Origin of the sequence: Rhizobium etli CFN 42 (assembly GCF_000092045.1) — a bacterium.
GTDB lineage: Bacteria > Pseudomonadota > Alphaproteobacteria > Rhizobiales > Rhizobiaceae > Rhizobium > Rhizobium etli.
Genome location: NC_007761.1, coordinates 4,090,355 through 4,145,431, shown reverse-complemented (window position 1 = coordinate 4,145,431; position 55,077 = coordinate 4,090,355). Strand labels below are relative to the sequence as shown.

59 protein-coding genes, 2 pseudogenes and 1 riboswitch (2 of these 62 only partly in view) are annotated in these 55,077 nt (G+C 61.7%); of the genes and pseudogenes, 43 read left to right on the top strand and 18 right to left on the bottom strand.

Going from position 1 to position 55,077, the window contains the following annotated elements:
• The 3 genes from typA to ppa form a co-directional block, all read left to right on the top strand.
• Positions 1-419: the end of a translational GTPase TypA gene (gene typA, locus RHE_RS20025; RefSeq protein WP_011427108.1), read on the top strand. It extends 1,402 nt beyond the left edge of the window; 419 of the gene's 1,821 nt are visible here — the last part of the coding sequence; its start codon lies off the left edge, out of view; its stop codon occupies positions 417-419.
• 197 nt (positions 420-616) lie between these two features.
• The gene (locus RHE_RS20020; RefSeq protein WP_011427107.1) at positions 617-1,123 is read left to right on the top strand and encodes a GNAT family N-acetyltransferase; all 507 of its coding nucleotides are present in this window, start codon (positions 617-619) and stop codon (positions 1,121-1,123) included.
• A 148-nt stretch (positions 1,124-1,271) separates the two neighbouring features.
• Positions 1,272-1,808: an inorganic diphosphatase gene (gene ppa / locus RHE_RS20015; RefSeq protein WP_011427106.1), complete on the top strand. Its 537-nt coding sequence runs from the start codon at positions 1,272-1,274 to the stop codon at positions 1,806-1,808.
• 4 nt (positions 1,809-1,812) lie between these two features.
• Here the strand turns inward: ppa and RHE_RS20010 are convergent, their stop codons facing one another.
• Both RHE_RS20010 and RHE_RS20005 read right to left on the bottom strand, forming a co-directional pair.
• A complete protein-coding gene (locus tag RHE_RS20010; RefSeq protein ID WP_042119076.1) occupies positions 1,813-2,124 on the bottom strand; it encodes a DUF167 domain-containing protein in 312 nt (103 codons plus the stop codon).
• Positions 2,121-2,411 carry a YggT family protein gene (locus RHE_RS20005; protein WP_011427104.1) on the bottom strand — a complete coding sequence of 97 codons (291 nt, stop codon included), beginning with the start codon at positions 2,409-2,411 and terminating at the stop codon, positions 2,121-2,123. The genes RHE_RS20010 and RHE_RS20005 overlap by 4 nt, the downstream gene beginning before the upstream one ends.
• 139 nt (positions 2,412-2,550) lie before the next feature.
• Here RHE_RS20005 and RHE_RS20000 point away from each other — a divergent pair, with 139 nt between their 5' ends.
• Positions 2,551-3,783 (top strand): MFS transporter, encoded by a 1,233-nt coding sequence (locus RHE_RS20000; protein WP_011427103.1) that lies wholly within the window; start codon positions 2,551-2,553, stop codon positions 3,781-3,783.
• 27 nt (positions 3,784-3,810) lie between these two features.
• Here RHE_RS20000 and RHE_RS19995 read toward each other — a convergent pair whose 3' ends face one another.
• From RHE_RS19995 to hemC, 6 genes are all read right to left on the bottom strand, one after another.
• A complete protein-coding gene (locus RHE_RS19995) occupies positions 3,811-4,566 on the bottom strand; it encodes a glutamine amidotransferase (RefSeq protein WP_041678776.1) in 756 nt (251 codons plus the stop codon).
• Positions 4,553-5,038, bottom strand: a complete 486-nt coding sequence (locus tag RHE_RS19990) for a tellurite resistance TerB family protein (protein ID WP_011427101.1) — start codon at positions 5,036-5,038, stop codon at positions 4,553-4,555. Before RHE_RS19990 ends, RHE_RS19995 begins: the two co-directional genes overlap by 14 nt.
• Positions 5,039-5,055: 17 nt before the next feature.
• Positions 5,056-6,663 (bottom strand): heme biosynthesis protein HemY, encoded by a 1,608-nt coding sequence (locus RHE_RS19985; protein WP_011427100.1) that lies wholly within the window; start codon positions 6,661-6,663, stop codon positions 5,056-5,058.
• Positions 6,664-6,667: 4 nt separating this feature from the next.
• Positions 6,668-7,909 carry a COG4223 family protein gene (locus RHE_RS19980; RefSeq protein WP_187331701.1) on the bottom strand — a complete coding sequence of 414 codons (1,242 nt, stop codon included), beginning with the start codon at positions 7,907-7,909 and terminating at the stop codon, positions 6,668-6,670.
• Between the two features lie 68 nt (positions 7,910-7,977).
• Positions 7,978-8,685, bottom strand: coding sequence for a uroporphyrinogen-III synthase (locus RHE_RS19975; protein ID WP_011427098.1), 708 nt, complete (start codon positions 8,683-8,685; stop codon positions 7,978-7,980).
• 7 nt (positions 8,686-8,692) lie between these two features.
• A complete protein-coding gene (gene hemC / locus RHE_RS19970) occupies positions 8,693-9,622 on the bottom strand; it encodes a hydroxymethylbilane synthase (RefSeq protein ID WP_011427097.1) in 930 nt (309 codons plus the stop codon).
• A gap of 72 nt (positions 9,623-9,694) precedes the next feature.
• Here hemC and tsaD point away from each other — a divergent pair, with 72 nt between their 5' ends.
• The 5 genes from tsaD to RHE_RS19945 are packed head-to-tail and all read left to right on the top strand — an operon-like array spanning position 9,695 to position 13,170.
• Positions 9,695-10,792: a tRNA (adenosine(37)-N6)-threonylcarbamoyltransferase complex transferase subunit TsaD gene (tsaD, locus tag RHE_RS19965; RefSeq protein ID WP_042119075.1), complete on the top strand. Its 1,098-nt coding sequence runs from the start codon at positions 9,695-9,697 to the stop codon at positions 10,790-10,792.
• Positions 10,789-11,772 carry an NAD(P)H-dependent glycerol-3-phosphate dehydrogenase gene (locus RHE_RS19960; RefSeq protein ID WP_011427095.1) on the top strand — a complete coding sequence of 328 codons (984 nt, stop codon included), beginning with the start codon at positions 10,789-10,791 and terminating at the stop codon, positions 11,770-11,772. The genes tsaD and RHE_RS19960 overlap by 4 nt, the downstream gene beginning before the upstream one ends.
• A 10-nt stretch (positions 11,773-11,782) precedes the next feature.
• Positions 11,783-12,076, top strand: coding sequence for a YciI-like protein (locus RHE_RS19955; RefSeq protein ID WP_011427094.1), 294 nt, complete (start codon positions 11,783-11,785; stop codon positions 12,074-12,076).
• A 2-nt stretch (positions 12,077-12,078) separates the two neighbouring features.
• The gene (locus RHE_RS19950) at positions 12,079-12,510 is read left to right on the top strand and encodes an EVE domain-containing protein (protein WP_011427093.1); all 432 of its coding nucleotides are present in this window, start codon (positions 12,079-12,081) and stop codon (positions 12,508-12,510) included.
• A gap of 6 nt (positions 12,511-12,516) precedes the next feature.
• Positions 12,517-13,170: a class I SAM-dependent methyltransferase gene (locus RHE_RS19945; RefSeq protein ID WP_011427092.1), complete on the top strand. Its 654-nt coding sequence runs from the start codon at positions 12,517-12,519 to the stop codon at positions 13,168-13,170.
• On the opposite strand, the gene RHE_RS19940 is transcribed toward RHE_RS19945, so the two are convergent.
• The gene (locus RHE_RS19940; RefSeq protein WP_011427091.1) at positions 13,167-13,673 is read right to left on the bottom strand and encodes a hypothetical protein; all 507 of its coding nucleotides are present in this window, start codon (positions 13,671-13,673) and stop codon (positions 13,167-13,169) included. The genes RHE_RS19945 and RHE_RS19940 overlap by 4 nt on opposite strands.
• A gap of 417 nt (positions 13,674-14,090) precedes the next feature.
• On the opposite strand from RHE_RS19940, the gene sdhC reads away from it, so the two are divergent.
• From sdhC to RHE_RS19850, 18 genes are all read left to right on the top strand, one after another.
• On the top strand, positions 14,091-14,486 hold the full coding sequence (sdhC, locus tag RHE_RS19935) for a succinate dehydrogenase, cytochrome b556 subunit (protein WP_010020710.1): 396 nt from the start codon (positions 14,091-14,093) through the stop codon (positions 14,484-14,486).
• A 10-nt stretch (positions 14,487-14,496) separates the two neighbouring features.
• A complete protein-coding gene (gene sdhD, locus RHE_RS19930; RefSeq protein ID WP_011427090.1) occupies positions 14,497-14,877 on the top strand; it encodes a succinate dehydrogenase, hydrophobic membrane anchor protein in 381 nt (126 codons plus the stop codon).
• A gap of 7 nt (positions 14,878-14,884) precedes the next feature.
• A complete protein-coding gene (sdhA, locus tag RHE_RS19925) occupies positions 14,885-16,726 on the top strand; it encodes a succinate dehydrogenase flavoprotein subunit (RefSeq protein ID WP_011427089.1) in 1,842 nt (613 codons plus the stop codon).
• Positions 16,727-16,744: 18 nt separating this feature from the next.
• Positions 16,745-17,524, top strand: a complete 780-nt coding sequence (locus RHE_RS19920; RefSeq protein WP_011427088.1) for a succinate dehydrogenase iron-sulfur subunit — start codon at positions 16,745-16,747, stop codon at positions 17,522-17,524.
• Between the two features lie 308 nt (positions 17,525-17,832).
• Complete coding sequence (locus RHE_RS19915) at positions 17,833-18,348, top strand: protease inhibitor Inh/omp19 family protein (RefSeq protein ID WP_011427087.1); 516 nt, start codon at positions 17,833-17,835, stop codon at positions 18,346-18,348.
• Positions 18,349-18,412: 64 nt separating this feature from the next.
• Positions 18,413-19,576, top strand: a complete 1,164-nt coding sequence (zapE, locus tag RHE_RS19910; protein WP_011427086.1) for a cell division protein ZapE — start codon at positions 18,413-18,415, stop codon at positions 19,574-19,576.
• 174 nt (positions 19,577-19,750) lie between these two features.
• Positions 19,751-20,713 (top strand): malate dehydrogenase, encoded by a 963-nt coding sequence (gene mdh / locus RHE_RS19905; protein ID WP_004679265.1) that lies wholly within the window; start codon positions 19,751-19,753, stop codon positions 20,711-20,713.
• Between the two features lie 34 nt (positions 20,714-20,747).
• Positions 20,748-21,941, top strand: a complete 1,194-nt coding sequence (sucC, locus tag RHE_RS19900) for an ADP-forming succinate--CoA ligase subunit beta (protein WP_011427085.1) — start codon at positions 20,748-20,750, stop codon at positions 21,939-21,941.
• Positions 21,942-21,959: 18 nt separating this feature from the next.
• On the top strand, positions 21,960-22,862 hold the full coding sequence (sucD, locus tag RHE_RS19895) for a succinate--CoA ligase subunit alpha (protein ID WP_011427084.1): 903 nt from the start codon (positions 21,960-21,962) through the stop codon (positions 22,860-22,862).
• Between the two features lie 167 nt (positions 22,863-23,029).
• Positions 23,030-26,014 (top strand): 2-oxoglutarate dehydrogenase E1 component, encoded by a 2,985-nt coding sequence (locus RHE_RS19890; protein ID WP_011427083.1) that lies wholly within the window; start codon positions 23,030-23,032, stop codon positions 26,012-26,014.
• Between the two features lie 14 nt (positions 26,015-26,028).
• Positions 26,029-26,337, top strand: a complete 309-nt coding sequence (locus tag RHE_RS19885; protein WP_042119071.1) for a YciI family protein — start codon at positions 26,029-26,031, stop codon at positions 26,335-26,337.
• Between the two features lie 39 nt (positions 26,338-26,376).
• Positions 26,377-27,633 carry a 2-oxoglutarate dehydrogenase complex dihydrolipoyllysine-residue succinyltransferase gene (odhB, locus tag RHE_RS19880; protein WP_011427082.1) on the top strand — a complete coding sequence of 419 codons (1,257 nt, stop codon included), beginning with the start codon at positions 26,377-26,379 and terminating at the stop codon, positions 27,631-27,633.
• A gap of 11 nt (positions 27,634-27,644) precedes the next feature.
• A complete protein-coding gene (locus RHE_RS19875) occupies positions 27,645-28,394 on the top strand; it encodes a DUF4241 domain-containing protein (RefSeq protein ID WP_011427081.1) in 750 nt (249 codons plus the stop codon).
• The gene (locus RHE_RS19870; RefSeq protein WP_042119070.1) at positions 28,391-28,921 is read left to right on the top strand and encodes a hypothetical protein; all 531 of its coding nucleotides are present in this window, start codon (positions 28,391-28,393) and stop codon (positions 28,919-28,921) included. Before RHE_RS19875 ends, RHE_RS19870 begins: the two co-directional genes overlap by 4 nt.
• Entirely contained in the window at positions 28,918-29,670 is a 753-nt protein-coding gene (locus tag RHE_RS19865) for an SDR family oxidoreductase (protein ID WP_011427079.1), read from the top strand. The genes RHE_RS19870 and RHE_RS19865 overlap by 4 nt, the downstream gene beginning before the upstream one ends.
• A 19-nt stretch (positions 29,671-29,689) precedes the next feature.
• Entirely contained in the window at positions 29,690-30,328 is a 639-nt protein-coding gene (locus RHE_RS19860) for a LysE family transporter (protein ID WP_011427078.1), read from the top strand.
• Between the two features lie 26 nt (positions 30,329-30,354).
• Positions 30,355-31,761, top strand: coding sequence for a dihydrolipoyl dehydrogenase (gene lpdA, locus RHE_RS19855; protein ID WP_011427077.1), 1,407 nt, complete (start codon positions 30,355-30,357; stop codon positions 31,759-31,761).
• Between the two features lie 101 nt (positions 31,762-31,862).
• Positions 31,863-32,363: a cytochrome b gene (locus RHE_RS19850; RefSeq protein ID WP_011427076.1), complete on the top strand. Its 501-nt coding sequence runs from the start codon at positions 31,863-31,865 to the stop codon at positions 32,361-32,363.
• A gap of 12 nt (positions 32,364-32,375) precedes the next feature.
• Here RHE_RS19850 and RHE_RS19845 read toward each other — a convergent pair whose 3' ends face one another.
• Together RHE_RS19845 and RHE_RS19840 are read right to left on the bottom strand one after the other, a co-directional pair.
• On the bottom strand, positions 32,376-33,452 hold the full coding sequence (locus tag RHE_RS19845) for a TraB/GumN family protein (protein WP_041678775.1): 1,077 nt from the start codon (positions 33,450-33,452) through the stop codon (positions 32,376-32,378).
• 181 nt (positions 33,453-33,633) lie between these two features.
• Positions 33,634-34,569, bottom strand: coding sequence for a tyrosine recombinase XerC (locus RHE_RS19840; protein WP_011427074.1), 936 nt, complete (start codon positions 34,567-34,569; stop codon positions 33,634-33,636).
• A 136-nt stretch (positions 34,570-34,705) separates the two neighbouring features.
• Here RHE_RS19840 and RHE_RS19835 point away from each other — a divergent pair, with 136 nt between their 5' ends.
• Positions 34,706-35,656 (top strand): GNAT family N-acetyltransferase, encoded by a 951-nt coding sequence (locus tag RHE_RS19835; RefSeq protein WP_042119068.1) that lies wholly within the window; start codon positions 34,706-34,708, stop codon positions 35,654-35,656.
• Between the two features lie 4 nt (positions 35,657-35,660).
• Positions 35,661-36,098 (top strand): annotated as a pseudogene (locus RHE_RS31875) (GNAT family N-acetyltransferase); the annotation flags it as partial.
• A gap of 20 nt (positions 36,099-36,118) precedes the next feature.
• Here the strand turns inward: RHE_RS31875 and RHE_RS19830 are convergent.
• Positions 36,119-37,051: a dihydrodipicolinate synthase family protein gene (locus RHE_RS19830; protein ID WP_011427071.1), complete on the bottom strand. Its 933-nt coding sequence runs from the start codon at positions 37,049-37,051 to the stop codon at positions 36,119-36,121.
• A 185-nt stretch (positions 37,052-37,236) separates the two neighbouring features.
• Here RHE_RS19830 and RHE_RS19825 point away from each other — a divergent pair, with 185 nt between their 5' ends.
• The 8 genes from RHE_RS19825 (at position 37,237) to RHE_RS19790 (ending at position 45,308) form a co-directional block, all read left to right on the top strand.
• The gene (locus tag RHE_RS19825) at positions 37,237-39,453 is read left to right on the top strand and encodes a primosomal protein N' (protein WP_011427070.1); all 2,217 of its coding nucleotides are present in this window, start codon (positions 37,237-37,239) and stop codon (positions 39,451-39,453) included.
• A gap of 107 nt (positions 39,454-39,560) precedes the next feature.
• Positions 39,561-39,950, top strand: a complete 390-nt coding sequence (locus tag RHE_RS19820; protein ID WP_011427069.1) for an AGROH133_08824 family phage infection protein — start codon at positions 39,561-39,563, stop codon at positions 39,948-39,950.
• Between the two features lie 255 nt (positions 39,951-40,205).
• Positions 40,206-40,772, top strand: a complete 567-nt coding sequence (locus RHE_RS19815; RefSeq protein WP_011427068.1) for a F0F1 ATP synthase subunit delta — start codon at positions 40,206-40,208, stop codon at positions 40,770-40,772.
• Positions 40,772-42,301, top strand: a complete 1,530-nt coding sequence (atpA, locus tag RHE_RS19810; protein ID WP_011427067.1) for a F0F1 ATP synthase subunit alpha — start codon at positions 40,772-40,774, stop codon at positions 42,299-42,301. Before RHE_RS19815 ends, atpA begins: the two co-directional genes overlap by 1 nt.
• Positions 42,302-42,327: 26 nt before the next feature.
• The gene (locus RHE_RS19805) at positions 42,328-43,212 is read left to right on the top strand and encodes a F0F1 ATP synthase subunit gamma (RefSeq protein WP_011427066.1); all 885 of its coding nucleotides are present in this window, start codon (positions 42,328-42,330) and stop codon (positions 43,210-43,212) included.
• Positions 43,213-43,234: 22 nt separating this feature from the next.
• Positions 43,235-44,662, top strand: coding sequence for a F0F1 ATP synthase subunit beta (gene atpD, locus RHE_RS19800; RefSeq protein ID WP_011427065.1), 1,428 nt, complete (start codon positions 43,235-43,237; stop codon positions 44,660-44,662).
• A complete protein-coding gene (locus RHE_RS19795) occupies positions 44,662-44,901 on the top strand; it encodes a hypothetical protein (RefSeq protein WP_020922459.1) in 240 nt (79 codons plus the stop codon). The genes atpD and RHE_RS19795 overlap by 1 nt, the downstream gene beginning before the upstream one ends.
• Positions 44,901-45,308: a F0F1 ATP synthase subunit epsilon gene (locus tag RHE_RS19790; protein WP_011427064.1), complete on the top strand. Its 408-nt coding sequence runs from the start codon at positions 44,901-44,903 to the stop codon at positions 45,306-45,308. The genes RHE_RS19795 and RHE_RS19790 overlap by 1 nt, the downstream gene beginning before the upstream one ends.
• Before the next feature lie 356 nt (positions 45,309-45,664).
• On the opposite strand, the gene RHE_RS19785 is transcribed toward RHE_RS19790, so the two are convergent.
• The 6 genes and pseudogenes from RHE_RS19785 to RHE_RS33710 all read right to left on the bottom strand — a co-directional run bounded on the left by RHE_RS19785 (position 45,665) and on the right by RHE_RS33710 (position 50,737).
• Positions 45,665-46,402 carry a sugar transferase gene (locus tag RHE_RS19785; RefSeq protein WP_011427063.1) on the bottom strand — a complete coding sequence of 246 codons (738 nt, stop codon included), beginning with the start codon at positions 46,400-46,402 and terminating at the stop codon, positions 45,665-45,667.
• Positions 46,403-46,569: 167 nt separating this feature from the next.
• Positions 46,570-47,789: pseudogene (locus tag RHE_RS19780) on the bottom strand (acyltransferase family protein).
• An 87-nt stretch (positions 47,790-47,876) separates the two neighbouring features.
• Positions 47,877-48,887 carry an ABC transporter substrate-binding protein gene (locus tag RHE_RS19775; RefSeq protein ID WP_011427061.1) on the bottom strand — a complete coding sequence of 337 codons (1,011 nt, stop codon included), beginning with the start codon at positions 48,885-48,887 and terminating at the stop codon, positions 47,877-47,879.
• A 64-nt stretch (positions 48,888-48,951) separates the two neighbouring features.
• Complete coding sequence (locus RHE_RS19770; RefSeq protein WP_011427060.1) at positions 48,952-49,764, bottom strand: ABC transporter ATP-binding protein; 813 nt, start codon at positions 49,762-49,764, stop codon at positions 48,952-48,954.
• Complete coding sequence (locus tag RHE_RS19765; protein WP_011427059.1) at positions 49,761-50,567, bottom strand: ABC transporter permease; 807 nt, start codon at positions 50,565-50,567, stop codon at positions 49,761-49,763. The genes RHE_RS19770 and RHE_RS19765 overlap by 4 nt, the downstream gene beginning before the upstream one ends.
• Complete coding sequence (locus RHE_RS33710; RefSeq protein WP_157700419.1) at positions 50,564-50,737, bottom strand: hypothetical protein; 174 nt, start codon at positions 50,735-50,737, stop codon at positions 50,564-50,566. The genes RHE_RS19765 and RHE_RS33710 overlap by 4 nt, the downstream gene beginning before the upstream one ends.
• Positions 50,728-50,841, bottom strand: a riboswitch (TPP riboswitch). Its footprint overlaps the gene before it by 10 nt.
• Positions 50,842-51,153: 312 nt before the next feature.
• Here RHE_RS33710 and soxR point away from each other — a divergent pair.
• From soxR to RHE_RS19735, 6 genes are all read left to right on the top strand, one after another.
• Positions 51,154-51,624 (top strand): redox-sensitive transcriptional activator SoxR, encoded by a 471-nt coding sequence (soxR, locus tag RHE_RS19760; protein ID WP_011427058.1) that lies wholly within the window; start codon positions 51,154-51,156, stop codon positions 51,622-51,624.
• Positions 51,625-51,747: 123 nt separating this feature from the next.
• Positions 51,748-52,518: an SDR family NAD(P)-dependent oxidoreductase gene (locus RHE_RS19755; RefSeq protein WP_042119344.1), complete on the top strand. Its 771-nt coding sequence runs from the start codon at positions 51,748-51,750 to the stop codon at positions 52,516-52,518.
• A 103-nt stretch (positions 52,519-52,621) separates the two neighbouring features.
• A complete protein-coding gene (locus RHE_RS19750; protein WP_011427056.1) occupies positions 52,622-52,963 on the top strand; it encodes an ArsR/SmtB family transcription factor in 342 nt (113 codons plus the stop codon).
• A 77-nt stretch (positions 52,964-53,040) separates the two neighbouring features.
• Positions 53,041-53,934 carry a LysR family transcriptional regulator gene (locus tag RHE_RS19745; protein ID WP_011427055.1) on the top strand — a complete coding sequence of 298 codons (894 nt, stop codon included), beginning with the start codon at positions 53,041-53,043 and terminating at the stop codon, positions 53,932-53,934.
• A 135-nt stretch (positions 53,935-54,069) separates the two neighbouring features.
• Positions 54,070-54,549, top strand: a complete 480-nt coding sequence (locus tag RHE_RS19740) for a formate dehydrogenase subunit gamma (protein ID WP_011427054.1) — start codon at positions 54,070-54,072, stop codon at positions 54,547-54,549.
• Positions 54,546-55,077, top strand: the 5' portion of a protein-coding gene (locus RHE_RS19735; RefSeq protein WP_011427053.1) for a formate dehydrogenase beta subunit. The gene runs 1,025 nt beyond the window's last position; the window shows 532 of its 1,557 coding nt (coding positions 1-532); it begins with the start codon at positions 54,546-54,548; the stop codon falls past the right edge of the window. Before RHE_RS19740 ends, RHE_RS19735 begins: the two co-directional genes overlap by 4 nt.

Sequence of the window (55,077 nt, the reverse complement as noted above, 5' to 3'; positions counted from 1 at the left end):
TGTTCCACAGCTACCAGCCCTACAAGGGTGAAATCGGCGGCCGCGTCAACGGCGTGCTGCTCGCCAATGAAGCCGGCGAAGCCGTTGCCTACGCCTTGTTCAACCTGGAAGACCGCGGCCCGATGATCATCGATGCCGGCGAAAAGGTCTATATGGGCATGATCATCGGCATCCATACGCGCGACAACGACCTCGAGGTCAACGTGCTGAAGGGCAAGAAGCTGACCAACATCCGCGCCGCCGGCAAGGACGAAGCCGTCAAGCTGACCCCACCTATCCGTATGACGCTGGAGCGCGCGCTCTCCTGGATCCAGGAAGACGAGTTGGTCGAGGTCACGCCGAAGTCCATCCGCCTGCGCAAGATGTATCTCGACGCCAACGACCGCAAGCGGTTCGAAAAGACGAAGGCGGCTCTCTAAACCGCTGCAGTTACGCTTTAAAACCCCGGCCTCCGCGCCGGGGTTTTTTATTGTGCGCTGCGTCGATTCCGACTTGTGACAATCGTTAAAAAAGCGTTAAATTTTGACTGTCGTCCACATGTTAAGTCTGTGGGCAATCGAGCCGAATGCGTCATTGCGTATGGTTAATTGCCCCCGACAGGACCAGAGTAAACGTTATGAAGACGTTGTCGATCGATGTCCGGCGGGCCGAACCGCACGATGCCCGAGCCATTTCGGAAACCCACAGGCTCGCCTGGCAGCACACCTATGCGGGGATTATTCCGCATCGCGCGCTGACGCAGATGATTGAGCGGCGCGGCGAAAACTGGTGGCGCAAGGCAACGCGCGGACCTGCGACATTGCTGGTTCTCGACGTTGCAGGGACGGTCGCCGGTTATGCGACGCTCGGCCTCAACCGCGCCCGTGCCCTGCCGCAGGAAGGCGAAATCTACGAGCTCTATCTTCGCCCCGAATATCAGGGCATCGGTCTCGGCCACATGCTGTTCGGCGAGGCGCGCCGCTTGTTGAAGTCGCTCGGCTGCAACGGGCTGGTCGTCTGGTGCCTTGAAGAAAACGAGGCCGCCAGCCGCTTCTACCGCCATCACGGCGGGACCGATTTCTGCGAAGGTATGGAAAATTTCGACCACAAGCAGTTGAAGAAGATCGGTTTCATCTGGAACTGACTATTCCGGTCGCCCCCGCTCATTTGCTCCTTGAAAAGTTTTGGCCTCATAGCGCCGGCGTCATCACGCATTGGTGATCTCAAATGTTGCGTTGCGACATGAAACTGATTATTTGGCTTCGAGCAATTCAACCCCGCGGGAGTATCCTATGCGCATCGACGCCATTTCAATCGGTAAGAATCCACCTGAAGACGTCAACGTTATCGTCGAGGTTCCTGTTGGCGGCCATCCGATCAAGTATGAAATGGACAAGGAGGCCGGCACCCTGGTCGTCGATCGCTTCCTCTATACGCCGATGACCTATCCGGGCAATTACGGTTTCGTACCGCACACGCTGTCTGAAGATGGCGACCCGATCGACGTTCTGATCGCCAGCACCCGCCCGCTGGTGCCGGGCTGCGTCATCAACGTGCGGCCGATCGGCGTCCTGAAAATGGAAGACAATTCGGGCAAGGACGAGAAGATCATCGCCGTGCCGTCGCCGAAGCTGACGCTACGCTATGAGAAGGTGAAGGACTTCACCGATCTCCCGGAGATCACCTTGAAGCAGATCGAGCACTTCTTCGAGCACTACAAGGATCTGGAGCCCGGCAAGTGGGTGAAGATCTTCGGCTGGGGCGACTCCAAGGAAGCCGGCCAACTCATCATCGAAGCCGTCGAGCGCGCCAAGAAGGCGAAGGGCTGATCGTTCACTCAAGAAAAACTTCGAGTTTTCTTGCCAAATCCTCCGGGTCGCCTTCGATCCGGAGGATTTTTTTGCGTGCGGTCTCGCCGGAGATGACGCTGACGCTGGACTTGGCAACGCCGACCGATTTGGAAACGAGCGCGATCAGGGCCTTATTGGCCTTTCCTTTTTCCGGAACGGCGGTGACGCGCGCCCCCAGATAAGTCTCGCCTTCGCTGTCCGTATCAATGCCGTCGAACGCGTCTCGCCCGCCATTCGGCGTCAGCCGAACAGTCAGGCGCAGATGATCAGCGAAGAGCTTCCAGGGAGGGCTCAAGCGACCAGCGGGTAGAGGGTGGTCCAAAGGAAGGTGCGCAGGAAGAAGATGATCACCAGCAGGATGATCGGCGAAATGTCGATGCCGCCGAGGTTGGGCAACAGACGACGGATCGGCTTCAGCGCCGGTTCGGTGACATTATAGAGGAACATGCCGACCGAATTGACGAACTGGTTGCTGGAATTGATCACGTTGAACGCATAGAGCCAGGAGAAAACGGCGCTGGCAATCAGGATCCACGTATAAATATTCAAAACCAAATCAATGGTTTGAAACAAGGCAAACATCATCGTCTCCAATTGGTTGTTGACAGACATGTAGACATTGGCAACTAAACGAGCAAGTGCCGTGTGGGAACGCAGGGCAAATCATGTTTAACGGGCGGCCCCGCAACCATTCCGGCTTCCGCTTCCTCGGACAATGCTCATGTCGTTCTCACCCACCGGAGACCGTTTTGCCGCGTTCAGGCATTCGTCTTACACCCGCTTCTTCTTCGCGCGTTTTCTGCTTTCCTTCTCGCAACAGATCGTCAGCGTCGCAGTCGGCTGGCAGATGTACGATCAGACGGGCAAGGCGATCTATCTCGGGCTGATCGGGCTGGTACAGTTCCTGCCGTCACTGCTGCTCATCCTCGTTACCGGTTCGGTGGCCGATCGGCACAATCGCCGGGCCATCGCAGCGCTGTGCTCGCTGGTCAGCGCGCTGTGCACGCTGGCGCTGCTCGTCATGACGGCGACGGATACTTTCGCGCCCTGGCCGGTCTTTGCAGTGCTTCTGATCTTCGGCATCGAACGCGCCTTCATGTCGCCGGCGGTGCAGTCTCTCGCGCCCAATCTCGTGCCGGAGCATGCACTTTCGAATGCGATCGCCTGGAATTCATCGTCCTGGCAGCTTGCGGCGATCACCGGGCCGGTGATCGGCGGCCTGCTCTATGGTGTCAGCGCGACGACCGCCTATACGGTGGCGGTGATCTTTTCCATTCTCGGCGCGGGCCTTCTCTTCATGATCCCGAAGCCGGAGCAGAAGACGGTGGGTGAGGCGAAGAGCTGGGCGATGATCCTCGGCGGCTTCAGTTTCATCCGCGGCGAAAAGGTGGTGCTCGGCGCGATTTCGCTCGACCTCTTTGCCGTCCTGCTCGGCGGCGCCACGGCGCTGATGCCGATCTTTGCCCGTGATATTCTCACGCTTGGCCCCTGGGGCCTAGGATTGTTGCGTGCGGCACCGGGGCTTGGCGCCATCGTCATGGCGATTTTTCTGGCCGCCTATCCGCTGAAACATCGTGCCGGCATCTACATGTTCATCGGCGTCGCCCTGTTCGGTCTGGGAACCATCATCTTCGGGGTCTCGACCAACACCGAAGTCTCGATCGCCGCCCTGGCGCTGATGGGGGCGGCAGACATGGTGTCGGTCTATGTGCGCGAGAGCCTGATTGCGCTGTGGACGCCGGATCACCTGCGTGGCCGCGTCAATGCGGTCAATATGGTCTTCGTCGGCGCCTCGAACGAGCTCGGGGAATTCAGGGCGGGCACAATGGCCTCGATCTTCGGCGCGGTGCCGGCGGTCGTCATCGGCGGCATCGGAACCCTGGTCGTCGCCACGATCTGGGCTTCGAGCTTCCCGAAACTGCGCAGGATCGACACGCTCGACGCTCCGGCATGACGTGAGCACGCTGCCGGGAGCGCGCCTCTATACTGGAAGCGTGATCGAGTGCGCCGCTTTTGCGATCTTTCCCTCGAAGACGAGATCGAGGAATTCGGTCAGCCATGCTCGCAGCGGCGCGTCGAACAGCATGCGGCCTTCGAGATGTTCGCGGCCCTGCTGGGCATTCGGCAGGATGAAGCGATGGGCGCCATGCACGACCCAGCGATGCATCATCACCCGGGTGAGCTCGGCATGGAACTGCAGGCCCCAGGCGCCGCCGTCATAGCGGAAGGCTTGGTTCGGATAGGCATCGCCTTCGGCCAGGAGATCGGCGCCGTGCGGCAGCTCGAAGCCCTCGCGGTGGAAATGATAGACCATCTTCGGCCAATGCATCAGCAGCCGGCCCTTCTCCGTCGGGCGCAGCGGATACCAGCCGATCTCGGTCGAGCCGTCGTTATTCGCCTGCACCTTGCCGCCGAGATGACGCACCAGCATCTGGGCACCGAGGCAGATACCGAGAAAAGGGCGTTTTTCCCTTAGCGGGACCTCGATCCAGTCGATCTCCTTCTTGACGAAGTCATCCGGATCATTGGCGCTCATCGGCCCGCCGAAGACGACGGCGCCGGCATGGTCTGCGAGCGTCGTCGGAAGCGGGTCGCCGAGGACCGGGCGACGGATATCGAGGCAATAGCCCTTTTCGACGAGCAACTGACCGACGCGGCCGGGGCTCGATCGCTCCTGATGCAAGACGATAAGGATCGGGCGCCGGTCGCGGTCCGGATTTTGCTCAGTCGGCATCATCTTGTGCAACCTGGATGTCCGTGACCCTGGCGGCGGCCTCCTGCCGCTTCTGAATGCGTTCGCGTGAGGAGACCCCGAGCAGATCGGCGATACGCCAGATGACATGGTCTTCCATCTCGCTGCGCTCGCCATCGGCATAAACGATGTCCCAGAGAACGCCGATCAGCTCCAGCCGTTGCTCGATATCGAGATGGCGTTTCAGGTCGGCGGTGAAGCGATAGTAGTCGACGGCGGAGCTTTCGGCTTCGAGGCCGGCGGCCATCAAAGCATCGAGCTGCTTGCCGTCGAGCGCATACTGCTCCTTCAGGAGCTTGCGCAGCCGCTTCTTTTCACTGGCCTTAATCTGACCGTCGGCCTCCATGACCTGCATGCAGAGTGCTGCCACTGCGATGCGCGGGTCATCGGGGGCAAAGCCTTTCTTCGGACGATCGGCGGTGAGATTCTGGAAGAATGCCTGAAAGCGTTCGAACATGCGGGTTTCGTTCCGTGTCAGAAAAGGCGAAGCCGGGTCTTGGGTTCCGGTTCCGTCCTGGGATCGCGAACGCCGGGATCATCCGGCAGTCCGCCGAAAAAGGGCTTTGCTTCGTTCGGTGCTGGCGCTTTGTCGCTGGCGGTGGATTCGACGGATTTCGGCTTTGCCGGTGCCGGCGCCGGGCGCACAGCCTCGGCAATCGTCGCGGCGCGTTCCAGCTCGATGATGCGGTGATCGTTGACCGGGCTTTCCGGCCTGACGTCCCGCAGCGGCGGCAGGGTCTTCAGGGCAGTTTCGATCGCGGCGGGCGCCGAACCGTCTTCGAGCGGACCCTCGATCTGGCCGAAAGGCGCCTTCCATTCGAAGGCGTCAATACGGCCCGTCACCGGCGATACCGGCAGCCATTTGTCGGAGACGAAGCCGTCCGCCACCCAAGCCGGATCGCGCGGGGCTTTCAACGCCTGGGCCAGCCAGTGGCGCACGCGGCCCTGGTCGCCGGTCTCGGCCTCCTCGATGTCGGCGAGCAGCAGGAAGGCGGCTTCACGCGGCTCGATGCGCGCCGCCGCTTCCGCCTTGGAGCGCGCCTTGGCGAATTCCTGCGCGTCGAGCGCGGCCTGGGCGACGACGAGGAGGGATTCGACATTGTTCGGCCGCAACGCTTCCAGCCGCTCGGCGCGCTTCAGCCGGTCGAGTGTGGAATCACCGCTGCGGGCTCTGACATAGGTCTGGCCGATCTCGGGATGCGGCGCTGATTTCCATGCCTGTTCGAGGATCGAAGCGGCTTTGCGCAAGCCGCCTTCGCGGAACAAGGCCTTGGCGGCAATGAGGGCGGCCGGAACAAGATCGACGGCGAGCTTCAGCGCCTGCAGCGCGTCGTCGCGGGCGCCGGCCGGATTGCCCTCGAGCTTCTCGGCGGCGCGCGCCGTCAACAGGACCGCGAGCAGACGGTTGGCTTCGGCCTTCTCGACGACGCGCGCGGCCTTCTGCTGTTCGAGAAGGCGGATCGCATCGTCCCAACGGCCGGCCTGGCTGCGATATTCGAGCGTCGCCTGGGCGGCCCAGGGCAGATAAGGCGCGTTGTCGGCGGCCTTTTCAGCATATTGGCGTGCTGCCTCGTTGGCGCCGAGACGGCGAGCTTCGAGATAGAGGCCGCGCAGGCCGAGCTCGCGCGTTTCCGGATCGTTGGCCATGGCTTCGAACTTGGCGCGCGCCTCATCATGGCGGCCTTCGATAAGGGCAGCCTGAGCCTCGAGCAGGTTGATCAGCGGCTCCTGATCGGCGCGGATGAGACCGCGCGAGCGCGCCGCCATCTTGCGGGCGAGGAGCGCATTGCCGGCGCCGGCAGCGATCAGACCGGTCGACAGCGCCTGATAGCCGCGGTCGCGCTTTCGGGCGCGGAAATAACGCGTCACCGAATGCGGCGAGGTCCAGATCAGGCGAACAAACCACCAGACGATCATCACGGCGGCGATCAGAGCGATGATTGCGCTGACCGCGACGATCAGCTTCGTCTGGTAGATCTGACCTTCCCAGATCAGCGAGAGATCGCCGGGACGATCGGCGAACCAGGAGAAGCCGTAGGCGAGAAGCAATACGAACAGGGCGAAGACGACGAGTCTGATCATGGTCTCACCCCTCCTTGGCGGTACCGCTGACCGCTTTCGACAGCGCCCCGCCGACCAGCTCTTCGACGCGGATGCGCGCCTCCAGCGACTGCTTGAAGGCAGCGGACGCCTGCTTTCCGAGAGCCGGCAGAGCATTCCATTCGGCGGAAGCACCGGACAGGTCGCCGTTCTTCACCTTGTCCTCCATGCGGGCGGCGATGGCCTCGACGCTTTCGCCCTCGATATTGCCGACGGGACGGACGGTCACCAGCGATTTGGCGCTCGCCATCAGCCGATCCGACCAGCTCTGGTTCGGATCCGGCTGGTTGACGGCCTCGACGATCGCGGTCGCAACGTCGGGAACCTGACGCACGAGCTCGGCGCGCGAGGGAATGCCGGTCTCGGCAAAGCTGCGCAGGTCGGCGACGGCAGGATCGTCGGGCGCGACGCCGGCGAAGGTGTCGAGTTCCGCGAGGAACGGGCCGCCGCGATCGATCGCCGCCTTGAGGGCGGCTGCCGCGATCGCCCGGGCGACGGCGACATCCTGGCGCGGTTCGTTCAGCTTCTTTTCGGCCTCGTCGAGGCGCTTGGCAATATCGGCGCCATTGCTCGTCTGCTGCTCGGAGGACTGGGCAAGCGTCGAACGCAGCTGCTCGACCTGGCCGCTCAGCTCCGCAATCTTCTGGTTGAGCGCCTCGACATTTGCCTGCTTCGCAGTCGTTTCCAGCGCCGCGACGCGCGTCCCAAGCGCGCTGTCACCGGTGCTTGCGGGATTGGCGGCGAGATTGGCGACCGTCTGTTTCAAGCCGTCGATCTCGCCCGAGAGATCGGCGATCTCAGACGAGGCCGTCTGCGGCGCCGAGGAGCTCGGGAGGTATCCAGCATATTGGATGGCGCCTGCGCCAAGCAGCGCCACGAGACCGCCGAAGATGCCGGCGGCGATCAGACCGGAGGTGCCGGCGCCCTTTGGCGCGGGCTGGTCGGTACGAGGGGGGAAGGAAGGTTCGGTGGCTGCCGGCGTCTCCTCCGCTGCTGCCGCTTCTGCCTCGCTTTCCTGTTCGGGCTGCGACACCGCTTCGCTTTCGGGCGGCAGATCGGCACCGGTGGTGGTGCTCTCGGTCTCGCCGGCGTCAGTGTCCACCGGCTTTTCGGTATCGGCTACGGAAGCGAAATCCTGAGAATCGAGGTCGATCGTAACTGGCTCGTCGGCGCTCTTGGAATGGCGTGGCGGGGTTCCCGATACCATGAGGTCCTCTTTATCCTGCATTGCAACGAAACTAGACAGTGATGCCAGTTAAGGGAAGAGGTTAGATCAAATTTGGGCGGCTAGAGCATTCAAAGCAGCGACAAAAGGCTTATCTCATCCGGCATCGACGAAATCGCCACGGTCTCTTTCAGGAAGGTCGGAATGGCCTGCGCTACCGCCTCGCTCAGGCAGAGAAGGCGGATTCCGCCCTGTTCCGACAGGGCCGATCGCAGCTCTGCCACCTGAAAGAAATCCTCCGCTGTTTGCCGGGAATAGAAAAGCACGGCATCCGGGCGATGGCCGGAAAAAATCGACTCGATGTCGGCCGGGCCGGGAGCGACCGGCAGCATGCGATAACATTCGGCGACGGAAAAGCGGATCCCGAGTTCGCGCAATCTCCCTTCGAAGATTTCGGCGCGCGGCCTGCCGGCGAGGTAAAGCAGGTCTTCCACCCTCTGCGCGCCGACGAGATCGGCGAGATCGCGGCCGTTGCCCGAAGATGCGGTGACCGACCGGAAGCCAAGCCGCTGCGCCGCTTGCGCCGTCCTCTCGCCGACCGCGAAAACCGGGCGGTCAAGGTGCGGAGGAAGTGTCTCGCCGAGAGCCGACAGCACCCTGGCGGCTTCGCCGCTGGTTACCGCGATCGCGCCGTGCGTGGCTGCAAGCGCACCGGCGGCAGCGGCACTGTCATGTTGTGGTCGACGCAGCGGCAGCAGCAGAGGCTCGTGACCCATATCGCGCAGACGTTGTGCTGTTCTTGTCGCCGAATGCGCGGGGCGGGTGACGAGCACACGCATGGCCGCTTCAATGCCAGTCGTCAAAGAAGGCGCTGCCGGCCCTGGCGCGCACATCCTGGCCGGCACGGGTGCCGAGTGCGGCGGCATCGCGGCGGTGACCGTCGGTGGTCACCGCGTGCTGGCTGCGGCCGTCGGGCGTAATGATCAGGCCGGAGAATCGAATCAGGTCGCCCTCGCAGACGGCATAGCCGCCGATCGGCGTGCGGCAGGAGCCGTCGAGAGCAGCGAGGAAGGCGCGCTCGCAAGAGACGGAGTCGAAGGTCGTGGCATCGTTGACCGCCGCCAGCAGGTCATCGATTTTTGTGTCGCCGACGCGGCTTTCGATGCAGATCGCCCCCTGCGCCGGCGCGGGCGGGAAGGTGTCGGGGTCGAGGACATCGGTGATCACCTCGACCTTGCCGAGGCGTTTCAGGCCGGCGAGCGCCAGCAGGGTCGCGTCAACCTGACCCTCATCGAGCTTGCGCAGGCGGGTTTCGACCGAGCCGCGGAAGGTGATGACGTTGATGTCTGGCCGCATGCGGCGGATCAGCGCCTGGCGGCGCAGCGATGAGGAGCCGACGGTGGCGCCATGCGGCAGGTCGATCAGCTTGGGCGCGGTGCGGCCGACGACGGCGTCGCGAATATCCTCGCGCGGCAGATAGGCAGAGAGGTGAAGGCCGTCCGGCAGGTGCGTCGGCATGTCCTTGGCGGAGTGCACGGCAAAATCCAGTTCGCCCGACACGAGTTTCTGCTCGAGCTCCTCGGTGAAGAGGCCCTTGCCGCCGATCTCGGCCAGCGGTCGATCGGTGATGCGGTCGCCCTTGGTGGTCAGCACGACGATCTCGAACATCTCTTCAGACAGGTTATGCGCCGCCATCAACCTGTCGCGGGCCTCATGCGCCTGGGCTAGCGCCAGCGGGCTGCCCCGCGTGCCAATCCGGAAAGGTTTTGTTTGCATCCGCTCTGTTCCGTTGTTACCGGAATTCTCGTAAACGGGTTTCCGTTCCATCGCAATGAATGAACAGGCCACATGGTTCCCTTTATGCGCATCCTCGGCATCGAAACAAGCTGCGACGAGACCGCCGCAGCCGTTGTCGAGCGCAATGCGGAGGGTCATTGCAACGTCTTGTCGGATGTCGTGCTTTCCCAGCTCGACGAGCACAGCGCCTATGGCGGCGTGGTGCCGGAGATCGCCGCGCGCGCCCATGTCGAGGCGCTGGATGAGCTGATCGAGCAGGCGCTGAAGCGCGCCAATGTGTCGCTGGCCGATGTCGATGCCATCGCCGCCACTTCAGGCCCGGGTCTGATCGGCGGGCTGCTTGTGGGATTGATGACCGGCAAGGCGATCGCGAGGGCCGCCGGCAAACCGCTCTATGCGATCAACCATCTCGAGGGCCATGCGCTGACGGCGCGGCTGACCCATGGGCTCTCCTTTCCCTATCTGGTGCTGCTCGTCTCCGGCGGCCATACCCAGCTGATCCTGGTGCGGGGTGTCGGACAGTATGAACGTTGGGGCACGACAATCGACGATGCGCTCGGCGAAGCTTTCGACAAGACGGCAAAGCTGCTCGGCCTGCCCTATCCCGGCGGTCCGGCGGTGGAGCGGATGGCGCGCGACGGCAATGCCGATCGGTTCGATTTTCCGCGCCCGCTCGTCGGCGAGGCGCGGCTCGACTTCTCCTTCTCCGGCCTGAAGACGGCGGTGCGGCAGGCGGCGCAGGATATCGCGCCGCTCAGCGATCAGGACGTGGCTGATATTTGCGCCTCGTTCCAGCGGGCGATTTCGCGCACGCTGAAGGACCGCATCGGCCGCGGCCTGCAGCGGTTCAAGAGGGAGTTCCCGGCGACCGGCGAGAAGCCGGCGCTGGTCGTTGCCGGCGGTGTCGCCGCCAATCTCGAACTGCGGGCGACGCTGCAGGCGCTCTGCGACAAGAACGGCTTCCGTTTCATTGCGCCGCCGCTCAGCCTCTGCACCGACAATGCGGTGATGATCGCCTGGGCGGGGCTCGAGCGCATGGCGACGGGCGTCGCGCCTGATACACTCGACGTGCAGCCGCGTTCGCGCTGGCCGCTCGATGCCAATGCCGAAACGCTCATCGGCTTTGGAAAGAGAGGAGCCAAGGCATGAGCGAAAAGATCGCCGTCATCGGATCGGGCGCTTTCGGGACCGCGCTTGCCGCCGTCATCGCCCTTGCCGGTCGCAGCGCCGTGACGCTCGTTGGACGCAACCCATCGCTGATGGCCGATCTGAAGAGCGAACGGCTGCATGATGCCGTGCTGCCCGGCATTGTCCTGCCGGAATCGCTTGAATTCTCCGCCGAGGCGGAGGCGGTCGCCGGCGCCTCCATCGTGCTTTTTGCGATGCCCTCGCAGGCGCAGGCCGATGCGGTGCGGCAATATGGTCTCTATCTGTCGAAGGATGCCGTCGTCGTCACCTGCGCCAAGGGCATCGAGCGGACAACCGGCAATCTTTTGACCGACATGCTGGAGCGGGAACTGCCGGATCATCCGGTCGCGGTTCTCTCCGGTCCGGGATTTGCCGCCGATATCGCCAAAGGGTTGCCGACGGCGATGGCGATTGCGGCTGATGGCATGGAGACGGCCGAGCGGCTCGCTCAGGCGATCTCCGGGCGGACCTTCCGGCTCTATGCCTCCACCGACCGCATCGGGGTGCAGCTCGGCGGCGCGCTCAAGAATGTGCTGGCGATCGCCTGCGGCATCGTCGAAGGCCGCGGCATCGGCGAATCCGCTCGTGCGGCATTGATTGCCCGTGGCCTCGCGGAAATGTCGCGTTTCGTCGTGGCCAAAGGCGGTCAGGCCGACACGGTGCGCGGACTTTCCGGTCTCGGCGACCTGGTGCTGACGGCGACGAGCCATCAATCGCGAAACCTGCGTTTCGGCATTGCGCTCGGGCGCGGCGAAAAGACCGATCCCGCGCACGGCGCGCTGGTGGAGGGTGCGTTTGCCGCTTCCGTCGCCTCCCGGCTTGCTGCGGAGCTTTCGATCAGCATGCCGATCACCGATGCCGTTTCCGCCATCATCGACGGCAGGCTCGATATATCGGACGCCATCGAGCAGTTGATGACGCGTCCAATCACCACCGAATAGGAGAATAGACATGCTTTTCGCCCTGCTCTGCAAGGACAAGCCGGGACATCTGAACGTCCGCATAGAGACGCGGCCGACGCATCTTGCCTATCTCGACAAGCTCAATGCCGAAGGCAAGCTCTCCATGGCCGGCCCTTTCCTTGACGACGAGGGCAAAGCCTGCGGCAGTCTGGTGCTCGTCAAGGCGGAGACGGCACAAGAGGCAAAGGCGCTCGCCGATGCCGACCCTTACGCCGTAGCCGGTTTGTTCGAAAGCGTCGACATCAAGCCCTTCAACTGGGTCTTCAACAAGCCGGAGGCGTGAGCATGGCGCATTGGCTCTATAAATCCGAACCCGCCTCCTGGTCCTGGGAGCAGCAGAAGGCCGCCGGCGACAAGGGTACGGAATGGACCGGGGTGCGCAACTATCTGGCGCGCAACAACATGCGGGCAATGCAGGTCGGCGAAAAAGGGTTCTTCTACCATTCCAATGACGGGCTGGAGATCGTCGGCATCGTCGAAGTCGCAGCGCTGTCGCATCCGGACTCCACCGCCAAGGGCGATCCGAAGTGGGATTGCGTCGATATCCGCGCCGTCATGGACATGCCGAAGCCGGTGACGTTGAAGGACGTCAAGGCAAATGCGAAGCTCGCCAAGATGTCGCTCGTCACTTCCATGCGCCTTTCCGTGCAGCCGGTGACGGATGACGAATGGGCTGAAGTCTGCCGCATGGGCGGGCTAGACAATCCGCCGCGCTGACGACCTTTGAAGACCGATCCGGAAGCCTTCATTTGCGGCAATACCAGTCTGATGGCGCCGCCGCATGTGCCGGAGATTTCGCTCTATCTGGCGAGCGAGGCGCATGAGCTCTGGCTGAAGACGGAGGAGGAGCTGGAAGCGATCGGCCTGCCGCCGCCCTTCTGGGCTTTTGCCTGGGCGGGCGGGCAGGGGCTGGCGCGCTACATCCTCGATCAGCCGGAGATGGTGCGCGGCAAGCGCGTGCTGGATTTTGCCAGCGGCTCCGGCCTCGTCGGCATTGCCGCGATGATGGCCGGTGCGCGTGAGGTGACGGCCGCCGATATCGATCCCTGGGCGGAGACGGCGATCCGGCTGAATGCCAAGGCCAACGGCGTTTTTCTCGGATTTATCGGCGCCGATCTGATCGGACAGGATATCGACGCCGATATCGTGCTTGCCGGCGACGTCTTTTACGACCGTGCCTTCGCCGATGCGCTCGTTCCCTGGCTGACGAGGCTGACAGGGCAAGGCATACTGGTTGTGGTCGGCGATCCCGGAAGAAGCTATCTGCCACGGGATCAGCTGGAATTCTGTGCTGCCTATCAAGTGCCGGTGACGCGGGCGCTGGAGGACAGCGAAATCAAGAAGACGACGGTCTGGCGCTTCGGCTTAAGGTCTTAGGGCCGGATCACGCAGACATTGGCCTCATAGCTGCAGGGATCGTCCTGGACAGCCACGTCGATGACCTTCGCTTTCGGCGCCTGGGGCGCGAGCCGTGCGGCCGGATAATACCCGTAGCCGTTGCCGCCGACATAGGTCCCGCCATCGATCTGATAGGCGTAAGAGCCGGCATAGGTGTCGCCGATGTCGACACCCGGCGGCTGGGGCGCGAAGATGACCAGGCTGCTGCGGGCGACGCGATTTGTCGCGGGGGACGAAAACTGCTTCAGGAACGGCATCCGCTCCCTGCCGTGTCGGCGAACAAAGGCGCTGTCGAAACGGATGCCGCGATCGCGCCAGCCGAGACGTTGGCCGAGAAGCAATCCGCTGTGCAAGGTATGGCGATGGCCAAGAAATCGATGATCGGCGAAGCGATTATCGAGACGGCGCTCGCCGGCTGCGGCAGGCAAGGCGACAAGCGCGGCGAGCGCAAGCAGGGCGACTGCAGACAGACTGCGAAACATGGATGCCGGCCTCCGGAATTCCCGATCGTTAACAAATCGTTAATGCCAGATTGCGCCAAAAGCCGCAGCTTGTCCATGTGCCTGGGAAGAACGGCATGAATATTGAGCCGAAAAGACCAGTTTCGTTGGGGCGGTTCCGCTTCTCGCCGAAGCGCAGAACGGCTCTAACCTTTTGTTCTTACGCAATTCCGGGCGGAAAACCGCTTCGCAGCTTTTCTGGAGCTTGTGTCGACCGCAAACTTCGCGGTAACCCGAATCGATTAAATTATAAGCTGACAGCGATTGTGCTTGTCGTCGGGCTTTCCGGTGAGTAAACGTCGCAATTGATGCAACGCACACAGAGAATTTTGTCATTCGTGTAGTTGACTGAGCATGCTCCGAAATCCGGGAGCGCAGAGAAGCCGCCGCGAGGTTCTGATGGCGAACGTGACAAATAACCGGCCCCTGTCGCCGCATTTGCAAGTCTATAAACTTATTCCCACCATGGTTATGTCCATCGTTCACCGCATTACCGGCGGTGCGCTCTACGTCGGCACGCTGCTCGTCGCCTGGTGGCTGATTGCGGCGGCAAGCGGCCAAGCGTCCTATGATTGGGCCAACTGGGTGCTCGGCAGCCTTCTCGGCAAGCTCGTGCTGCTCGGTTATACCTGGGCATTGCTGCACCACATGCTCGGCGGCTTCCGCCATCTCATGTGGGATCTCGGTTATGGCTTCGAGAAGGAAGTCTCGACCAAGCTCGCCATCGCCAACATCATCGGGTCGCTCTGTCTGACCGTACTGGTCTGGGTGATCGGCTTCCTCATTCGCTTCTGAAGGTCCTCTCATGGATATGCGCACCCCCCTCGGCAAGGTTCGCGGGCTCGGCTCCGCCAAGGAAGGCACGAGCCATTTCTGGCGTCAGCGGCTGACCGCCGTCTCGAACATTCCGTTGATCCTGTTCTTCGTCATCTTCATGATCGCCTATGCCGGCGCGCCCTATGCGGATGTCGTCCGCGCGCTGTCCAACCCTTTCGTCGCCGTGGTCATGGGGCTGATGGTGATCTCAGGCGTCATCCACATGAAGCTCGGCATGCAGGTCATCATCGAGGACTACGTGCATGGCGAGTTCGGCAAGATCGCTCTCTTGATGCTGAACACGTTCTTCGCGATCGTGATCGCCAGCCTCTGTCTCTTCTCCATTCTGAAAATCGCATTCGTAGGATAAGCTCGCTATGGCACCGACTTCACCCGTTCAGAATGGCAAGGCCTACAAATATGTCGATCACTCCTATGACGTGATCGTCGTCGGCGCCGGCGGCGCGGGCTTGCGCGCGACGCTCGGTATGGCCGAGCAGGGTTTCCGCACCGCCTGCATCACCAAGGTTTTCCCGACCCGGTCGCATACGGTTGCTGCCCAGGGCGGCATCGCCGCCTCGCTGCGCAACATGACGCCGGATAGCTGGCAGTGGCATCTCTATGATACCGTCAAGGGTTCCGACTGGCTCGGCGACGTCGACGCCATGCAGTATCTGACCATGGAAGCGCCGAAGGCAGTCTATGAGCTCGAGCATTACGGCGTGCCGTTCTCGCGTAACGAGGAAGGCAAGATCTACCAGCGCCCTTTCGGCGGCCACATGCAGAATTACGGCGAAGGTCCGCCGGTGCAGCGCACCTGCGCCGTTGCCGACCGCACCGGCCATGCCATCCTGCATACGCTCTACGGCCAGTCGCTGCGCAATAACGCCGAATTCTTCATCGAATATTTCGCGCTCGACCTGATCATGTCTGAGGACGGCAGCCGCTGCACCGGTGTCGTCGCCTGGTGCCTCGATGACGGTACGATCCATCGTTTCGCCGCCAAGATGGTGGTGCTGGCGACCGGCGGCTACGGCCGTGCCTATTTCTCGGCGACCTCAGCCCATACCTGCACCGGCGACGGCGGCGGCATGGTGGCGCGCGCCGGCCTGCCGCTGCAGGACATGGAATTCGTCCAGTTCCACCCGACCGGCATCTACGGTTCGGGCTGTCTGATCACCGAAGGCGCGCGCGGCGAAGGTGGCTACCTCGTCAACTCCGAGGGCGAGCGCTTCATGGAGCGTTATGCGCCTTCGGCCAAGGATCTTGCCTCGCGCGATGTCGTTTCGCGCTGTATGACGCTTGAGATCCGCGAAGGCCGGGGCGTCGGCAAGAACAAGGACCACATCTTCCTGCATCTCGACCATCTCGATCCGGCCGTGCTGCATGAGCGCCTGCCGGGGATTTCCGAGAGCGCCAAGATCTTCGCCGGCGTCGACGTCACGCGCGAGCCGATCCCGGTTCTGCCGACCGTTCATTACAATATGGGCGGCATTCCCACCAATTATTGGGGCGAGGTGCTGAACGCCGACGGTGCCAATCCGGAGCGGATCATTCCCGGCCTTATGGCTGTGGGTGAAGCCGGCTGCGCCTCGGTGCACGGCGCCAACCGCCTCGGCTCAAACTCGCTGATCGACCTCGTGGTCTTCGGCCGCGCCGCTGCGATCCGTGCCGGCGAGGTGATCGACCGCGCAGCGCCGATCCCGCATCTCAATGTTGCGGCCTGCGACAAGATCATGGACCGCTTCGACGGTCTGCGCCACGCCAGCGGCGGCACGCCGACGGCTGACCTGCGCGAGAAGATGCAGCGCGCCATGCAGGAAGACGCCGCCGTCTTCCGCACGCAGGAATCGCTGGAATCCGGTTGCCGGCGCATTTCGGCGATCTGGCAGGAAATGCGCGACATCAAGGTCACGGACCGATCGATGGTCTGGAACTCGGATCTGGTGGAAACGCTGGAGCTGCAGAACCTGATGGCCAACGCCATCACGACGATCTACGGCGCCGAGGCCCGCAAAGAGAGCCGCGGTTCGCATGCCCGCGAGGATTATACCGAGGGCGCATTCGCCGGCCGCGACGACGTCAACTGGCGCAAGCATACGCTTGCCTGGGTTAACGAGGCAGGCGACGTCAAGCTCGATTACCGGCCGGTTCACACCGAGCTGATCGCCGAGGGCATCGATCCGCACAAGATCGAGCCAAAAGCTCGCGTCTACTGATCTCAAGAGGAACCTGGCATGGTTGAACTCGCTCTCCCCAAAAACTCGCAGATGCGCGAAGGCAAGGTCTGGCCGAAGCCGGCCGGTGCGACCAACACGCGCGAATTCCGCGTCTACCGCTGGAGCCCCGATGACGGCCAGAATCCGTCGATCGACACCTTCTACATCGATGTCGACGATTGCGGCCCGATGGTGCTCGACGGCCTGCTCTACATCAAGAACAAGATCGACCCGACGCTGACGCTGCGCCGTTCCTGTCGTGAAGGCATCTGCGGCTCCTGCGCGATGAACATCGACGGCACCAACACGCTTGCCTGCACCAAGGGCCTCGACGATATCACCGGCGCGGTGAAGATCTATCCGCTGCCGCATCTGCCCGTCGTAAAGGACCTGGTGCCCGATCTCAGTAATTTCTACGCCCAGCATCGCTCGATCGAGCCTTGGCTGAAGACGGTGTCGCCGACGCCGGCCAAGGAATGGAAGCAGAGCCATGAGGACCGGCAGAAGCTCGACGGTCTTTATGAATGTATCCTTTGCGCCTGTTGCTCGACCTCCTGTCCGAGCTACTGGTGGAACGGCGACCGTTATCTTGGTCCGGCCGTTCTGCTGCAGGCCTATCGTTGGCTGATCGATTCCAGAGACGAGGCGACCGGCGAACGTCTCGACAATCTCGAGGACCCGTTCCGCCTCTACCGCTGCCATACGATCATGAACTGCGCGCAGACCTGCCCAAAGGGCCTCAATCCGGCCAAGGCGATCGCCGAGATCAAGAAGATGATGGTCGAGCGCCGGGTTTGACCGGCGCGCATGCCGATCATGCGATGGACGGCTTCGATCCGAAGCCGTCGCGGCTGCGGTACGATCTTTTCAGGACATTGCGGGAGTTCGGCAGGGATCCTTGCCGAGATGAACCGCACAACACCTTGCTGACAAATTCTATGTGCAGGAAGTTTTGCAGCGGGACAGTTGAACTGTATCGTTTTTCGATTGGGTGTTGTCACGGGCAATTTATGCAGTCCGACTTGATTAACCAAAGCGAATTACGGTAATCGAACTTGTCTCACGCCCTTTTCTCTGCGGCGACAGCCGAATTCAGGAGTATGATGATGCAGTTGCGATATGCGATGACAGGTTTGGTAGTGACTCTCGCGCTAGCCGGTTGTCAGCGTACGGCATATGATTACAGCTCCAACTCTCCCAGTGCCGCGCCGGCGCCACTGACGGCGCAGCCAGTTCCTTCCGTGCAAGGCGGGCAGCTTCCGCCCCCGAGCGGCAGCTCGCAGTTCCCGGCCGCGCCGGCGTCGGCTTCCTCGATGCCGGGTGCGCAGCCGGCTGTTGCCGCGAATGCGCTCGACGTCACGAAGGAATCGATGGTCGGAAGCTGGCGCGTCAACGGCAGCTGCGACATGTTCCTGACGCTCACCAATCTCGGCAGCGGTTCGCGCGGCGGTACGCGCGGCTGCGTCGGCGAGCTGACGGCGATGGGTTCCTGGGAGGTCGCTGGCAAGCAGGTTCTGCTCAAGGACCGCTCGGGCAACGCGATCGGCAGCGTCTACAAGACGGCCGACAATCGCTTCCAGGGCCAGACGAATACAGGTCAGCCGATCAGCCTCAGTCGGTAAGGGAACCGGTGCTGTAACCGATCCGGCGGCGCCCCGCCGATGACTGACAGGCGGACATGCCCTCATGCAGCCAATGCCAGATTATGCGCTCAGCGTCTGCGAACAGCTTAAAACGCTGACGCTTTCCGGTGCCTTGCAAGTTGATTCAGCCCAGATGGAAGTGGCCAAAAGCCTGGATCGGGTGCTCGCTGGTTTGAAGCAGCAACGACCGGCGGCGAAATCGAGCGCGCTCGGTTGGCTGTTTGCCTCAAAGAAGAAGGCCGCCGGCGGCATCAAGGGGCTCTATATTCATGGCAGCGTCGGGCGCGGCAAGACCATGCTGATGGACATGTTCTTCTCGATGGCGCCGTGCAGGAAAAAGCGGCGGGCGCATTTTCACGAATTCATGGCCGACGTTCACAATCGCATCGCCGCGCACCGGCTGAAGCTCAAGAACGGCGAGACGAAGCAAGCCGATCCGATGCCGCCGGTTGCCGCAGCGCTTTACGAGGAAGCGGAACTGCTCTGCTTCGATGAGTTCACCGTCACCGACATCGCCGATGCGATGATCCTGTCACGGCTGTTTTCCGAGCTCTTTGCGCGAGGATGCGTGCTAGTCGCAACGTCGAATGTAGAGCCCGACAGTCTCTACAGGGACGGTCTCAATCGCGGCCTGTTTCTGCCCTTCGTCGCTCTGCTGAAACAGCATGTCGATATCGTCACACTGGATTCGCCGACCGATTACCGGATGGAGAAGCTGAACAGCCAGCCCGTCTATCTCGTTCCGATCAACGAACATAACGATATGGCGATGGAGGCATCCTGGACGCAGGCGCTGCATGGGCGCAAGGCGCAGCCGCTCGACATCCCGATGAAGGGGCGATCCATCCACGTGCCGCTTGCCGCCGACCGCATGGCCCGGTTCTCCTTCGCCGATCTGTGCGAGAAGCCGCATGGAGCGGCCGATTTCCTCGCCATCGCCGAACGCTTCGATACGATCTTTCTCGATCACGTTCCCTTGCTCGGGCCGGAGAAACGGAACCAGATCAAGCGTTTCATCATTCTGGTCGATACGCTCTACGATCAGGCCGTGCGGCTTTATATATCTGCGGCGGCGATGCCGGAGGAGCTGCTCGTTCATCGCAGGGGCACGGAAGGCTTCGAATTCGACCGTACGGCATCGCGCCTGTTCGAAATGCGGAGCGCGGAATATCTTGCGCTGCACCATGATAAACGCGCCGCCGAGTAGCTATACGGTGACAAAATGTCTTACGTTTACGTAAGAGTTTTTGCATCTAAACGATTGAAAATGCTACATCAAAATTAATCGATTGCCATTTTTAGGCTTTGGGTCTATGCGATTGCGTCATTGAGCGGTGCCTCAGCGTCGTTCGACGAATTTGATCGCAAAGGAAACAGCGAAATGGCGCGTAATAAGATCGCACTCATTGGTTCTGGCATGATTGGTGGCACGCTGGCGCATCTCGCCGGCTTGAAGGAGTTGGGCGACATCGTCCTCTTCGACATTGCCGACGGCATTCCCCAGGGCAAGGGCCTCGATATCGCACAGTCCTCCCCGGTCGAAGGCTTCGATGCCAACCTGACAGGCGCAAGCGATTATTCGGCAATCGAAGGTGCCGATGTCTGCATCGTCACCGCCGGCGTTCCGCGCAAGCCCGGCATGAGCCGCGACGACCTTCTCGGCATCAACCTCAAGGTCATGGAACAGGTGGGTGCCGGCATCAAGAAGTATGCGCCGAACGCCTTCGTGATCTGCATCACCAACCCGCTCGACGCCATGGTCTGGGCACTGCAGAAGTTTTCCGGGCTTCCGGCCAACAAGGTCGTCGGCATGGCCGGCGTTCTCGACTCTTCGCGTTTCCGCCTCTTCCTCGCCAAGGAATTCAACGTCTCCGTCCAGGACGTGACGGCCTTCGTTCTCGGCGGCCACGGAGACACGATGGTGCCGCTCGCCCGCTATTCGACGGTCGGTGGCATTCCGCTCACCGATCTCGTCACCATGGGGTGGGTCACCAAGGAGCGCCTGGAAGAGATCATCCAGCGCACCCGTGACGGCGGCGCCGAAATCGTAGGCCTGCTGAAGACCGGTTCGGCCTACTACGCGCCGGCCGCCTCGGCCATCGAGATGGCCGAATCCTACCTCAAGGACAAAAAGCGCGTCCTGCCCTGCGCGGCCCATCTCACCGGTCAGTACGGCGTCAAGGACATGTATGTCGGCGTTCCCACGGTTATCGGCGCCGGCGGCGTCGAGCGCGTCATCGAGATCGACCTTAACAAGACCGAGAAGGAGGCCTTCGACAAGTCGGTGGCTGCCGTTGCCGGTCTCTGCGAGGCCTGCATCAACATCGCGCCTGCCCTCAAGTAATCGGCGCTGAAGCAATCCAAACAGGGATAGACCCATGAACATTCATGAATATCAGGCCAAGGCTCTGCTCAAGGGCTATGGCGCGCCGGTCGCCGAAGGTGTGGCTATTCTCAAGGCCGAAGAGGCCGAGGCCGCCGCCAAGTCGCTTCCCGGCCCGCTCTACGTGGTCAAGAGCCAGATCCATGCGGGCGGCCGCGGCAAAGGCAAGTTCAAGGAACTGTCGCCCGAAGCCAAGGGCGGCGTACGTCTCGCCAAGTCGATCGAGGATGTCGTTGCCAACGCCAAGGAAATGCTCGGCAACACGCTGGTGACCGCGCAGACCGGCGAAGCCGGCAAGCAGGTCAACCGCCTCTACATCGAGGACGGCGCCGACATCGACCGCGAGCTCTATTGCTCGCTGCTGGTCGACCGCTCAGTCGGCAAGGTCGCCTTCGTCGTCTCCACCGAGGGCGGCATGGACATCGAGGCCGTCGCTCACGACACGCCCGAGAAGATCCAGACGATCGCCATCGATCCTGAGACCGGCGTGACGGCTGCCGACGTCGCCAAGATCTCTGCCGCTCTCAAGCTCGAAGGTGCTGCCGCAGAAGACGCCAAGTCGCTCTTCCCGCTGCTCTACAGGGCCTTCAACGAGAAGGACATGTCGCTTCTCGAAATCAATCCGCTGATCGTCATGAAGAATGGCCACCTGCGCGTCCTCGACGCCAAGATGTCGTTCGACGGCAATGCGCTCTTCCGTCACGATGACGTCCGGGCGCTGCGCGACGAGACCGAAGAAGACGCCAAGGAAATCGAGGCCTCCAAGTGGGACCTCGCCTATGTTGCGCTCGACGGCAATATCGGCTGCATGGTCAACGGCGCGGGCCTCGCCATGGCGACGATGGACATCATCAAGCTGTACGGCAAGGAGCCGGCCAACTTCTGCGACGTCGGTGGCGGCGCCGGCAAGGAGAAGGTCGCTGCGGCATTCAAGATCATCACCGCAGACCCGAAGGTCGAGGGCATTCTCGTCAACATCTTCGGCGGCATCATGAAGTGCGACGTCATCGCTGAAGGCGTCATTGCCGCGGTCAAGGAAGTCGGTCTCAAGGTTCCGCTCGTCGTGCGCCTTGAAGGCACCAATGTCGAGCTCGGCAAGAAGATCCTGAACGAGTCGGGTCTCGCGATCACGGCGGCTGACGACTTGGACGATGCGGCCAAGAAGATCGTCGCGGCGATCAACGGCTAATTTGAGGGATCGGAAAGAATGTCTATTCTCGTCAATAAAGACACCAAGGTCCTTGTTCAGGGTCTGACCGGCAAGACCGGCACCTTCCACACCGAACAGGCGCTTGCTTATTACGGCACCCAGATGGTCGGTGGTATTCACCCGAAGAAGGGTGGCGAAACCTGGACCGGCTCGAAGGGCGAAAGCCTGCCGATCTTTGCAACCGTTGCCGAGGGCAAGGAAAAGACCGGCGCCGATGCGACCGTCATCTACGTTCCGCCGGCCGGTGCTGCCGACGCAATCATCGAGGCGATCGACGCCGAGATTCCGTTCATCACCTGCATCACCGAGGGCATTCCAGTCATGGACATGGTGCGTGTCAAGGCTCGCCTCGACCGCTCCAAGTCACGCCTGCTTGGGCCCAACTGCCCGGGCATCCTGACGCCGGAAGAATGCAAGATCGGCATCATGCCGGGCTCGATCTTCCGCAAGGGTTCAGTCGGCATCGTCTCCCGCTCGGGCACGCTGACCTATGAAGCCGTCTTCCAGACCTCGAACGAAGGCCTCGGCCAGACGACGGCCGTCGGCATCGGCGGCGACCCGGTCAAGGGCACCGAGTTCATCGACGTGCTCGAGATGTTCCTCGCCGACGAAGCCACCCAGTCGATCATCATGATCGGCGAAATCGGCGGCTCTGCTGAAGAAGACGCGGCTCAGTTCCTGAAGGACGAAGCCAAGAAGGGCCGCAAGAAGCCGATGGCCGGCTTCATCGCCGGCCGCACGGCGCCGAAGGGCCGTACCATGGGCCATGCCGGTGCCGTGGTATCCGGCGGCAAGGGCGACGCGGAATCGAAGATCGCGGCGATGGAATCGGCTGGCATCAAGGTGTCTCCGTCTCCGGCCCGTCTCGGCAAGACGCTGGTTGAAGTCCTGAGGGGCTGAAGCCACCTGTAGACCGGGCGGAGGAACGGCATCTGCGCCTTCCGCCCGGCTCGCATACGAGAGCAGCAGATGCGCCGTGGACAGGCGGCGATCGGAATGCGGCAGCCGGCGATCGATCCGGCAAAATCATCAAGTCAGGAGGCGGACCGAAGCGTCCGCATATCACCATGGCACGGCAAGAAGCCAACGAGCAGTTTCAGATCACCTCGTTTCTGGATGGCGCCAACGCCGCCTATATCGAGCAGCTCTATGCGCGCTACGAAGAGGATCCGGCGTCGGTTGATGATCAATGGCGCGCCTTCTTCAAGGCGCTGGAAGACGATCCTGCCGATGTGAAAAAGGCGGCCAAGGGAGCTTCCTGGCGTAGGAAGAACTGGCCTCTGGCTGCCGGCGGCGATCTGGTGTCGGCGCTCGACGGCAATTGGGGCATCGTCGAAAAGGCGATCGAAACGAAGGTGAAGGCCAAGGCCGCAGCCGAGGGCAAGCCTGCCGACAGCACCGACGTGCTGCAGGCGACGCGCGATTCCGTGCGCGCCATCATGATGATCCGCGCCTACCGCATGCGCGGCCACCTGCATGCAAAGCTCGATCCGCTCGGAATCGCCGCCGCCGTCGACGATTATCGCGAGCTGTCGCCGGAAAATTACGGCTTCACATCAGCCGATTACGACCGCAAGATCTTCATCGACAACGTTCTCGGCCTGGAATACGCGACCATCCGCGAGATGATCGACATCCTCGAGCGCACCTACTGCTCAACGCTCGGCGTCGAATTCATGCATATCTCCAACCCGGAAGAGAAAGCATGGATCCAGGAACGCATCGAAGGCCCCGACAAGGGCGTGGCCTTCACGCCTGAGGGCAAGAAGGCCATCCTTTCCAAACTCGTCGAGGCCGAAGGCTACGAACAGTTCCTCGACGTCAAGTTCAAGGGCACCAAGCGCTTCGGCCTCGACGGCGGCGAATCACTGATCCCGGCTCTGGAGCAGATCCTGAAGCGCGGCGGCCATCTCGGCCTCAAGGAAGCGGTCTTCGGCATGGCCCATCGCGGCCGCCTGAACGTGCTCTCCCAGGTCATGGGCAAGCCGCACCGCGCCATCTTCCACGAGTTCAAGGGCGGATCCTACGCACCCGACGAAGTCGAAGGCTCGGGCGACGTCAAGTACCATCTCGGCGCTTCCTCCGACCGCGAATTCGACGGCAACAAGGTGCACGTGTCGCTGACGGCGAACCCGTCGCATCTCGAAATCGTCGATCCCGTGGTCATGGGCAAGGCCCGCGCCAAGCAGGACATGAGCGCCACCGTCTGGGAAGGCGACATCATTCCGCTGTCTGAACGCGCCAAGGTGCTGCCGCTGCTGATCCACGGCGACGCGGCCTTCGCGGGCCAGGGCGTCATTGCCGAAATCCTCGGTCTGTCCGGTCTGCGCGGCCACCGCGTCGCCGGCACCATGCACGTCATCATCAACAACCAGATTGGTTTCACCACGAACCCGGCCTTTTCGCGCTCGTCGCCCTATCCGTCTGACGTCGCCAAGATGATTGAAGCACCGATCCTGCACGTCAACGGTGACGATCCGGAAGCGGTCGTCTACGCAGCCAAGATCGCGACCGAATTCCGCATGAAGTTCCACAAGCCTGTGGTGCTCGACATGTTCTGCTATCGCCGCTACGGCCATAATGAAGGCGACGAGCCGTCCTTCACGCAGCCGAAGATGTACAAGGTCATTCGCGGCCACAAGACCGTGCTGCAGCTCTATGCGGCGCGCCTCGTCGCCGAGGGCCTGCTCACCGAAGGCGAAGTCGAGAAGATGAAGGCCGACTGGCGCGCGCATCTCGAGCAGGAGTTCGACGCCGGCCAGCACTACAAGCCGAACAAGGCCGACTGGCTGGACGGCGAGTGGTCGGGCCTGCGCACGGCCGACAATGCCGACGAACAGCGCCGCGGCAAGACTGCGGTGCCGATGAAGACGCTGAAGGAGATCGGCCGCAAGCTTGCGGAAATCCCGGCGGGCTTCAATGCGCACCGCACGATCCAGCGTTTCATGGAAAACCGGGCCAACATGATTGCCACGGGGGAGGGCCTCGACTGGGCGATGGCCGAAGCGCTCGCTTTCGGCGCGCTCTGCCTCGAAGGCCACAAGATCCGCCTGTCCGGTCAGGATTGCGAACGCGGCACCTTCTCGCAGCGCCACTCGGTTCTCTACGATCAGGAGACCGAGGAACGCTACATTCCGCTCGCCAATCTTTCGCCGACGCAGGCCCGTTACGAAGTCATCAACTCGATGCTTTCGGAAGAGGCCGTGCTCGGCTTCGAATATGGCTACTCGCTGGCCCGCCCGAATGCGCTCACCCTCTGGGAAGCGCAGTTCGGCGATTTCGCCAACGGTGCGCAGGTGGTCTTCGACCAGTTCATCTCGTCGGGTGAGCGCAAGTGGCTGCGCATGTCCGGCCTCGTCTGCCTGCTGCCGCACGGCTATGAGGGCCAGGGTCCGGAGCACTCCTCGGCTCGCCTGGAGCGCTTCCTGCAGCTCTGCGCGGAAGACAACATGCAGGTGGCCAATGTCACGACGCCGGCGAACTACTTCCATATCCTGCGCCGGCAGCTGAAGCGCGACTTCCGCAAGCCGCTGATCCTGATGACGCCGAAGTCGCTGCTGCGTCACAAGCGCGCGGTTTCGACGCTTGCCGAACTAGCCGGTGAATCGGCTTTCCATCGCCTTCTGTGGGACGATGCGGAGGTGATCAAGGACGGTCCGATCAAGCTGCAGAAGGATAACAAGATCCGCCGCGTCGTCATGTGCTCCGGCAAGGTCTATTACGACCTTCTCGAAGAGCGTGAAAAGCGCGGCATCGATGACATCTATCTCCTGCGCGTTGAGCAGCTCTATCCGTTCCCGGCAAAGGCGCTGATCAACGAGCTGTCGCGCTTCCGCAATGCCGAGATGGTCTGGTGTCAGGAAGAGCCGAAGAACATGGGTGCATGGTCGTTCATCGACCCGTTCCTCGAGTGGGTGCTCGCCCATATCGATGCGAAGTACCAGCGCGTCCGCTATACCGGCCGTCCGGCCGCCGCCTCGCCGGCGACGGGCCTGATGTCCAAGCATCTGTCGCAGCTCGCCGCATTCCTCGAGGATGCGTTGGGCGGCTAAATCAAGGGGGCGCAATGGCTTATTTCTTTTTGAGACTGCTGCCGCCGCGCCCCACTTTTCCGCACGACGGGACGGTGGAAGAAATGGCGGCGATGAAACGCCATGTCGAATATTGGCATCGGCAGGCCCTTGCGGGATCGGCAATTGTCGTCGGTCCCGTATTCGAGGGCGCAGGCGCCTTCGGCATGGCAGTCGTTGAGGTGGAGGATCAGCCGGCGGCGCAAGCTCTTGCCGACGGCGACCCGATCATCGCTTCCGGTTTTGGGTTCCGTTTCGATATCCTGCCGATGCCCTCGATCATTTTGCGGCCGCCCGCCGTCTGAAACGCATAAACGAAAACACACGAAATCAGGATTTGAACAATGGCCACAGAAATCCGCGTTCCAACTCTCGGTGAATCCGTCAGCGAGGCAACCGTCGGCACCTGGTTCAAGAAGGTCGGCGACGCCATCAAGGCCGACGAGCCAATTCTGGAGCTTGAAACCGACAAGGTGACCATCGAAGTTCCCGCGCCCGTCTCCGGTACGCTGTCGGAAATCGTCGCGGCCGCCGGCGAGACTGTCGGTCCCGGTGCACTGCTCGGCCAGATCGCCGAAGGTGCCGGTGCTGCCGCCGCTGCGCCGGCTGCTGCTGCACCGGCCGCCGCTCCCTCCCAAGCGGTCCCCGCTGCCGCGGCCCAGCCGGCTGCTGCTGCATCGTCTTCGAGCGCTTCCGTCTCCACCATGCCGCCGGCACCGGCGGCTGCGAAGATGCTGGCCGAAAGCAATCTTTCCGCCGATCAGGTCGACGGCAGCGGCAAACGCGGCCAGGTGCTGAAGGGCGATGTCATCGCTGCCGTCGCCAAGGGCATTTCCGCTCCCGCCGCGGCACCGGCTGCAGCGCCTGCGGCTGCACGTGGTCCGTCGACGGTCGAGGATGCCTCGCGCGAAGAGCGGGTGAAGATGACGCGCCTGCGCCAGACGATCGCCAAGCGCCTCAAGGACGCGCAGAACACCGCCGCCATGCTGACCACCTATAACGAGGTGGACATGAAGGCGGTCATGGACCTGCGCAACAAGTACAAGGACATTTTCGAGAAAAAACATGGCGTCAAGCTCGGCTTCATGGGTTTCTTCACCAAGGCGGTGACGCATGCGCTGAAGGAGCTGCCGGCGGTCAATGCCGAGATCGACGGCACCGACGTCATCTATAAGAATTACTGCCATGTCGGCATGGCCGTCGGCACCGACAAGGGTCTCGTCGTTCCTGTCATCCGCGACGCCGACCAGATGTCGATCGCCGAAATCGAGAAGGACCTCGGCCGTCTTGCCAAGGCAGCTCGTGACGGCTCGCTCTCCATGGCCGACATGCAGGGCGGCACCTTCACCATCACCAATGGCGGCGTTTACGGCTCCCTTATGTCCTCGCCGATCCTCAACGCACCGCAGTCGGGCATTCTCGGCATGCACAAGATCCAGGAACGGCCGGTTGCAATCGGCGGCCAGGTGGTCATCCGTCCGATGATGTATCTGGCGCTTTCCTACGATCACCGCATCGTCGACGGCAAGGAAGCGGTCACCTTCCTCGTGCGCGTCAAGGAGAGCCTCGAAGATCCGGAACGCCTGGTTCTCGATCTCTAAGGAGCTTTTCGATGCGGAACCGGATCATGCGAGCGGCGCGCCTTGTTCTTTGCGCTGCCGCCGCGCATGTCCCGGTTTCCGCATCGGCGGCTGGTTGGGACGTCAGCAAGGCAAGCAGTAATTTCCAGCTGGTGACGCTCGGTGACGCCGAACTCTCCGGACGGTCGATCAACGTGATCCATATGGGCAATGTCGAGCTGACCTCGGGGCGCATCGTCGCCGCCGATCCGCTCGCCCAGCCCGATCGGCCGGCACTCGCAAGGACGGTTGCGCCGGGCGAATATCCTGTGACGCTGTACCGGGCATTCGGGCGCATCGCCGCCGCCAGCATGCGGTTTGCCGAGGGCAAGCCGGATCACTGGGAGCTTGCGGTTCTGCCCGGGCAAGATGTAGCGACGCTGAAGGACGGCGAGATCTTCGGCTACTCCGTCGACGCCGGTCTCGGCTGCTATATGGATGCGCAGACGCTTGATCGGATCGACGAGCGTCAAGCGCAGGTGCAGGCGCAAAAGCCGGACGCCGACATTAATTATTACGACGACGTGCTGGCCGCGGATCTCGATGCCAACAAGGGCCATTATGCACTGCACCGGCCGATGGCCGGCAAGAAGGGCAATGTCGCCGTGTTCTGGAGCGGTTGGGGCGATGGTTTCTATCCCGTCTTCTGGGGCCTCGACAAGGATGGTCGCCCGCTGGCGCTCTTGACGGATTTTGGTGTGATCGAGAATGCCGACGGACGGCGAGAGCCGAAGGTGCAATGAGCGGGACGATCGGGATCATGGCAGGACGGAAAGGCGTGGCTACGATTGCAGACGCCGCGTTTTTTGCCATTCCGGTTGCCGCGTTCGCTATTGATTGCAAACAGGAGCAGGCCGTCTACACCGACCGTGAAGGCGCCTATGAACTGCGCTTTGTGCCGCTGAATTCTCCTTCGGCTGCCGCCAGCAATCAGTTTAAGGTGAGCGCCCTCAAGACATCCGTCGTCATGGAAGGCTATGTCATGCCGTCGGAGGATCCGGTGCGCGCCATCGGCATCCTGATGTTCAACTGTCCTGAAGGCGATGTGACCGGCGCCGATCTCAATGCATGCACGGTTTGGCAAGGCGCCGTCTACGGCGTGGATGCCAAGGGCGAGATCGACAATCTGCAGCCGGAGGGCGCTGCGGCCGCCGAAAAGCTGGTGCTCCCCGGTCTTGGTCCCGCCATTCGCGAATCCAGCGCCTGGGGCGAGGGCAAGGCTTCGGTGGCGCCTTGGGACGTGCTGACATTCAAGGAGTGTGCGACATGAGCGATACACCTGTTGTTCTCGTGACCGGCGGAAGCCGGGGCATCGGCGCGGCCGTCTGCCGGCTCGCTGCGCGCCAGGGCTGGCGTGTCGGGGTGAATTATGCCGCCAACCGCGAAGCGGCGGATGCTGTCGTTGCGGCGATCACCGAAAGCGGTGGCGAAGCTGTGGCGATCCCGGGAGATGTCGGCAATGCTGCCGATATCGCCGCGATGTTTTCGGCGGTTGATCGTCAATTCGGACGGCTCGACGGACTGGTCAACAATGCCGGCATCGTCGACTACCCGCAGCGGGTCGACGAGATGTCGGTCGAGCGGATCGAGCGCATGCTGCGCGTCAATGTGACCGGCTCGATACTCTGCGCTGCCGAGGCCGTGCGCCGCATGTCGCGCCTATATAGTGGGCAGGGCGGGGCCATCGTCAACGTCTCCTCGATGGCGGCAATCCTCGGTTCGGCGACGCAGTATGTCGATTATGCGGCATCGAAAGCGGCGATCGACACCTTCACCATCGGACTGGCGCGCGAGGTCGCCGCGGAAGGGATTCGCGTCAATGCCGTCAGGCCCGGCATCATCGAAACCGATCTCCATGCATCCGGTGGGCTGCCGGACCGGGCGCGCGAAATGGCGCCATCGGTCCCGATGCAGCGGGCCGGCATGCCGGAGGAGGTGGCGGATGCAATCCTCTATCTGCTTTCACCGTCGGCGTCCTATGTCACCGGATCGATCCTCAATGTGAGCGGCGGCCGTTAGAGGGCAGGGCGAAATCACTATGACTTACATCTTCGAATTCCTTGGCCTGATGGCCGTCTTCTCGATCTTCATTATCGTGCCGGGCGCCGATTTCGCTGTCATCCTGCGCCAGAGCATCGTGCATGGGCGCCGCGCCGCCATCATGACCGGCCTCGGCATGGGCCTTTCGCTGCTCTTTCATGTCAGCTACACGATTCTTGGTCTCGGCCTGATCGTCTCCAAGTCGCTGATGCTGTTTGCAATGATCAAATGGGCGGGTGTCGCCTATCTCGTCTATCTCGGCATCAAGTCGTTCCGCGAACCGGGATTCAAGGTGCAGGAGATTGAAGTCACGGCCGAAGACCGCAAGTCGGCCTCGATGCTGACATGCCTCGGCATGGGTTTCGTCACCAACGCGCTGAACCCGAAGCCGGTGCTGTTCTTCCTGTCCTTGTTTTCGACGCTCGTCCATCACGACACGCCGGCGCTGATCCAGTTCTCCTACGGTATCGGCATGGCGACGGCGCTGGTCGCCTGGTTTGCCGGCGTCTCCTATTTCTTCACGGTCAAGACAATCCGTGACCGCTTCATCGCCAGCGGCAAATGGTTCAACCGCATCACCGGAGCGGCACTCGTCGGCTTCGGCTTCCGCCTCGCGCTGTCGCGCGCCGCCGATTAATTGAAAAATCCAAAGGGAAAGAAGCAATGTCTTACGATGTGATCATTATCGGAACAGGTCCGGGCGGCTATGTCTGCGCCGTCAAGGCAGCCCAACTCGGCCTCAAGGTCGCCGTTGTCGAAAAGCGCGCGACCTATGGCGGCACCTGCCTGAACGTCGGCTGCATTCCGTCGAAGGCGCTGCTGCATGCTTCCGAAATGTTCCATCAGGCCGGCCACGGATTAAGCGCGCTTGGCATCGACGTGCCGGCGCCGACGCTCAACCTCGGCAATATGATGGCGCACAAGGATGCGACGGTGAAGTCGAATGTCGACGGCGTCGCCTTCCTCTTCAAGAAGAACAAGATCGATGCTTTCCAGGGCACCGGCAAGATCGTCTCGGCCGGCAAGGTTGCCGTCACCGCCGCGGACGGCCAGGTGCAGGAGATCGAAGGCAAGAACATCGTCATCGCCACCGGTTCGGATGTCGCCGGCATTCCCGGCGTGCAGGTCGAGATCGATGAAAAGACCATCATCTCGTCCACCGGCGGCATCGCGCTGGACAAGGTGCCGGAAACGCTGATCGTCGTCGGCGGCGGCGTCATCGGCCTCGAACTCGGCTCAGTCTGGTCGCGTCTCGGCGCCAAGGTCACCGTCGTCGAATATCTCGACACCATCCTCGGCGGCATGGACGCCGAGGTCTCCAAGCAGTTCCAGCGCATGCTCGCCAAGCAGGGCATCGATTTCCATCTCGGCGCCAAGGTCACCGGCGTCGAAAAGGCTGAGAAGGGCGCCAAGGTCACCTTCGAGCCGGTCAAGGGCGGCGACGCCGTTACGCTTGACGCGGAGGTCGTGCTGATCGCCACGGGCCGCAAGCCTTATACGGCAGGTCTCGGCCTCGAAGAGGCAGGTGTTGCGCTCGACAATCGCGGCCGCGTCGAGATCAATGGTCACTTCAGGACCAATGTCGCCGGCATTTATGCGATCGGCGATGTGGTCAAGGGGCCGATGCTCGCACACAAGGCGGAAGACGAGGGTGTGGCACTCGCCGAAATCCTGGCCGGGCAGCATGGTCATGTGAACTACGATGTCATTCCGAGCGTCGTCTACACGCAGCCGGAGATCGCCTCGGTCGGCAAGACCGAAGAAGAGCTGAAGGCGGCGGGGATCGCCTACAAGGTCGGGAAGTTTCCGTTCACGGCAAACGGCCGCGCCCGCGCGATGCTGGCGACCGACGGCTTCGTTAAGATCCTCGCCGACAAGGACACCGACCGGGTGCTCGGCGGCCATATCGTCGGCTTCGGCGCCGGCGAGATGATCCACGAGATCGCCGTCCTGATGGAATTCGGCGGCTCGTCGGAAGATCTCGGCCGCAGCTGCCACGCGCATCCGACGATGTCGGAAGCGGTCAAGGAAGCTGCGCTCGCGACCTTCTTCAAGCCGATCCATATGTAATCTTACATCTTGGTAATGAAGCGCGCAGCCGCTTGCCGAGAGGCAAGCGGCTGTTTTAGTTGTCTCATATCGCAGAGTTCGACCATCGGGGGAGATCAGGAATGCAGCACCCGTCCATCCTGAGTTACAGTCTCAGCCAACGTTTCCTCCACTGGGCGGTGGCGCTGCTGGTCTTCTTCAATCTGCTGTTTCCCGACGGGATGAGTATCTGGAACCGGCTCGTTCGCAGGGGCGAGGTGCCGACGCCCGAGCAGATTGCCTCGGCGAATATCCATGCCTATGTCGGCATCGCCATTCTGCTGCTTGCTGTCTTCAGGCTCTGTCTGCGTTTTATGCAGGGTGTGCCGCCCGAGGTTTCGCACGAGCCGGCGATCTTTCGTCTCGGGGCAACGCTCGCCCATGCCGGGCTTTATGTCCTGCTTTTCGCGCTGCCGCTTTCCGGCATTGCCGCCTACTATTTCGGCTTCAATTCCGCCGGCTTCGTTCACGCGGATGTCTTGAAGATCATTCTTTGGGGGCTGATCGCTGCCCACGTCGCAGGCGCGCTCGTCCATCAGTTCTATTGGAAAAGCAATGTTCTCCGCCGCATGACGCTCGGCTGACCAAAACTGAGTTCAGTTCACCGCGGTGACGGTGAAGCCCTGCTTGCGCAGCAATTCGATGACGCCGCCCTGGCCGGGCAGATGCAGGGCGCCGACGGCCATGAAAACGTTGCCGCCGTCGAGAATCGGCGCGGCGCGCTCCGCCATCACCTTGTTGCGATCGAGGATGACGCGCTGCTCGAAGGCGGCGTAGTCGCCGGCCTGTTCTTCATTCGACGCCGTCACGGTCTTCAGCATCGGCATGGTCATGCCGATATCGCCGGAGAGGTAGAGATCGGTCATCGTTTCGACGACGTCATTCATCTTGGCTCCGAGTTCCAGCGTCTCGATCAGCGACTTCATATGGAATTCGACCGGCAGATCGGCCATGGCCTGGATCTGCTCGGCAAGGGTTTCCAGCCCCTTGACCTCCTTGCCTTCGGCAACGGCATCGGTGGCGATTTTCTGGTCGAGAAACTGCACGCCTCTGGCCTTGCGAGCGAGTTCGCAGGCCGGAAGGGCGACGGCGCTGGAGATCATCCATGGCCGCATGCGGGAGACGGCGCTGAGCGGGATGCCGCGCTGCTTGAGGCCGGCTTCCAGGCGCTTATAGTCCTCGGCAGAGAGCAGCTTGTCGATCGTCGTGCCGTCGGTGAACATTGTCAGTTCCGGCCGTGCGAGCAAGGCGGCGGTCGCCTTGCGCTCATCGAGGATCTCGTCTGATTCGATGATGATCGTATTGGCTGCGTCGTGGGCGGCCTGGGCGCGCGGCGGCAGGGCAAGCACACGGGGATCGGTCACATGCATGCTGCCGAGCAGCCATGAGGGGGCAAGTCCAGGCTTCTCGATCTTCCAGAAGATGCCCTTGCCGTTCGGCGTTGCCTCGGCTTCCTTGACCGCTTCGGCGTATCGGGCCGGGTCGCTCTGCTGCAAGTCGACCATCAGATTGCGGCCAGTGCAGGCAGCCTCTCCGGCCGCGGCCGGCCTTGCGGCCAGGAGGGCGACAAACAGAGCGGCAACAAGCAGCATGTGGAAGGCCGCAATCAGCCAGAGCAGCAGATTGCCGGGTGCTGCAAGGAAAAAAGCCCGGCGGCTGATTGAAGTCGTCATCATGGTGTTCCGCTCACATGCCCTATCGCTTCTGCTCTACGCCCGGCTTGCGCATATTCCTTTAAGAGAATGCGTTAACGAAAACTTAGCGCGTCGCTTCAGGCCAGGTTCATGGGCTCTGAGCTTGTCGATAATATGGGATGCCGTCGTCACAAGCGCTGCACATTTTGGACGACATCCATCAAGCGCGCGGATGCGCTCGATCATACACCTCCAGCAGGCGCGAGGCATCAACACCGGTATAGACCTGCGTTGTGGAAAGGCTGGCGTGGCCGAGCAGTTCTTGAATGGTGCGCAGATCGCCGCCACCGGCAAGCAGATGGGTGGCGAAGGAGTGGCGGAGCGCATGCGGCGTTGCCGTCTCCGGCAGGCCCAAGGCGCCGCGCAGCTTCTGCATTGCGCGCTGGATGATCGCCGCCTGCAGCTTGCCGCCGCGGGCGCCGCGAAACAGCGGCTCACCGCTTTCGAGATCATATGGGCAGAGCGCGCGATATTTCTCGACCGCGTCGAAAACCACGGGCAAAAGTGGCACCAGCCGTGTCTTGTTGCCTTTGCCGGTGATGCGCAGCGTTGTCGCGCCCTTCGGCAGGTCGGCGGGAACGAGATTCAGTGCCTCGGAGATGCGCAGGCCGCAGCCATAGAGCAGGGTCATGACAGCCGCATCGCGCGCGGCGATCCAGGGTTCGTCATGCAATTGGGCTTCATCGCTGACGATGGTAATCGCCTGCGTGTCCGACAGCGGTTTGGGCAGCGACTTCGGCTGTTTCGGCGAACGGATCGCGCCGGCGCCGGCGGCATTGACCAGGCCTTTCTTTTCCAGGTGTCGCAACAGCGAACGAAGGCCGGCGAGATTGCGGCCGAGCGAGCGGGCGCCGGAGCCTTGCCTGCGGCGGGCGGCCAGGAAGGCGCGCAAATCGGCGGGGCGCAATTCCCTGATATCGCCGAGCGTCGCCGGGCCGGCGAGATGACCGGTCAGGAAGGTCAGAAACTGGCGGGTGTCGCGCTCGTAGGCATCGAGCGTATGCTCGGAAAGACGGCGTTCGCGAGCGAGGTTTTCGAGCCATGCAGCGCGTTCCGCCATCAGGCGTGGGTCGGCGATTACAAGCAGTTCATTCACGTCGCTGGGCCTTGAATTTGCCTTCAAGTCCGCCAATTTGGAGCAGGAACGGTTATGGAATTGCTAATGCCGGCCAATTGTCATCCTTCGATCATATTGTACTGCGATAGCTTACAGCCCATAGACAGGATCTTTCATGGCACGGCGCGATTCCATGACGGCTTTCGGACAACTCGCGGAAGCGATCGCTCTCGTTTCACAGGGAAAGCCTGGTCACATCGTCGACACGCTGATTGCCGAACGCGGCCAGAGGATTGTGAAACATCCGCTGTGGCCGGTCATGCGGCCGTTCCTCTACACGCTTCTGCGCTACAACAAGGCGATCGAATTCGCCAATGCGGTTGCCAAGATGCCAGGGTTCCAGTCGTTCGAATATCTGAGCGACGTGCTGAAGCTCGACATCGGCGTCGCAAACGGCGAACGCATTCCTGGTAGCGGCGGCTTCATCCTCGTCAGCAATCACCCCACAGGCATTGCCGACGGCGTCGCCGTATTCGACCTCCTGAAAAGGCGCCGGCCCGATATGATGTTCTTTGCCAATCGCGATGCGATCCGCGTCAATCCGCGTTTTGCCGAGATGGTCATCCCCGTCGAATGGCGGGAGGAGCACAAGAGCAAGCTCAAGGCGCGCGAGACGCTACAATTGACGAACCACGCTGTGCGGGAAGGCAAGGCGACGGTGCTCTTTCCATCGGGCCGCATCGCCTATTGGGCCAACGGCCGGCTCAACGAACGCCCATGGAAAACCTCGGCGGTGGGGCTGGCGCGCAAATACAATCTGCCGATCCTCCCCGTCCACATGACGGCGCGCAATTCCGGCCTTTTTTATTGGCTGGCGAAGTGGTCGACGGAGCTTCGCGACATGACGGTTTTCCATGAATTGTTGAACAAACGCGGCGACCGTTTCGACTTCGTGATCGGCAATCTCATTCCCGCCGAACATCTCGACGGCGATGTCAACGAGGTGACGAAGGCGCTGGAGAAACATACGGTCCACGACATGGCCCGCGATGGGGACGCGACATTCGTGCCTGTCGGCGGGCCGGCTGCGGCGATGCCGCGCGAGATGCCGGTTCTGGCCGTCTAGAACCGTGACGATCGATATTCGCATCTTCCATGATGGGTTGCCGGAGGCGATGGCGGGACTTGCGCACGAAGCCCGGCAGGAAGGCCATCTCCATATTGGCCGGCTTATCGATGAGTGGGCAGCTGGCGACATCCGCTTCGCGCGTGACGGCGAAAGGCTGCTCGGCGCCTTTGCGGACGAAGCACTCGTTGGTGTCGGAGGCGTGACCATCGAGCCCGCCCTGCCGGGAGCGCTGCGGATGCGGCGTTTCTACGTCCGCCCCGCGATGCGCGGTCGCGGCGTCGGCCGGATGCTTGCTCTGGCGCTTCTGGATCACGCGCGACGCTTCTGCCGCTGCATCACCGTCCATGCGGGAAACGACGGTGCGGCGAAATTTTGGGAGTCGCTTGAGTTTCGTCTCCTTGTCCAGGATGGCTATACCCATGTTCTCGTTCTGCGCGGTCGAGGCGAGATGGCACACCATCATGCTCCGATCTGCTTGAGGCGGACGGCCTGGCGGGCCAAAAGCCGCTCGACATCGGCAATGTCCAGCGCTGAAAGCCTAGGTCCCGGCTTGCGCAGAGTGGCGGACTTGATGATGCCGCGCTTGGCAAGCACGTATTTGCGGCAGGCAAGACCAATGCCCTGCTGCTGTTCATAGCGGGCGAGCGGTAGATAGGCATCGAAGATTTCGTGGCCGCGATCCGGATTGCCGGCACTATAGGCTTCGACGACGCCGACCATCATCTCGGGGTAACAGAAGCCGGTCATGGCGCCATCGGCGCCGCGGCCCATCTCCTCCGGCAGGAAAAGCCCGCCATTGCCGCAGAGGATGGAGATGCGCCGCATGCCGCCCTTGTCGCTGGCTGCGCGAAGCGCGGTGATTTTCGACAGGCCCGGCCAATCCTCGTGTTTGAGCATGATGCAATTCGGCACCGCTCTGACGATGCGCTCGATGACCGCGGGTGCGATCGTCACATTGGTGGTAAGCGGATAGTCCTGCAGCACGAAAGGCGTATCATCCAGGGTTTCACCAACCGACTGGTAGAAGGCGAAGACCTGATCGTCGGTCCTGATGGTCCAGGGCGGCGCAACCATGACGCCAGCGGCTCCTTCGCCCATGACCGCCTTGGTGAGCTCGCTCATCGGGGCAAGTCCGGGCGCCGACACGCCGACGACCACCGGCAGGCGCCCGTCAAGGCGCTTCAGCACACGCTCGACCACGATTCGCGATTCCTCGGCGGTCAGCTTCGGGGCCTCGCCGAGCTGGCCAAGCACCGTCAGGCCGGTGACGCCGGCGCCTTCGTAGAAATCGACCATGCTGTCGATGCTTTCGAGATCGAGCGCGCCGTCATCGGCAAAGGGAGTTACGGCGATAACGTAGACGCCTTTGGCATTCTCGGTCAGTCTGGCCATTCATCCTCTCCGATTCAGCTGTCGAACAGATCTACCGGAAATCTAGGCGGCCAATTGCTTGCCCCGCAACCTTTTCGTCAAGGCGCGGTCCATCTTGGCGAGTCTCGTTATCCACATTCTCGCCCGACGAGCCATCTTGTCTTTGCGGTTCCAATTCCATCGATTTGCGGGCATGGTCTCGCGCGATGAGCATAGATTCGTCCGATCTATTTGGCGCGCTTTTCGAAGCACCGCCCGCGAACCGAACGGTTCCCGTGCTGGTGCCGATGCCGGCGCCGAAACCCTATTCCTACTCGGTGCCTGAGGGCATGGCGGTCGAGCCCGGTTCGGTCGTGCAGGTGCCGCTCGGGCCGCGGCAGGTGATCGGCGTCGTCTGGGATGGCGGCGAAGACGGCGTCGATCCGAAGAAGCTTCGACCGATCAGCCATGTCTTCGATTGCCCGCCGCTTTCCAAGGAGATGCGGGATTTCATCGATTGGGTGGCGAGCTATACGCTCTCCCCGCCCGGCCTCGTCGCGCGCATGGCGCTCAGGGCGCCGAACGCCTTCGAGCCGGAGCCGATGGTGGAGGGGTTGAAATTCGTCGGCGGTGAACCCGAGCGGATGACACCGGCGCGTGCGCGCGTGCTCGAGACCGCCTCCGATGGCCTGTCCTGGACGCGCAGCGGTCTGGCGCATGCGGCCGGCGTTTCGACGAGCGTCGTCGATGGGCTGATCACGCTCGGCATTTTCGAATCGATGTTCCTGCCGCCGCCGCCTGTTGTGGCCATGCCGGATCCCGACTTTGCCGCCGCACGCCTCGAGGGGCCGCAGAAAGAGGCGGCCGCGGAAATCGTCTCCGGCGTCCGCAGGGGCGAATTTTCGGTGTCGCTGATTGACGGCGTGACCGGCTCCGGCAAAACCGAAGTCTATTTCGAGGCGATCGCCGAGACGCTGAAACGTGGCAAGCAGGTTCTGATCCTGCTGCCGGAGATCGCCCTCACGGCCAGTTTCCTCGAGCGTTTTCAGGATCGCTTCGGGGCAAAACCCGCCGAATGGCATTCCGACCTCGCCCCGCGTATGCGCGAAAAGGTCTGGCGCCAGGCGGTGACCGGCGAAGTGCGCGTCGTGGCCGGCGCCCGCTCGGCGCTCTTCCTGCCTTTCGAGGATCTTGGCCTCATCATCGTCGATGAGGAGCACGATCCGGCCTACAAGCAGGAAGATCGCGTCTTCTACAATGCCCGTGACATGGCCGTCGTGCGCGGCCGCATCGGCGATTTTCCCGTCATCCTGGTCTCTGCGACGCCGTCGGTCGAAAGCCAGGTCAACGGGCAGATCGGCCGCTACAGCACCGTCCACCTGCCCACCCGTTTCGGCGACGCAGCGCTGCCGGATCTGCATCTCATCGATATGCGCAGGCACGCGCCGGAGCGGGGTGGCTTCCTGTCGCCGGTGTTGATCCGGGCGATCAGCAAGACCGTGGAGAGGCGCGAGCAGGCGCTGCTCTTTCTCAATCGGCGCGGATATGCGCCGCTGACGCTCTGCCGGGTCTGCGGTCACCGCTTCCAATGCCCGCAATGCTCGAGCTGGCTGGTCGAGCATCGCTTCCGCAAGCAGCTGCAGTGTCATCAATGTGGCCACGCCGAGCGCACGCCGGAGGCATGCCCGGAATGCGGGACGCTCGACCATCTGGTCGCCTGCGGGCCCGGCGTCGAGCGCATTGCCGAAGAGGTGGAGCGCCATTTCCCCGAGGCGCGGACGATCGTTCTCTCCTCGGATATGATGGGCGGGGTGAAGCGGCTGCGGCTGGAGCTTGACGCAATCGCCAAGGGTGAGGCCGATATCGTCATCGGCACACAGCTCGTCGCCAAGGGGCATAATTTTCCGCTGATGACGCTGGTCGGCATCGTCGACGCCGATCTCGGTCTTGCCAATGGCGATCCGCGCGCGGCCGAGCGCACCTTCCAGCTTCTGTCGCAGGTGACCGGCCGCGCCGGCCGCACCGGTCTCAAAAGCCATGGATTGCTGCAGACCTACCAGCCGCAGCATCCTGTCATGCAGGCTATCGTTTCCGGGGATTCCGATGCTTTTTATGAGCGCGAGATCACGGAGCGCGAACGCGCGGCTTTGCCGCCCTTTGGCCGGCTCGCCTCGATCATCGTTTCGGCCGAAACCCGCCACGACGCCGAGAATCATGCTCGCGGCATGCGCAACGCAGCACCCCAGGTCTCCGGCATCTCAGTGCTCGGCCCGGCGGAAGCGCCGCTTGCCCTGGTGCGCGGCCGCCATCGTTTCCGCCTTTTGGTCCACGGACGACGTAACTCCGACATGCAGGGGTTTCTGCGGGCAATGCTGTCGCAATCACCCAAGGAGCGCGGATCGGTACAGGTGCAGCTCGACATTGATCCGCAGAGCTTCGTTTAACGGCCAGCCTGCTTTTGGATTGCCTCGTTTTCTGGCCTCGCCGCCATTTCTTCCTTTTTCGGCTCATGCCATAAAACAGCGATTCACGACTGATTTGGGGCTGATGCATGGAGTTTTATTTTCCGACTGAGCTCGGCGAGCAGCTGGCTTTCTGCTCTGCCGCTTTTACGGCGCTGGCTGGCTTCATCATGATGTTTGCGCCGGGTCATGCCTTCCGTCTTCTTGGGCTCCAAGTGCAGGAGGGGCGGCCGGAAGGCTTCGCCGAAGGGCGCTCCATGGGCGGCTTTTATCTCGGTTTCGGGCTCTCGGCGATCCTGCTTGCGCAGGACTGGATCTATATGGCGCTCGGCGCCTCCTTCAGCATCGCGACTTTTGCCCGGCTTATATCGATCCTGTCCGATAAGGGGAGCAATCTGGTCAACTATTTACTTCTGGTTGTGCAGATCGTGCTGGCTGCGCTGCCGCTGCTCTATGTTTTCGGCTTCATTCAAAGGTGAATTTCACCGCCGGCGGGCCGCCTTCGCGGCCTGTCCGCAAGCCTTTGCGCAATTTTGCGAACAGAAATTCATGTGAAAGGCGTATTCGGACGTTACGCGTGTTGCGAGTCCGAACATCCTATGTTAGACGGACCCCGAATTTCGGAAGAAGCAAGAGGCTTCTCTTGTGATTTCTGGGGGAAATCAAAACGAATTCAAGATCATAGGTTCGGCGCCCGCCGAGAGCCGGATTTTGGATTGAAATCAGGGAAATTTGTGCCAGTGGCAGACACGTCCCAGCTTACTTCTGGTGTTGCAGAGCGCTATGCCTCGTCGCTTTTCGAGTTGGCGCTCGAACAGGGCGCCGTCGACAGCGTAACCGCCGATCTCGACCGTTTCCAGGCGATGCTGGATGAAAGCGCCGAACTGAAGCGCTTCGTCGCGAGCCCGGTTTTCTCCGCCGAGGATCAGCTGAAGGCGATCATCGCCATTAGCGAGAGGGCCGGCATCAGCGGCTTCTTCGCCAATTTCCTGAAGGTCGTGGCGCGCAACCGCCGCCTGTTCGCCCTGCCGGGCATGATCAAGGCCTTCCGCGTCATTGCTGCGAATCACCGCGGTGAAATCTCCGCCGAGGTCACCTCGGCCCATGCTCTGACCGCAGAGCAGGAAAATGAATTGAAGGCGGCGCTGAAGGGCGTCACCGGCAAAGACGTGGCGATTGCCGTCACGGTTGATCCGTCAATTCTTGGTGGTCTGATCGTCAAGGTCGGGTCCCGTCAGATTGATACGTCTCTTCGTACCAAACTCTCTACCCTTAAGCTTGCATTGAAAGAGGTCGGCTGATGGATATCCGCGCCGCGGAAATTTCCGCAATTCTCAAAGACCAGATCAAAAATTTCGGCAAAGAGGCAGAAGTCTCGGAAGTCGGCCAGGTTCTCTCCGTCGGTGACGGTATTGCTCGCGTTTACGGTCTGGACAACGTCCAGGCCGGTGAAATGGTCGAGTTCCCCGGCGGCATCCGCGGCATGGCTCTGAACCTTGAATCTGACAACGTCGGTGTCGTTATTTTCGGCTCCGACCGCGACATCAAGGAAGGCGACACCGTCAAGCGGACCGGCGCCATCGTCGACGTTCCGGTCGGTCCTGAGCTGCTCGGCCGCGTCGTCGACGCGCTCGGCAATCCGATCGACGGCAAGGGCCCGATCAATGCGACCCGCCGTTCGCGCGTCGACGTCAAGGCTCCGGGCATCATTCCGCGCAAGTCGGTTCATGAGCCGATGTCGACCGGCCTCAAGGCCATCGACGCGCTCATCCCGGTCGGCCGCGGTCAGCGCGAGCTTGTCATCGGCGACCGCCAGACCGGCAAGACCGCGATCCTGCTCGATGCCTTCCTCAACCAGAAGGCCATTCACGACAACGGTCCGGAAGGCGAGAAGCTTTACTGCGTCTACGTCGCCGTCGGCCAGAAGCGCTCCACCGTTGCCCAGTTCGTCAAGGTGCTCGAAGAGCGCGGCGCGCTGAAGTATTCGATCATCATTGCCGCGACGGCATCCGACCCGGCGCCGATGCAGTTCCTGGCTCCGTTCGCCGGTTGCGCCATGGGTGAATATTTCCGCGACAACGGCATGCACGCGCTGATCGGTTACGACGACCTGTCGAAGCAGGCCGTATCCTATCGCCAGATGTCGCTGCTGCTGCGCCGTCCGCCGGGCCGCGAAGCCTATCCGGGCGACGTTTTCTACCTGCATTCGCGCCTGCTCGAGCGTGCTGCAAAGATGAACGACGACAAGGGCGCCGGTTCGCTGACAGCTCTCCCGGTCATCGAAACGCAGGGCAACGACGTGTCGGCCTTCATCCCGACCAACGTGATCTCGATCACCGACGGTCAGATCTTCCTCGAAACCGACCTGTTCTACCAGGGTATCCGCCCGGCCGTTAACGTTGGTCTCTCGGTTTCCCGCGTCGGTTCGTCGGCCCAGATCAAGGCGATGAAGCAGGTCGCCGGCTCGATCAAGGGCGAACTCGCCCAGTACCGCGAAATGGCCGCCTTCGCCCAGTTCGGTTCGGACCTCGACGCTGCGACGCAGCGCCTGCTGAACCGCGGTGCACGCCTGACGGAACTCCTGAAGCAGCCGCAGTTCTCGCCGCTGAAGACGGAAGAGCAGGTCGCTGTGATCTTCGCCGGCGTCAACGGCTATCTCGACAAGCTGCCGGTCGCACAGGTCGGCAAGTTCGAACAGGGCCTGTTGTCCTATCTGCGCTCGGAAGGCTCCGCCATCCTCGACGCAATCCGCACGGAAAAGGCTATCAGCGACGATACCAAGGGCAAGCTTACGGCTGCTCTCGATAGCTTCGCCAAGTCTTTCCAGTAATCGGCCTAGGTTAGGACGGACAACGGATGCCTTCACTTAAGGATCTGAAAAACCGGATCGCCTCCGTCAAGGCGACGCAGAAGATCACCAAGGCGATGAAAATGGTCGCCGCGGCGAAGCTTCGGCGTGCGCAGGAGGCGGCCGAGGCCGCCCGGCCTTATTCGCAGCGCATGGGTGCGGTTCTGGCTAATATCGCCAAGGCCGTCACCGATGCGGATGGCGCACCGGCGCTGATGACCGGCAGCGGCCAGGACAAGGTCCATCTTCTGGTGGTCTGCACGGCCGAACGCGGTCTCTGCGGCGGTTTCAATTCGCAGATTGCCCGCTTTGCACGCGACCATATCCGCAAGCTGCTGGCAGAGGGCAAGACGGTGAAGATCTTCACCGTCGGCAAGAAGGGTTACGACATCCTTCGCCGCGAATTTGCGCCGTTGATCATCGAGCGCAAGGAATTGCGCGAAGTCAAGAAGATCGGTTTCGAGAATGCCGACCAAATCGGCAAGCGCGTCATCGAGATGTTTTCCGCCGGCGAGTTCGACGTCTGCACGTTGTTCTACTCCGAATTCAAGTCGGTAATCAGCCAGGTGCCGACCGCGCAGCAGCTGATCCCGGCCAAGGCTCCTGAGGCCGTCGCCGAAGATGCAGAACATGCAGGCGCCGTCTACGAATACGAGCCGGATCCGGCGTCGATTCTCGGCGATCTGATCCCGCGCAACATCTCCGTCCAAATCTTCCGCGCGCTCCTGGAGAACGTCGCAGGCGAGATGGGCGCCAAAATGAGCGCCATGGACAATGCGACGCGCAATGCCGGTGAGATGATCAACAAGCTGACGCTGAGCTACAACCGTCAGCGTCAGGCTCAGATCACCAAGGAACTGATTGAAATCATTTCGGGCGCGGAAGCGCTCTGAGTTAGGAAAAGAGGGTAAGAAAATGGCTGAGGCAGCTACCCGCTCTGTCGGCAAAGTCACCCAGGTTATCGGCGCCGTCGTCGACGTTGCTTTCGAAGGCGAACTGCCGGCGATCTTGAACGCGCTTGAAACCGACAACAACGGCAATCGCCTGGTTCTCGAAGTCGCTCAGCATCTGGGCGAAAACGAAGTCCGCACGATCGCGATGGACTCGAGCGAAGGTCTCGTTCGCGGCCAGCAGGTCATCGATACCGGCGCTCCGATCTCGGTTCCGGTCGGCGATGAAACGCTCGGCCGCATCATGAACGTCATCGGCGAGCCGGTCGACGAAGCAGGGCCGCTGAACACCGCTCACAAACGCGCCATCCACCAGGACGCTCCTGCCTATGTCGAGCAGTCTACGGAAGCGCAGATCCTCGTCACCGGTATCAAGGTCGTCGACCTTCTCGCTCCTTACGCAAAGGGCGGCAAGATCGGCCTGTTCGGCGGCGCCGGCGTCGGCAAGACCGTTCTCATCATGGAACTGATCAACAATGTCGCCAAGGCGCATGGTGGTTATTCGGTCTTCGCAGGCGTGGGTGAGCGTACCCGCGAAGGCAACGACCTTTACCACGAAATGATCGAATCGGGCGTCAACAAGCATGGTGGCGGCGAAGGCTCCAAGGCTGCGCTTGTTTACGGCCAGATGAACGAACCGCCGGGCGCCCGCGCTCGCGTCGCTCTGACCGGCCTGACCGTCGCAGAACATTTCCGCGACCAGGGCCAGGACGTTCTGTTCTTCGTCGACAACATCTTCCGCTTCACGCAGGCAGGTTCCGAAGTGTCGGCTCTGCTCGGCCGTATTCCTTCGGCCGTGGGCTATCAGCCGACGCTTGCAACCGATATGGGTCAGATGCAGGAACGCATCACCACGACAACGACGGGCTCGATCACATCGGTCCAGGCCATTTACGTTCCGGCCGACGACTTGACCGACCCGGCGCCGGCAACCTCGTTCGCCCACTTGGACGCAACGACGGTTCTGTCGCGCTCGATTGCTGAAAAGGGCATCTATCCGGCGGTCGACCCGCTCGACTCCACCTCGCGCATGCTCGACCCGATGGTTGTCGGCGAAGAGCACTACGAAGTGGCCCGTAAGGTTCAGTCGACGCTGCAGCGCTACAAGGCCCTGCAGGACATCATCGCCATCCTCGGCATGGACGAACTGTCGGAAGAAGACAAGCTCGCCGTCGCCCGCGCCCGCAAGATCGAGCGCTTCCTGTCGCAGCCGTTCTTCGTCGCAGAAGTGTTCACCGGTTCGCCGGGCAAGCTGGTTGCCCTCGAAGACACGATCAAGGGCTTCAAGGGCCTCGTCAACGGCGAATACGACAATCTGCCGGAAGCCGCGTTCTATATGGTCGGTTCGATGGACGAAGCTATCGAGAAGGCCAAGAAGCTCGCTGCCGCTTGATGAGCGACGCCCAGGACGAGATATTCTGCTGCGACTCCCTCAACGGGGTCGTGGCAGAACTTCCGGAACCGGCCGCGCCAACTGTCTATCGTGCCGATAATGGCGTGCTGATGATGGTTGTCGGACTGGTTCAGACCGAGGAGGGCCTCGGATATCTCGACCAGGCCATACTGCACTGCCCGTTCTGCGGGACAAATTTGCAAGATGCAAAAGCCATAGCCGAGAAGGTAAGTCACTGATGGCTGACAATTTCAACTTTGAGCTCGTTTCGCCGGAGCGTCTGCTGCTGTCGGAGATGGTGACGGAGGTTGTCGTTCCGGCGACCGAGGGTGAGATGACCGTCATGGCGAACCACGCGCCGACAATGACGACAATCAAGCCGGGCGTGGTGAGCGTGCGTTCGGCTTCCGGCAAGAAGCAGGACTATGTGGTATTCGGCGGTTTTGCCGATATTCTGCCGACGGGCTGCACGCTGCTGGCCGAATCCGCCGTTCCGGTCGAGGAACTCCATAAGGACGAACTGACCCGCCGCATCGAGGCTGCCCGCAAGGAGCTCGAACATGCCGAGCTGCATGAGCACAAGTCGAGGCTCGAGCACTTCATCATGGAACTGACGCATCTTCGTGGCATCGTCCAGCAGGATTGACCACACCGACAGCATCAATGAAAGGCGGCCCTCGAAGGCCGCTTTTTTGTTTTGTTGTCTTCGAGCCAAGGTCGAAGCGACATCATCGAAGAGCTTGAAAGAAAGAGCAGGCGTTCAAAGCCGTTTTTGCCCGGCTTATAACGAAGAGGCCACACTTGCCGCGCCGTCCATCTCCAAGGCGCGCAAAGGCGCTGCGGCCCTTAATAAACCGATAGTGTTTTCTGATTTGGGTCGATGTGCTGAAGCATGTCGCGATCTTTCAGATTCGCCTCTCGCGCTTTAGCGCTTTGTTTTGCGCAGTCGTTTTCGTGGCCGCACATCTTTGCGCGCGATGCTTTGAACCGGGCAGACTCTCACTAGAAGCCGGTGCCGCCGCGCAACTCGATGACCAGCGTTTTGAACAGAATTTTCAGATCGAGCAGCAGGCTGAAATTCCTGACATAATAGATATCGCAGGCGATGCGAGCCCGGGCTTGCAGCGGGCGCGCCGTCGGTCCGCGCCAGCCGCGTGTCTGCGCGAGGCCGGTGATGCCGGGGCGCATGATGTGGCGATGGTGGTAGTTCGGCACCAATTCTTCGTAGAGCCTGCCGGCCGCGCGCATGTTGATGGCATGGCAGCGCGGACCGACCAGGGACATGTCGCCCCTGAGGACGTTTAGAAGCTGCGGCAGCTCATCAATGTTGGTCCTGCGGAGCAGAGCGCCGATGCCGGTCACCCGCCTGTCGCCCTTGACGGTTTGCTGGATGCCGCTGGGATCGCAAGCGTCGGTGTGCATCGAGCGGAACTTGAAGACGGTGATCTTCCGGCCGTTCAGGCCCCAACGGATCTGACGGAAGAAAACGGGGCCGCCATCGTCGAGTTTGATGAAAAGAGCGATTGCCAGGAAAAGCGGCGCCAGCACGAGGAGAGCGCTGGCCGAGATGACGATGTCGATCAGCCGCTTTACGGCCAATCGCAGAGCCGCCTTCCCTTCGACGCCGGAATAGCTGTCCGGCTGGCGAATGTTGGAGTTCGCTACCACCAGGGCCCGGATTTTGTTCTGACGCTGAGACGAATCGAAGCGTGAACTTATCTTCGAAGTAAAAGCATTCATTACTCAAAGCCCAGAAGTTTAGATGCGATACTGAACAGCGGGGAGACAGATACATGCTTACGTATGGTTTGTCATCGTTATAAATAAGAAATCGGTAAGCATAAAGACGCCAAAAATGGGAGTACTTCGCGTTAACTCTAATGCCTCTAGTTGAGTGGTATTCGAAATTATACTTTTAAAGGAGTAGCCCGATCAGGCGGCGCGATGTCAGGCGGTTACCCAAGTCGATTGCCGGTCGTTCCAACAGATAATAACTGAGGCTTGCCACCAGAAAAATCAGCGCCGCCGTCAGTGTGCAGGATTGCAGCCAGCCGGTGACCACATTCACCGAGGCGGCCCCGAACGAACCGGGGGCGAGTCTCTGGATCAATGTCAGGATGATCTCCTGCCAGATGTAAATGCCGAAGGAGATTTTGGCGACGTAGCGGATAGGAGCGTTATCAAGCAGCCTGCCCAGACCCTGCGAATGGCTGAGTGAAATGAGCGTTGTTGCGACGGCCAGTGGGAAGACCGGAAATCCATAAGGGATGTCAAGCCAGCCGTAACCTTCGGCCGAGCCACCGGGGGATATGAGGAGGCGGTAACCGGCAATCGCAAGGGCCAGGAGTGCTGCGGCATCGAACCAGGGAGAGCGTCTAGCCGGCAACATCACTTCGATGCCGGCGGCAAGCGCGCCGAGCGCGAAGACGGCAAAGAAGCCGATCGGATTATAGTTAGGCATCCATTCCTTCGCCCCGCCCTGCAGGCCATATGCCCAGCCACGCCCGATATCGTCGAGCGCAAAGAGCCTCAGGATCACCAGATGGGCAAGAAGGACGACCGCAACGACGCCGAGCCAGGCGGCGCGGGCGAAGAACGGACGTCGCCGCAGCAGCGGCAAGCGAAACAGCAGGAAAAAGCCGACCGGCAGGAGCAAATAGCTGGTCACCTCGAAGGGAATGGACCAGAGCGGCCCATCGGCTTCGACGGGAAAAAACGTGCGCCAATGCCACTGGCTCATGAACAGTAGTCCCGAGACGTAGCGGACGACGAGTTCCGGTGTTAGCGGCAGGGCAAGCAGTGTCAGGCTGAGGACGAAGCTGACGCTGGCGGCGAACCAGAAGCCCGGAGCAATGCGTGCCAACCTGCGGATGGCGTAGTGCCCAAGGTTCGGCATGGCGCCGCCGGCGTCGAGAGCGTGCCAGAAGGGGCGGGCAAGCAGAAAGCCGCTGAGCACGAAGAAGATGGCGACGCCGAAATTGCCGAAGCGGAGGACGTTTGCCGTCGCCGCCAATTCGTCCGGAATTCTGCGCATATCCAGCCGGAGCGCGAGATGATGCGCGAGCACCAACAAGCAGGCAATCGCGCGCAGAAAGTCGGCTCCGGCCAGTCTGTCTTGTGCTCGCATGTCGTTCCCCGCCCTGCCCTATTCGGCTCGAACCGCCAGGCCCGAAGCATTGCCGCGGAAGGCCGCGTCGGCAAGGCCGGGGCGGGCTCAGCCGAGGAGTTCGTTGGTATAATAGGTGGAAAAATCCGGCTTCTCCTTGAGCACGACGCCATTCGCATCGACGAGGATGCCGTTCTCGACCAGGAAGCCGCCGATGGCATCGGCCTTTGCCGGGTCAAGGGTGCCGATCACCCCGGCCTCAGATCTCAGGAAATGGCCTTCGATCAACGCCTTCTGAGATGCTTTTACCAGTTCCGTGTTCATCAGCGCACCGTTGCTTCCTGATATCAGCAGGTCGCAGGCTTCGTCGGGATGGTCGATGGAGTAGACATAGCCTTGACGTGTGGCCTGGATGAAGGCGCGCGCGTGTTCTCGACTGGCCGAGAGATAAGCGTCGCTGGAAACGATGACCGTCGTCTGCTCGTCGGGAATGCCGTAATCGGAATAATGAAAGCGGCTGATCTTCCGGTTCTCCAGCTCGGCGGCGATGCCCTCCCAGGTGTAGATCTCCAGCGTGAAATCAATCGAGCCATTGTCCAGCGCCTCATAGGCGGAGGTGCCGAGGGTGACGGTCTTGACGTCGCCCTTGCCGCCGTCATTGCGGATCATCGCCGAGACCAGCGCGCTTTCCCAGGTACCGCCGAAGCCGCCATAGGTCTTGCCGTCGAGATCTCTGGGGCTCTTGATGTCGTCGCGCCCGCCCTTGAAGATCAGGCGTGCGGTTTCCGTCTGGACGACGCCGTAGACCATCTTCACGTCACCGCCGCCAGCCCGCTGGGTCAGTGCCTCGATCTCGCTGCTGATGCCGAAATCGGCGACCCCGTTCGACACCAGCGTGCCGGCGCTGGTGTCGGTAAAGGGTAGAATTTCGACATCGAGGCCGGCGGCCGTGTAGAAGCCCTTCGCCTTGGCGACGTAGATGCCGATGTGGTTGGTGTTGGGCGTCCAGTCGAGCGCGATGCGAACCTTGGCGGGGGCCGGTTGGGCAAAGGCGGCGCGGCCGGCGAGGCTTGTTGCGATGGCGGCGAGAATCGTCTGGCGGCGGGTGAGAAGCGGCATGGTGACCTCCTCAGGTCGTTAGAGCATGACGCCGAAAAGTCCGGTTTTCGAACGACATCAGGCTCTAACTCTTTAGATTGGAACAGGATTCGGATTTTGGGCCGACTGGCCTAATATCATCCTGTTCTAGCGGATGCAGCAGGGTTTGCAGGATTTCAGTCTCGATTGCCTGAGCCGCGGGTGAGCCGACATCGGCGATGCTTCTCGGGCGGGGCAGGGGGACACGGAATTCGCGGATGACGCGGGCCGGGCGGGCAGACAGCACGTAAATCCGATCGGAGAGGAAAACGGCCTCGCGGACATCGTGCGTGATTAGCAGCGCCGTCCAGCGATGTTCGGTCCACATGCCTTGCAGCCACTCCTGGATCTGTGTGCGGGTCAGCGCATCGAGCGCGCCGAAAGGCTCGTCGAGCAGCAGCATGTCCTGCTTCTGGATGACGGTGCGCAGCAGTGCAGCACGCTGGCGCATGCCGCCGGAAAGAGAGGCGGGGTAGTGATGCTCGAAGCCGGCAAGGCCGAACCGCTCGAAGAGGGGCGCGACAGCGGCGCGGGCCGCCCGACGACTCATGCCCTTCACTTCCAGGCCGAGCGCGGCATTATCGATGATCCGGCGCCAGGGCATCAGCGCATCGCGTTGCGGCATGAAGGCAAAGGAATGCGGCGTCTGTTCCAGCGCTGCACCGTTGAAAAGCATGGCGCCGGAATCAGGCCGCAGCGCCTGTGTCAGCAGTCTCAGCACGGTCGATTTTCCGGAGCCGGATGGGCCGACGATCGAGACGAACTCGCCGTTTGCGACGGTGAGTGAAATGCCGCCCAGAACCTTCATGCCGTCGAAGGATTTCGAGATGTTGCGCAGCTCAAGCATCTGACCGGTCATCGGCGCCGCTCCTGGGATGGCTGCCAGGGCATGACGAAACGCTGGATAACCAGCGTCAGCGCGAAGAGGCAGAGCGTCAAGAGAGCGCTGACGATCACGGCGGCGAGCACGAGATCGGGACGGAAATTGTTCTTGGCGTTGAGGATATAAATGCCGAGGCCGCTTGCAGCGCCGGCATATTCGGCAAAGATTGCGCCGACGACGGCATAGGTGATCGAGATTCGGAGGCCGGCGAAGAAATAGGGCAGCGACGAGGGAAACCGCGCCAGGCGGAAAATGCGCCAGCGGCTCGCTTTCATCGAATTCAAGAGCTCGGCAATGTCGCGATCGGTCGCCTCATAGCCCTGAAGCAGGGCGACGAGCAGCGGGAAGAAGGTGACGAGGGCCACCAGCAATATCTTCGGCAAAAGGCCGAAACCGAACCAGAGAACGACGAGGGGTGCGATCGCCACTAGCGGCAGGGTCTGACTGGCAATGAAGATCGGCAGCAGTGCCCGGCGCATGAACGGCATGAAATCCATCAGGATCGAAGAGGCGAAGGCGAAGGCGAGCGAGAGAGCGAAACCGCCGAGTGTCGCGCCGAGCGTCGGCCAGGTGTTTGACATCAGCCCCTCTCGGTTCAGCCAGCCCTGGACAAGGATGCGCGAAGGCGCCGGCAGAATGGACGGTTTGATGCCGGAAAGATCGACATAGAGTTCCCATGCCGCCAGGAAGGCAAGGCCTGCGAGCAGGGCGGGCATTGCCCGGTATACGGCGAGATAGAGCGTCGCAAGGCGCGAATCCGATGGTCGTGGGGATGTCATCGGCGTTCGATTTCAGGCATTCGTCGGGCCGTCCCCGCAAACCTGTCGAGGACATCGATCTCGATGCGCAGCCTGCCGCGATTGGGGGCGATTGCCTCGACGGCATCGATAGGAATGCCGGCGGAATTGCCGGACGTCGAGTAGAGTGACACTTGTGCGCCGAAATACATTTGGACCTCGCTCCGCTGGCATTACCCAGATCAGCTTAGAAGGGTTCGGAGGCCTGCGCCTCGCATCTCAGCCCCGGCGACACGGAGCTCCCCTGTTATTTCGGCGAAAACTATCATCGGGGTTTTCTTGCCGCAACCGCAAAATTGCAAAGGGATCGCAGATGAAAAAACACCCGGACGAGGTCCTGTCCGGGTGTTTTCCGAGGTTCCGTACCTGCCGGGAACGGAACCCGAGCGCTTGCTTTTAAGCGGCAATATCGGCAGGGGCGATCAGTGCGGGGCGGGCAAGCGCCCATGCCATCAATTCAGCTTGCATCGACCGGATGATCTCACCGTCGTTCCTTCCTGCGCCTCGCGCTTTACGGCGCGGGGAGGAGGGGTTATAAAACCTCAACTAATATTGAGGTCAATAGGCGATGAATAGGATTTCCGCAACGCCGCTCGGCAGGCTTCTGACGGTCGGCGAAGTGGCGCAACGCAGTGGTCTTGCCGTCTCGGCGCTGCATTTCTATGAGGCCAAGGGGCTGATCTCGAGTATCCGCACGCGCGGCAACCAGCGGCGCTACGGACGCGATGTTCTTCGCCGGCTCGGCATCGTCAAGGTGGCGCAACGTGTCGGCATTCCGCTTTCGGAAATCCAGACGGCATTTGCCTCCCTGCCGCAGGGACGCACGCCGACGGTTGCCGACTGGCAGACGCTGTCGGCGCGCTGGAAGGATGAACTCGACACGCGAATCAGACGGCTGAGCCTGCTGCGAGACCGTCTGACCGGCTGCATCGGCTGCGGCTGCCTGTCGATCGAAAGCTGTCCGTTGCGCAATCCCTTCGATCGGCTCGGCGAGGAAGGGCCGGGCCCGCGGCTGCTGGAGAGCGAAAACGAAGTGTGAGCTTTCGGGGAAGAGCGCTAGCCTCTCGCGGAAAGATGATGCCGCCTTTCTTTCGCCCGGCGCGCTCATATGTTAAGGGCGAATGGCGCAACAGGCGGCATTGTCCGCGAGGAGGACGGCTTCGTGTTCCATCCGAGACTATTCGAAAATCGCAATGTCATCGTAACTGGCGCCGGGCGGGGCATCGGCCTCGAAGTGGCCCGGCAGTTCCTGGACTGCGGCGCGAAGGTGATCGTCCATACCGGACGCAAGCCGGGACGCGACCTGCCGGATTTTCTGCTGACGGCTGAATCCGAAAGGCGGGCGCTGCTGCTGCACGCCGATTTCACCGCCGCTGGCGGCGCTGCGCAATTTGCCGAAAATGCGCTCGCCTTCTTCGACAAGGTGCATGTGCTCGTCAATAACGCCGGCACCATGCTCGGCCGTTTTCCGGCTGCCACACTCACCGACGCAGATTATGAGGCGATCGTGCGTTTGAACCAGACGTCGGTGGTGGCGCTGACGCGTGCGCTGCTGCCGGCATTGAAGGCGGCGGAAGGCGCTGCCATCGTCAACACCGTTTCAATTTCAGCGCTGACCGGCGGCAGTCCCGGTTCTTCGATCTACTCCGCCTCGAAAGCCTTCGTTTCAACCTATTCCAAGGCGCTTGCCCGCGAGCTCGCGCCGGAGGGCATCCGCGTCAATTGTGTTTCGCCCGGAACGATCGAGACGGATTTCCATGAGCGCTATTCCTCCCGCGAAAAGCTGGAGCAAACGAGAAAGTCTATTCCCTTGCAGCGGCTGGGAACAGCGGAGGATTGCGCTCCGGCCTATCTGTTCCTGGCGGCACCCTCCCTCTCCGGATACATTACCGGCCAGGTCCTCGAGATCAATGGCGGTCAGCTTATCTGCTGATTTAGTTAGACCTTTTTTGACATTTCATTACTTTTGGCAAATTCGCGTGTGCGAATATGCTATTGTGCTGATCTGCCTTTTCGCTTCCCTTCCGAGATGTCGAATGCCCTTGCCCAAGCCCGAGCCGGGAATGTCCGGTCAGGAACTGCACAAACTTGCTGGAAACGCTCGTGAGGCCAGCAATCTGCTGAAGGCGCTGGCGCACCAGACCCGACTTCTGATTCTTTGCATACTCGCGACCGAGGAGCGGACGGTGGGTGAAATCGAAAACATTCTCGGCATTCAGCAGGCAATGGTCTCGCAGCAGCTCGCGCGTTTGAGGCTTGAAGGCCTCGTCAATACGCGCCGTCAGGGTAGGCTGGTCTATTACCGTATCGGCAATACAAGCGTGCTTGCCTTCCTTGAATCGTTGTTCGATCTTTTTCCGGCTGCTGAAAACAATTAGTACCGCCCTTGCGGAGCACAGTTGCTGCGTCGAAGATAGGCTGATCCGGATGATTTCGCGCCGGATCGGGAGTCCGGATGATCGACAAGCTGGAATTTTTCATCGCCCTTGCCAACGAAAAGCATTTCGGCCGTGCCGCGGAGGAGTGCGGGATCTCCCAGCCGACACTCTCGGCCGCCATCCGGCAGCTTGAAGATCAGCTTGGTGTCATGCTGGTGCAGCGCGGCTCGCGGTTTCAGGGGCTGACGCCGGAGGGGCAGCGCGTGCTTGAATGGGCGCGGCGCATCGTCGGCGATGCCCGCACCATGCGGGAAGAGATGCGCGCCGCCCGCCGTGGTCTTTCCGGCCACATCCGCCTCGCTGCCATTCCGACCGCGCTCGCCATGCTTTCGCGCATCACCACGCCCTTTCAGGAACGACATCCGGGAGTGACCTTCTCGATCGTCTCGCGGAACTCGCTGCAGGTGCTGAGCATGCTCGAAAATCTCGAGATCGATGCCGGTATCACCTATCTTGAAAATGAGCCGCTCGGACGTGTCACCAGTGTTCCCCTCTACGCCGAGCGCTATCACCTGATCACGGCTGCGGGCAGCCCGCTGTCCGATCGCGACAACGTGACCTGGAAGGAGGTCGGCGATCTTCGGCTTTGTCTATTGACCGCCGACATGCAGAACCGACGCATCATCAACCGGCACCTGACGGAAGCGGGCGCGACCGTACATCCAACTCTCGAATCCAACTCGATGATCGTGCTGTTCTCGCATGTCAGAACCGGGCGCTGGGCAAGCATCATGCCGCGCAACGTCGCGAAATCATTCGGATTCCCAATAGAAATTCGCATGATTCCGATCGTCGAGCCGGAGGCCCACCATCTGGTCGGCCTCGTCGCGCCCTATCGCGAACCCTTCACGCCGCTCGTGTCGGCCTTGCTGCATGAAGCGCGCGTGCTCGTGCGGGATGAAGAGCTCTGATAGAAAAAACCTATCAATCCACGAGATAGCTTTATTGATCGTCGCCGGCTTCCCTGAGATGCTGCATGAGGGGATGGCCTCATGCCGGTGGAGAGCGCCATTCCGCAACGAGCAAGCGGCTGGGAGGGCTGCCTTATGACCATTCATATCGCCGAAGGCGATATCGCAGCGCGCACGCGTTCCATTGTCGCCGACCTTCGCTCCCTTGAAGGGCCGCTGCTTCCCATTCTTCATCAAGTTCAGCAGGAATTCGGCTATGTGCCGCAGCAAGCCCTGCCCGTGATCGCGGAGGAACTGAACCTCTCGCGCGCCGAAGTGCATGGGGTGATGACCTTTTATCACGATTATCGCGATCACCCCGCCGGGCGGCATGTGCTGAAGCTCTGTCGCGCCGAGGCCTGTCAGTCGATGGGCGGCGACGCGCTGGCTGAGCGCATCAAGGCGCTGCTCGGCATCGATTTTCACCAGACGACGCTCGACGGCAGCGTGACGCTGGAGGCGGTCTATTGCCTCGGGCTCTGCGCCTGCGCCCCGTCGGCAATGCTCGACGGCGAGGTTTATGGCCGGCTCGACGATCAACTCGCGACGGAGCTCGTTGCGGAGGCGCGCCGATGACTGTCAAGATATATGTTCCGCGCGATGCCGCTGCGCTGGCGCTCGGGGCCGAAAAGGTGGCAAAGGCGATTGCCCAGGAGATCGTCGCCCGCGGCCTCGATGCCGAGATCGTGCGCAACGGCTCGCGCGGAATGTTCTGGCTGGAGCCGCTTGTTGAAATCGAGGTCACCGGCAAGCGCATCGGCTACGGGCCGGTGAAAGCAATGGATGTGCCTGCTCTTTTTGACGCCGGAATGCTCAGCGGCGGCGGCCACCCGCTCTGTCTCGGGGAGGTTGAAGACCTCCCGTTCCTGAAGGAACAGACCCGCCTGACCTTCGCCCGCTGCGGCATCACCGACCCGCTTTCGCTTGGCGATTATGAGGCGCATGGCGGCCTTGCCGGCCTTCGTCGGGCTGTTTCGATGACGCCTGTCGAAATCGTCAAGGAAGTCACGGATTCCGGCCTGCGCGGACGCGGCGGTGCCGGTTTTCCCACCGGCATCAAGTGGAAAACCGTTCTCGATGCCAGCGGCGAACGCAAATATATCG

Bases quoted from the DNA above. Each gene is read 5' to 3' on its own strand.
- RHE_RS19995 (WP_041678776.1), bottom strand. From the start codon at position 4,566: ATGATGCCGACTGAGCAAAATCCGGACCGCGACCGGCGCCCGATCCTT.
- RHE_RS19745 (WP_011427055.1), top strand. From the start codon at position 53,041: ATGATCGACAAGCTGGAATTTTTCATCGCCCTTGCCAACGAAAAGCAT.
- odhB (WP_011427082.1), top strand. From the start codon at position 26,377: ATGGCCACAGAAATCCGCGTTCCAACTCTCGGTGAATCCGTCAGCGAG.
- ppa (WP_011427106.1), top strand. From the start codon at position 1,272: ATGCGCATCGACGCCATTTCAATCGGTAAGAATCCACCTGAAGACGTC.
- RHE_RS20020 (WP_011427107.1), top strand. From the start codon at position 617: ATGAAGACGTTGTCGATCGATGTCCGGCGGGCCGAACCGCACGATGCC.
- RHE_RS19990 (WP_011427101.1), bottom strand. From the start codon at position 5,038: ATGTTCGAACGCTTTCAGGCATTCTTCCAGAATCTCACCGCCGATCGT.
- RHE_RS19770 (WP_011427060.1), bottom strand. From the start codon at position 49,764: ATGACCGGTCAGATGCTTGAGCTGCGCAACATCTCGAAATCCTTCGAC.
- RHE_RS20000 (WP_011427103.1), top strand. From the start codon at position 2,551: ATGTCGTTCTCACCCACCGGAGACCGTTTTGCCGCGTTCAGGCATTCG.
- RHE_RS19850 (WP_011427076.1), top strand. From the start codon at position 31,863: ATGCAGCACCCGTCCATCCTGAGTTACAGTCTCAGCCAACGTTTCCTC.
- RHE_RS19845 (WP_041678775.1), bottom strand. From the start codon at position 33,452: ATGACGACTTCAATCAGCCGCCGGGCTTTTTTCCTTGCAGCACCCGGC.
- RHE_RS19920 (WP_011427088.1), top strand. From the start codon at position 16,745: ATGGTTGAACTCGCTCTCCCCAAAAACTCGCAGATGCGCGAAGGCAAG.
- sdhD (WP_011427090.1), top strand. From the start codon at position 14,497: ATGGATATGCGCACCCCCCTCGGCAAGGTTCGCGGGCTCGGCTCCGCC.
- RHE_RS19950 (WP_011427093.1), top strand. From the start codon at position 12,079: ATGGCGCATTGGCTCTATAAATCCGAACCCGCCTCCTGGTCCTGGGAG.
- RHE_RS19940 (WP_011427091.1), bottom strand. From the start codon at position 13,673: ATGTTTCGCAGTCTGTCTGCAGTCGCCCTGCTTGCGCTCGCCGCGCTT.
- RHE_RS19825 (WP_011427070.1), top strand. From the start codon at position 37,237: ATGAGCATAGATTCGTCCGATCTATTTGGCGCGCTTTTCGAAGCACCG.
- RHE_RS20005 (WP_011427104.1), bottom strand. From the start codon at position 2,411: ATGTTTGCCTTGTTTCAAACCATTGATTTGGTTTTGAATATTTATACG.
- RHE_RS19835 (WP_042119068.1), top strand. From the start codon at position 34,706: ATGGCACGGCGCGATTCCATGACGGCTTTCGGACAACTCGCGGAAGCG.
- RHE_RS19790 (WP_011427064.1), top strand. From the start codon at position 44,901: ATGGCTGACAATTTCAACTTTGAGCTCGTTTCGCCGGAGCGTCTGCTG.
- RHE_RS19740 (WP_011427054.1), top strand. From the start codon at position 54,070: ATGACCATTCATATCGCCGAAGGCGATATCGCAGCGCGCACGCGTTCC.
- atpA (WP_011427067.1), top strand. From the start codon at position 40,772: ATGGATATCCGCGCCGCGGAAATTTCCGCAATTCTCAAAGACCAGATC.
- mdh (WP_004679265.1), top strand. From the start codon at position 19,751: ATGGCGCGTAATAAGATCGCACTCATTGGTTCTGGCATGATTGGTGGC.
- zapE (WP_011427086.1), top strand. From the start codon at position 18,413: ATGCAGCCAATGCCAGATTATGCGCTCAGCGTCTGCGAACAGCTTAAA.
- RHE_RS19820 (WP_011427069.1), top strand. From the start codon at position 39,561: ATGGAGTTTTATTTTCCGACTGAGCTCGGCGAGCAGCTGGCTTTCTGC.
- atpD (WP_011427065.1), top strand. From the start codon at position 43,235: ATGGCTGAGGCAGCTACCCGCTCTGTCGGCAAAGTCACCCAGGTTATC.
- sdhC (WP_010020710.1), top strand. From the start codon at position 14,091: ATGGCGAACGTGACAAATAACCGGCCCCTGTCGCCGCATTTGCAAGTC.
- RHE_RS19875 (WP_011427081.1), top strand. From the start codon at position 27,645: ATGCGGAACCGGATCATGCGAGCGGCGCGCCTTGTTCTTTGCGCTGCC.
- tsaD (WP_042119075.1), top strand. From the start codon at position 9,695: ATGGTTCCCTTTATGCGCATCCTCGGCATCGAAACAAGCTGCGACGAG.
- RHE_RS19750 (WP_011427056.1), top strand. From the start codon at position 52,622: ATGCCCTTGCCCAAGCCCGAGCCGGGAATGTCCGGTCAGGAACTGCAC.
- RHE_RS19805 (WP_011427066.1), top strand. From the start codon at position 42,328: ATGCCTTCACTTAAGGATCTGAAAAACCGGATCGCCTCCGTCAAGGCG.
- soxR (WP_011427058.1), top strand. From the start codon at position 51,154: ATGAATAGGATTTCCGCAACGCCGCTCGGCAGGCTTCTGACGGTCGGC.
- RHE_RS19775 (WP_011427061.1), bottom strand. From the start codon at position 48,887: ATGCCGCTTCTCACCCGCCGCCAGACGATTCTCGCCGCCATCGCAACA.
- RHE_RS19915 (WP_011427087.1), top strand. From the start codon at position 17,833: ATGCAGTTGCGATATGCGATGACAGGTTTGGTAGTGACTCTCGCGCTA.
- RHE_RS19885 (WP_042119071.1), top strand. From the start codon at position 26,029: ATGGCTTATTTCTTTTTGAGACTGCTGCCGCCGCGCCCCACTTTTCCG.
- RHE_RS33710 (WP_157700419.1), bottom strand. From the start codon at position 50,737: ATGTATTTCGGCGCACAAGTGTCACTCTACTCGACGTCCGGCAATTCC.
- RHE_RS19865 (WP_011427079.1), top strand. From the start codon at position 28,918: ATGAGCGATACACCTGTTGTTCTCGTGACCGGCGGAAGCCGGGGCATC.
- RHE_RS19890 (WP_011427083.1), top strand. From the start codon at position 23,030: ATGGCACGGCAAGAAGCCAACGAGCAGTTTCAGATCACCTCGTTTCTG.
- RHE_RS19830 (WP_011427071.1), bottom strand. From the start codon at position 37,051: ATGGCCAGACTGACCGAGAATGCCAAAGGCGTCTACGTTATCGCCGTA.
- sucC (WP_011427085.1), top strand. From the start codon at position 20,748: ATGAACATTCATGAATATCAGGCCAAGGCTCTGCTCAAGGGCTATGGC.
- RHE_RS19975 (WP_011427098.1), bottom strand. From the start codon at position 8,685: ATGCGTGTGCTCGTCACCCGCCCCGCGCATTCGGCGACAAGAACAGCA.
- RHE_RS19795 (WP_020922459.1), top strand. From the start codon at position 44,662: ATGAGCGACGCCCAGGACGAGATATTCTGCTGCGACTCCCTCAACGGG.
- sucD (WP_011427084.1), top strand. From the start codon at position 21,960: ATGTCTATTCTCGTCAATAAAGACACCAAGGTCCTTGTTCAGGGTCTG.
- lpdA (WP_011427077.1), top strand. From the start codon at position 30,355: ATGTCTTACGATGTGATCATTATCGGAACAGGTCCGGGCGGCTATGTC.
- hemC (WP_011427097.1), bottom strand. From the start codon at position 9,622: ATGCAAACAAAACCTTTCCGGATTGGCACGCGGGGCAGCCCGCTGGCG.
- RHE_RS19870 (WP_042119070.1), top strand. From the start codon at position 28,391: ATGAGCGGGACGATCGGGATCATGGCAGGACGGAAAGGCGTGGCTACG.
- RHE_RS19860 (WP_011427078.1), top strand. From the start codon at position 29,690: ATGACTTACATCTTCGAATTCCTTGGCCTGATGGCCGTCTTCTCGATC.
- RHE_RS19955 (WP_011427094.1), top strand. From the start codon at position 11,783: ATGCTTTTCGCCCTGCTCTGCAAGGACAAGCCGGGACATCTGAACGTC.
- RHE_RS19765 (WP_011427059.1), bottom strand. From the start codon at position 50,567: ATGACATCCCCACGACCATCGGATTCGCGCCTTGCGACGCTCTATCTC.
- sdhA (WP_011427089.1), top strand. From the start codon at position 14,885: ATGGCACCGACTTCACCCGTTCAGAATGGCAAGGCCTACAAATATGTC.
- RHE_RS19960 (WP_011427095.1), top strand. From the start codon at position 10,789: ATGAGCGAAAAGATCGCCGTCATCGGATCGGGCGCTTTCGGGACCGCG.
- RHE_RS19980 (WP_187331701.1), bottom strand. From the start codon at position 7,909: ATGCAGGATAAAGAGGACCTCATGGTATCGGGAACCCCGCCACGCCAT.
- RHE_RS19785 (WP_011427063.1), bottom strand. From the start codon at position 46,402: ATGAATGCTTTTACTTCGAAGATAAGTTCACGCTTCGATTCGTCTCAG.
- RHE_RS19985 (WP_011427100.1), bottom strand. From the start codon at position 6,663: ATGATCAGACTCGTCGTCTTCGCCCTGTTCGTATTGCTTCTCGCCTAC.